Source organism: Serratia sp. CY44782, from assembly GCF_052168715.1.
Taxonomy (GTDB): domain Bacteria; phylum Pseudomonadota; class Gammaproteobacteria; order Enterobacterales; family Enterobacteriaceae; genus Serratia; species Serratia nevei.
On record NZ_JBJNME010000009.1, the window covers coordinates 227,061 to 283,685 of the forward strand.

At 59.7% G+C, this 56,625-nt stretch carries 57 protein-coding genes (2 of these 57 running past the window's edge); 24 read left to right on the forward strand and 33 right to left on the reverse strand.

Translation table 11 applies throughout. The features are described from left to right. On the reverse strand, positions 1–1,346 hold the 5' portion of the coding sequence (locus tag ACJ8HT_RS18565) for an autotransporter outer membrane beta-barrel domain-containing protein (protein WP_197653167.1). The gene continues 643 nt to the left of window position 1, outside the view; only the first 1,346 of its 1,989 coding nucleotides appear in the window; its start codon is at positions 1,344–1,346; its stop codon lies off the left edge, out of view. Positions 1,347–1,542: 196 nt separating this feature from the next. Between ACJ8HT_RS18565 and ACJ8HT_RS18570 the strand changes: the two genes are divergently transcribed. The 8 genes from ACJ8HT_RS18570 (at position 1,543) to ghrB (ending at position 8,982) form a co-directional block, all read left to right on the forward strand. After that, complete coding sequence (locus ACJ8HT_RS18570; protein WP_197653168.1) at positions 1,543–2,109, forward strand: DNA-3-methyladenine glycosylase I; 567 nt, start codon at positions 1,543–1,545, stop codon at positions 2,107–2,109. Next, entirely contained in the window at positions 2,106–2,552 is a 447-nt protein-coding gene (locus ACJ8HT_RS18575) for an N-acetyltransferase (protein WP_197653180.1), read from the forward strand. Before ACJ8HT_RS18570 ends, ACJ8HT_RS18575 begins: the two co-directional genes overlap by 4 nt. A gap of 254 nt (positions 2,553–2,806) precedes the next feature. Next, complete coding sequence (locus ACJ8HT_RS18580) at positions 2,807–3,469, forward strand: OmpA family lipoprotein (RefSeq protein ID WP_016929583.1); 663 nt, start codon at positions 2,807–2,809, stop codon at positions 3,467–3,469. A gap of 126 nt (positions 3,470–3,595) precedes the next feature. Beyond that, a complete protein-coding gene (locus ACJ8HT_RS18585; protein ID WP_038875990.1) occupies positions 3,596–4,630 on the forward strand; it encodes a LacI family DNA-binding transcriptional regulator in 1,035 nt (344 codons plus the stop codon). A 166-nt stretch (positions 4,631–4,796) separates the two neighbouring features. Continuing rightward, positions 4,797–5,549 carry a sugar phosphate isomerase/epimerase family protein gene (locus ACJ8HT_RS18590; protein ID WP_049200595.1) on the forward strand — a complete coding sequence of 251 codons (753 nt, stop codon included), beginning with the start codon at positions 4,797–4,799 and terminating at the stop codon, positions 5,547–5,549. Positions 5,550–5,556: 7 nt separating this feature from the next. Then, entirely contained in the window at positions 5,557–6,522 is a 966-nt protein-coding gene (locus ACJ8HT_RS18595; protein ID WP_197653181.1) for a sugar kinase, read from the forward strand. A gap of 140 nt (positions 6,523–6,662) precedes the next feature. Next, the gene (locus ACJ8HT_RS18600; RefSeq protein WP_055317378.1) at positions 6,663–7,931 is read left to right on the forward strand and encodes an MFS transporter; all 1,269 of its coding nucleotides are present in this window, start codon (positions 6,663–6,665) and stop codon (positions 7,929–7,931) included. A gap of 73 nt (positions 7,932–8,004) precedes the next feature. Then, complete coding sequence (gene ghrB, locus ACJ8HT_RS18605) at positions 8,005–8,982, forward strand: glyoxylate/hydroxypyruvate reductase GhrB (RefSeq protein WP_197653182.1); 978 nt, start codon at positions 8,005–8,007, stop codon at positions 8,980–8,982. Between the two features lies 1 nt (position 8,983). Here the strand turns inward: ghrB and ACJ8HT_RS18610 are convergent, their stop codons facing one another. Then, positions 8,984–9,136 carry a hypothetical protein gene (locus ACJ8HT_RS18610; protein WP_162837931.1) on the reverse strand — a complete coding sequence of 51 codons (153 nt, stop codon included), beginning with the start codon at positions 9,134–9,136 and terminating at the stop codon, positions 8,984–8,986. Positions 9,137–9,331: 195 nt separating this feature from the next. Between ACJ8HT_RS18610 and ACJ8HT_RS18615 the strand changes: the two genes are divergently transcribed. Both ACJ8HT_RS18615 and ACJ8HT_RS18620 read left to right on the forward strand, forming a co-directional pair. Continuing rightward, entirely contained in the window at positions 9,332–11,395 is a 2,064-nt protein-coding gene (locus tag ACJ8HT_RS18615) for an alpha-amylase (RefSeq protein ID WP_197653169.1), read from the forward strand. Between the two features lie 135 nt (positions 11,396–11,530). After that, a complete protein-coding gene (locus ACJ8HT_RS18620) occupies positions 11,531–12,784 on the forward strand; it encodes a valine--pyruvate transaminase (RefSeq protein WP_015376153.1) in 1,254 nt (417 codons plus the stop codon). 46 nt (positions 12,785–12,830) lie between these two features. Here ACJ8HT_RS18620 and ACJ8HT_RS18625 read toward each other — a convergent pair whose 3' ends face one another. From ACJ8HT_RS18625 to ibpA, 3 genes are all read right to left on the reverse strand, one after another. Continuing rightward, positions 12,831–14,489: a putative transporter gene (locus ACJ8HT_RS18625; RefSeq protein ID WP_047729572.1), complete on the reverse strand. Its 1,659-nt coding sequence runs from the start codon at positions 14,487–14,489 to the stop codon at positions 12,831–12,833. Positions 14,490–14,656: 167 nt separating this feature from the next. Further along, positions 14,657–15,085 carry a small heat shock chaperone IbpB gene (gene ibpB / locus ACJ8HT_RS18630; RefSeq protein WP_004933922.1) on the reverse strand — a complete coding sequence of 143 codons (429 nt, stop codon included), beginning with the start codon at positions 15,083–15,085 and terminating at the stop codon, positions 14,657–14,659. A gap of 100 nt (positions 15,086–15,185) precedes the next feature. Beyond that, complete coding sequence (gene ibpA, locus ACJ8HT_RS18635) at positions 15,186–15,599, reverse strand: small heat shock chaperone IbpA (RefSeq protein ID WP_004933919.1); 414 nt, start codon at positions 15,597–15,599, stop codon at positions 15,186–15,188. Between the two features lie 309 nt (positions 15,600–15,908). Here ibpA and ACJ8HT_RS18640 point away from each other — a divergent pair, with 309 nt between their 5' ends. Beyond that, entirely contained in the window at positions 15,909–16,256 is a 348-nt protein-coding gene (locus ACJ8HT_RS18640) for a YceK/YidQ family lipoprotein (RefSeq protein WP_049200588.1), read from the forward strand. A 30-nt stretch (positions 16,257–16,286) separates the two neighbouring features. Here ACJ8HT_RS18640 and ACJ8HT_RS18645 read toward each other — a convergent pair whose 3' ends face one another. Together ACJ8HT_RS18645 and ACJ8HT_RS18650 are read right to left on the reverse strand one after the other, a co-directional pair. After that, entirely contained in the window at positions 16,287–17,567 is a 1,281-nt protein-coding gene (locus ACJ8HT_RS18645; protein WP_194572984.1) for a DUF3748 domain-containing protein, read from the reverse strand. Between the two features lie 132 nt (positions 17,568–17,699). Then, entirely contained in the window at positions 17,700–18,020 is a 321-nt protein-coding gene (locus tag ACJ8HT_RS18650) for a hypothetical protein (protein ID WP_197653170.1), read from the reverse strand. 35 nt (positions 18,021–18,055) lie between these two features. On the opposite strand from ACJ8HT_RS18650, the gene ACJ8HT_RS18655 reads away from it, so the two are divergent. Together ACJ8HT_RS18655 and ACJ8HT_RS18660 are read left to right on the forward strand one after the other, a co-directional pair. Beyond that, a complete protein-coding gene (locus ACJ8HT_RS18655; RefSeq protein ID WP_197653171.1) occupies positions 18,056–19,024 on the forward strand; it encodes a threonine/serine dehydratase in 969 nt (322 codons plus the stop codon). Next, positions 19,011–19,952 (forward strand): ornithine cyclodeaminase family protein, encoded by a 942-nt coding sequence (locus tag ACJ8HT_RS18660; protein WP_070913628.1) that lies wholly within the window; start codon positions 19,011–19,013, stop codon positions 19,950–19,952. The genes ACJ8HT_RS18655 and ACJ8HT_RS18660 overlap by 14 nt, the downstream gene beginning before the upstream one ends. Before the next feature lie 25 nt (positions 19,953–19,977). On the opposite strand, the gene yidA is transcribed toward ACJ8HT_RS18660, so the two are convergent. From yidA to dnaA, 5 genes are all read right to left on the reverse strand, one after another. Then, positions 19,978–20,793 carry a sugar-phosphatase gene (gene yidA, locus ACJ8HT_RS18665; protein WP_060441262.1) on the reverse strand — a complete coding sequence of 272 codons (816 nt, stop codon included), beginning with the start codon at positions 20,791–20,793 and terminating at the stop codon, positions 19,978–19,980. A gap of 124 nt (positions 20,794–20,917) precedes the next feature. Further along, complete coding sequence (gyrB, locus tag ACJ8HT_RS18670; RefSeq protein WP_194572981.1) at positions 20,918–23,332, reverse strand: DNA topoisomerase (ATP-hydrolyzing) subunit B; 2,415 nt, start codon at positions 23,330–23,332, stop codon at positions 20,918–20,920. A gap of 18 nt (positions 23,333–23,350) precedes the next feature. Then, positions 23,351–24,436 carry a DNA replication/repair protein RecF gene (recF, locus tag ACJ8HT_RS18675; RefSeq protein ID WP_033636531.1) on the reverse strand — a complete coding sequence of 362 codons (1,086 nt, stop codon included), beginning with the start codon at positions 24,434–24,436 and terminating at the stop codon, positions 23,351–23,353. A 45-nt stretch (positions 24,437–24,481) separates the two neighbouring features. Beyond that, the gene (dnaN, locus tag ACJ8HT_RS18680) at positions 24,482–25,582 is read right to left on the reverse strand and encodes a DNA polymerase III subunit beta (protein WP_004933892.1); all 1,101 of its coding nucleotides are present in this window, start codon (positions 25,580–25,582) and stop codon (positions 24,482–24,484) included. A gap of 4 nt (positions 25,583–25,586) precedes the next feature. Next, positions 25,587–26,981, reverse strand: a complete 1,395-nt coding sequence (gene dnaA / locus ACJ8HT_RS18685) for a chromosomal replication initiator protein DnaA (RefSeq protein WP_004933889.1) — start codon at positions 26,979–26,981, stop codon at positions 25,587–25,589. A 682-nt stretch (positions 26,982–27,663) separates the two neighbouring features. Here dnaA and rpmH point away from each other — a divergent pair. From rpmH to ACJ8HT_RS18730, 9 genes are all read left to right on the forward strand, one after another. Next, positions 27,664–27,804: a 50S ribosomal protein L34 gene (gene rpmH, locus ACJ8HT_RS18690; RefSeq protein ID WP_000831330.1), complete on the forward strand. Its 141-nt coding sequence runs from the start codon at positions 27,664–27,666 to the stop codon at positions 27,802–27,804. Positions 27,805–27,821: 17 nt separating this feature from the next. Next, entirely contained in the window at positions 27,822–28,181 is a 360-nt protein-coding gene (rnpA, locus tag ACJ8HT_RS18695; RefSeq protein WP_004933883.1) for a ribonuclease P protein component, read from the forward strand. Next, positions 28,145–28,402: a membrane protein insertion efficiency factor YidD gene (gene yidD, locus ACJ8HT_RS18700; RefSeq protein WP_004933881.1), complete on the forward strand. Its 258-nt coding sequence runs from the start codon at positions 28,145–28,147 to the stop codon at positions 28,400–28,402. Before rnpA ends, yidD begins: the two co-directional genes overlap by 37 nt. A 2-nt stretch (positions 28,403–28,404) precedes the next feature. Continuing rightward, a complete protein-coding gene (gene yidC, locus ACJ8HT_RS18705; RefSeq protein ID WP_049200579.1) occupies positions 28,405–30,042 on the forward strand; it encodes a membrane protein insertase YidC in 1,638 nt (545 codons plus the stop codon). Positions 30,043–30,138: 96 nt separating this feature from the next. Continuing rightward, complete coding sequence (gene mnmE, locus ACJ8HT_RS18710; RefSeq protein WP_187321878.1) at positions 30,139–31,503, forward strand: tRNA uridine-5-carboxymethylaminomethyl(34) synthesis GTPase MnmE; 1,365 nt, start codon at positions 30,139–30,141, stop codon at positions 31,501–31,503. Positions 31,504–31,650: 147 nt separating this feature from the next. Continuing rightward, the gene (locus ACJ8HT_RS18715; protein ID WP_197653172.1) at positions 31,651–32,451 is read left to right on the forward strand and encodes an MBL fold metallo-hydrolase; all 801 of its coding nucleotides are present in this window, start codon (positions 31,651–31,653) and stop codon (positions 32,449–32,451) included. 133 nt (positions 32,452–32,584) lie between these two features. After that, positions 32,585–33,310, forward strand: a complete 726-nt coding sequence (locus ACJ8HT_RS18720; protein ID WP_194572977.1) for a 4'-phosphopantetheinyl transferase family protein — start codon at positions 32,585–32,587, stop codon at positions 33,308–33,310. Positions 33,311–33,471: 161 nt separating this feature from the next. Beyond that, a complete protein-coding gene (locus ACJ8HT_RS18725; RefSeq protein WP_025304752.1) occupies positions 33,472–34,038 on the forward strand; it encodes an NADPH-dependent FMN reductase in 567 nt (188 codons plus the stop codon). A 77-nt stretch (positions 34,039–34,115) separates the two neighbouring features. After that, entirely contained in the window at positions 34,116–35,168 is a 1,053-nt protein-coding gene (locus ACJ8HT_RS18730) for a hypothetical protein (protein WP_126179095.1), read from the forward strand. Between the two features lie 34 nt (positions 35,169–35,202). On the opposite strand, the gene ACJ8HT_RS18735 is transcribed toward ACJ8HT_RS18730, so the two are convergent. Next, positions 35,203–36,540, reverse strand: a complete 1,338-nt coding sequence (locus tag ACJ8HT_RS18735; RefSeq protein ID WP_028128066.1) for an NCS2 family permease — start codon at positions 36,538–36,540, stop codon at positions 35,203–35,205. Positions 36,541–36,775: 235 nt separating this feature from the next. Here ACJ8HT_RS18735 and ACJ8HT_RS18740 point away from each other — a divergent pair, with 235 nt between their 5' ends. Both ACJ8HT_RS18740 and yieH read left to right on the forward strand, forming a co-directional pair. Next, on the forward strand, positions 36,776–37,180 hold the full coding sequence (locus tag ACJ8HT_RS18740; RefSeq protein WP_194572976.1) for an NUDIX hydrolase: 405 nt from the start codon (positions 36,776–36,778) through the stop codon (positions 37,178–37,180). 46 nt (positions 37,181–37,226) lie between these two features. After that, positions 37,227–37,895 carry a 6-phosphogluconate phosphatase gene (gene yieH / locus ACJ8HT_RS18745; RefSeq protein WP_197653173.1) on the forward strand — a complete coding sequence of 223 codons (669 nt, stop codon included), beginning with the start codon at positions 37,227–37,229 and terminating at the stop codon, positions 37,893–37,895. On the opposite strand, the gene ACJ8HT_RS18750 is transcribed toward yieH, so the two are convergent. The 20 genes from ACJ8HT_RS18750 to rsmG form a co-directional block, all read right to left on the reverse strand. After that, on the reverse strand, positions 37,892–38,632 hold the full coding sequence (locus ACJ8HT_RS18750; RefSeq protein ID WP_004933841.1) for an amino acid ABC transporter permease: 741 nt from the start codon (positions 38,630–38,632) through the stop codon (positions 37,892–37,894). The genes yieH and ACJ8HT_RS18750 overlap by 4 nt on opposite strands. A 1-nt stretch (position 38,633) precedes the next feature. Further along, a complete protein-coding gene (locus tag ACJ8HT_RS18755) occupies positions 38,634–39,347 on the reverse strand; it encodes an amino acid ABC transporter permease (protein ID WP_025304748.1) in 714 nt (237 codons plus the stop codon). A gap of 81 nt (positions 39,348–39,428) precedes the next feature. Next, positions 39,429–40,268, reverse strand: coding sequence for an ABC transporter substrate-binding protein (locus ACJ8HT_RS18760; RefSeq protein ID WP_019455482.1), 840 nt, complete (start codon positions 40,266–40,268; stop codon positions 39,429–39,431). 168 nt (positions 40,269–40,436) lie between these two features. Then, positions 40,437–41,171, reverse strand: coding sequence for a phosphate signaling complex protein PhoU (gene phoU / locus ACJ8HT_RS18765; RefSeq protein ID WP_016929613.1), 735 nt, complete (start codon positions 41,169–41,171; stop codon positions 40,437–40,439). An 11-nt stretch (positions 41,172–41,182) separates the two neighbouring features. Continuing rightward, a complete protein-coding gene (pstB, locus tag ACJ8HT_RS18770; RefSeq protein WP_016929614.1) occupies positions 41,183–41,953 on the reverse strand; it encodes a phosphate ABC transporter ATP-binding protein PstB in 771 nt (256 codons plus the stop codon). Between the two features lie 54 nt (positions 41,954–42,007). Further along, on the reverse strand, positions 42,008–42,898 hold the full coding sequence (gene pstA / locus ACJ8HT_RS18775) for a phosphate ABC transporter permease PstA (RefSeq protein WP_004933824.1): 891 nt from the start codon (positions 42,896–42,898) through the stop codon (positions 42,008–42,010). A gap of 1 nt (position 42,899) precedes the next feature. After that, on the reverse strand, positions 42,900–43,856 hold the full coding sequence (gene pstC, locus ACJ8HT_RS18780; RefSeq protein WP_004933822.1) for a phosphate ABC transporter permease PstC: 957 nt from the start codon (positions 43,854–43,856) through the stop codon (positions 42,900–42,902). A 91-nt stretch (positions 43,857–43,947) separates the two neighbouring features. Then, positions 43,948–44,988 carry a phosphate ABC transporter substrate-binding protein PstS gene (gene pstS / locus ACJ8HT_RS18785; RefSeq protein WP_038876034.1) on the reverse strand — a complete coding sequence of 347 codons (1,041 nt, stop codon included), beginning with the start codon at positions 44,986–44,988 and terminating at the stop codon, positions 43,948–43,950. Between the two features lie 336 nt (positions 44,989–45,324). Further along, positions 45,325–47,154 (reverse strand): glutamine--fructose-6-phosphate transaminase (isomerizing), encoded by a 1,830-nt coding sequence (gene glmS, locus ACJ8HT_RS18790; protein ID WP_049200563.1) that lies wholly within the window; start codon positions 47,152–47,154, stop codon positions 45,325–45,327. A 152-nt stretch (positions 47,155–47,306) separates the two neighbouring features. Next, a complete protein-coding gene (gene glmU, locus ACJ8HT_RS18795) occupies positions 47,307–48,680 on the reverse strand; it encodes a bifunctional UDP-N-acetylglucosamine diphosphorylase/glucosamine-1-phosphate N-acetyltransferase GlmU (RefSeq protein ID WP_197653174.1) in 1,374 nt (457 codons plus the stop codon). 290 nt (positions 48,681–48,970) lie between these two features. Next, the gene (locus ACJ8HT_RS18800) at positions 48,971–49,390 is read right to left on the reverse strand and encodes a F0F1 ATP synthase subunit epsilon (RefSeq protein ID WP_004933814.1); all 420 of its coding nucleotides are present in this window, start codon (positions 49,388–49,390) and stop codon (positions 48,971–48,973) included. A 20-nt stretch (positions 49,391–49,410) separates the two neighbouring features. Next, on the reverse strand, positions 49,411–50,793 hold the full coding sequence (gene atpD, locus ACJ8HT_RS18805; RefSeq protein WP_004933813.1) for a F0F1 ATP synthase subunit beta: 1,383 nt from the start codon (positions 50,791–50,793) through the stop codon (positions 49,411–49,413). 32 nt (positions 50,794–50,825) lie between these two features. Beyond that, on the reverse strand, positions 50,826–51,689 hold the full coding sequence (gene atpG, locus ACJ8HT_RS18810) for a F0F1 ATP synthase subunit gamma (protein ID WP_004933811.1): 864 nt from the start codon (positions 51,687–51,689) through the stop codon (positions 50,826–50,828). A gap of 59 nt (positions 51,690–51,748) precedes the next feature. Beyond that, positions 51,749–53,290 carry a F0F1 ATP synthase subunit alpha gene (gene atpA / locus ACJ8HT_RS18815; RefSeq protein ID WP_004933808.1) on the reverse strand — a complete coding sequence of 514 codons (1,542 nt, stop codon included), beginning with the start codon at positions 53,288–53,290 and terminating at the stop codon, positions 51,749–51,751. A gap of 12 nt (positions 53,291–53,302) precedes the next feature. Further along, positions 53,303–53,836, reverse strand: a complete 534-nt coding sequence (atpH, locus tag ACJ8HT_RS18820; RefSeq protein ID WP_025160298.1) for a F0F1 ATP synthase subunit delta — start codon at positions 53,834–53,836, stop codon at positions 53,303–53,305. 14 nt (positions 53,837–53,850) lie between these two features. Beyond that, the gene (gene atpF / locus ACJ8HT_RS18825; RefSeq protein WP_004933804.1) at positions 53,851–54,321 is read right to left on the reverse strand and encodes a F0F1 ATP synthase subunit B; all 471 of its coding nucleotides are present in this window, start codon (positions 54,319–54,321) and stop codon (positions 53,851–53,853) included. Positions 54,322–54,378: 57 nt separating this feature from the next. Next, positions 54,379–54,618, reverse strand: coding sequence for a F0F1 ATP synthase subunit C (gene atpE, locus ACJ8HT_RS18830; protein WP_004093904.1), 240 nt, complete (start codon positions 54,616–54,618; stop codon positions 54,379–54,381). A gap of 49 nt (positions 54,619–54,667) precedes the next feature. After that, positions 54,668–55,444, reverse strand: a complete 777-nt coding sequence (atpB, locus tag ACJ8HT_RS18835) for a F0F1 ATP synthase subunit A (protein ID WP_025304740.1) — start codon at positions 55,442–55,444, stop codon at positions 54,668–54,670. Between the two features lie 22 nt (positions 55,445–55,466). Further along, positions 55,467–55,850: a F0F1 ATP synthase subunit I gene (gene atpI, locus ACJ8HT_RS18840; RefSeq protein ID WP_025304739.1), complete on the reverse strand. Its 384-nt coding sequence runs from the start codon at positions 55,848–55,850 to the stop codon at positions 55,467–55,469. 639 nt (positions 55,851–56,489) lie between these two features. Continuing rightward, a protein-coding gene (gene rsmG / locus ACJ8HT_RS18845; RefSeq protein ID WP_197653175.1) for a 16S rRNA (guanine(527)-N(7))-methyltransferase RsmG crosses the window boundary here: on the reverse strand, positions 56,490–56,625 show its final stretch. It continues 485 nt past the right edge of the window; only the last 136 of its 621 coding nucleotides appear in the window; its start codon lies off the right edge, out of view; the stop codon is at positions 56,490–56,492.

A 56,625-nucleotide genomic window follows, 5' to 3' on the forward strand; every position in this document is an offset into this window, starting at 1 on the left:
CGGCTGGAAGGATGCTGATCGTCGTTGGAACCGGCGATCAACGCGCCGATTAACCAACCGTCGGTCAGCTGATAGTCCACGCCGACGGTCAGGTTGTGGGTAGTGGCATTGCCGTCCCCCGCCGCCCGGTTATCGGCATAGTCGTAGTGCTGGCCGGCGTAGCCGCCGAACACGCCCAGCGATCCCTGCGGGTTGTCGCCGTTGCGCAGCTGCTGGAAGCGACTGTCGAGCGTGGCGCGACTGTCGCGCGCCATCGCCGCGGTCGCCTGATTCAGCGCCACCACCTGCGCCGGGCCATCCAACACCGCCTGGATATAATCCGCAATCAGCAGGTGCGCCTGCGGGCTGGGGTGGAAATGGTCGGAGAACAGATAGGACTGGCTGGCGTCGAAGCCGGGCATATCGGAACGGCAAACCGCCGAGGAAACGCCCGGCGGGCAAGCCATACCGGCGGTGTTGGCGAAGCCGAACTGCGCCGGATTGGCGATCGCTTCGGCGAACAGCTTGTTGACGTCCACCCGCACGATATTGCCGCCGCCCTGCGCCAGCAGACGGTCTTCACTTTGATTATAGAAATCGGTCAGCTGGGCGGCCTGCGCGCTCAGGCTGTCATACGCCGCGATAAGCTGCGCGGCGATCGCCTGCTGCACCTGAGGAATGGCGCTGCCCTGCTTCGCCGCGGCGGCCAACGCCGCGTGGATCGCCTGCGTGCGTGAGGCGTTGTCCGGCGTCGCCACCGAATTAAGCGTGGTATAGGCCGCCTGGATCGCCGCTCCCTGCACCGGTGACAACGCCTGTTGAATGATCAATTCCATCAGCTGCGGCGTGGAGCCAATGTTCGGCACCGTCGGCACAATCACCGTGCCGGCGCCGGCGTTCAGCAGCGAATGCACCTGCGCAGCGGCGGCCGCAGCGCTGTTATAGGCCACGCCGGGCGCGGTAGCGGCATTCAGCGCCGCCGCCGCCAGATCGTTGCCGCCGATCCAATGAATATACAGCCCGTCGCCGTCGGCCTGGCCGTTGACCCGGTTCAGGTAGCGCTGCACCTGATCCTGGGTGTTGTCGACCGGGTTCAGGCCCGGCACCGCCACGGCGCCGCCGGCGGCGTAGTTTTCACCGCCGTTGTCCGAAGCCACCAGCGCCGCCCCGATGCGTTGCGCCAACGCTTCGTCGTACAGCAAGTGCTGGCTGCCGTCATAGGTGAACCGGCCGTTGTTGCCGGTATCGCTCAGGCTGTCGCCAAAGACGTACAGTTGATCGTACGCCTGAGCCGGAAGGGTCACACTGCAAAGTAGCGCCACTGCAAGCGCCGCCGGGCGGGGCATGCACGTTATTTTTAGAGGCATGAATCGACTCCTGAGAGCCTGCAAATGAAGGCAATGTCGTTTTTATCGTTGACCGGTTTTCCACCGGCCATGTAGTAACTATTGTCGGCTTTTTCGTCACGTCAAGCGGGCTGATGACAAAACAATCAGGGGCTTGCCAAGTTCGGCGCTACGAGCGATGATTACTGTTCATAAACACAGCATAAGGACAGTCAGGATGGCAGACGAACGTTGCGGTTGGGTGACGGCCGATCCGTTGTATCTCGAGTATCACGACAAGGAATGGGGCGCGCCCACCACCGATGCGCGCGAGCTGTTTGAAATGCTGTGTCTGGAGGGGCAACAGGCCGGCCTTTCCTGGATCACCGTCCTGAAAAAGCGCGAAAATTACCGTCGCGCTTTCCACGGCTTCGATCCGCAGCGGGTCGCCGCAATGACCGAGCAGGACGTGGAAAATCTGCTGCAGGACAGCGGTATCATCCGCCATCGCGGCAAGATAGAAGCCATCATCATCAACGCCAAAGCCTATCTGGCGATGGAGGCGGCCGGCGAGGATTTCGTCGCCTTCATTTGGGACTTCGTCGGCGGCCGGCCGCAGCTCAACCGCTGGCAGGCGCTGAACCAGGTGCCGGCCAAAACCGAACAGTCCGACGCCATGTCCAAAGCGCTGAAAAAGCGCGGCTTCAAATTTATCGGCTCCACCATTTGTTACGCCTTCATGCAGGCCAGCGGGCTGGTGAACGATCATCTCACGGGGTGCATGTGCTACCCAAAGCCACGGTGATCCGCCCCTGCGGCCCGGAGGATATCGAACGGCTGATGGCGCTGTGGCTGCCCAGCACCATCGCCGCCCATCCGTTCGTGGCGGAAAAGTACTGGCGTGAGAGCGCTGCACTGGTGCGGGAAAACTACCTGCCGCGCGCGCAGAGCTGGGCCTGCTGGCATCACGACGAGATCGTCGGCTTTATCAGCGTGCTGGACGAGCAGTTCATCGGCGCGCTGTTTGTCGATCGGGCGTTTCACGGCCGCGGCGTCGCCCAGGCGCTGATGACGCACGTGCAGCAGCGCTACCGCCGGCTCAGCCTGGAGGTGTACCAGCAGAACCTGCGTGCCTGCGCGTTCTATCACAAGCACGGCTTTCAGGTGGCGCAGCGCCTGTTCAATGAAGAAACCCAGGCCTATACGCTGATCATGAACTGGTCGGCAGTCGAAAGTTCAACCCATTAGGCTTAAAAAAGGCGCATCCGCACCCCGGATGCGCGCAATTAGGAATCCGCTGCATGGCGCCGCCCGGCGTTTTGCCGCATAACTCTCCCCAGCACTTCCCCGCGCTCATCATTTGTCACGTTTTTCTCCGGAACTGCCGGCGAGTCAACGCGTCATAGTAGCGCGGTGACGCGGGCCCCACCTGCGTCGCCTATTTTTTGCGCCCCCGTTTTGGGCAGGCGCGTACAGATTTTGATGCCATTAAGGACAAGAACATGAAAAAACGCATTGCAATTATTGCCGGTGCAGTGAGCGTAGCGCTCACGCTGTCGGCCTGTACCACTAACCCATACACCGGCGAATCCGAAGTCGGCAAATCCGGCATCGGCGCAGGCCTCGGGGCCGCACTGGGCGCCGGTGTCGGCGTGCTGTCCTCTTCCAAGAAAGATCGCGGCAAGGGCGCGCTGATCGGCGCGGCGGCCGGTGCGGCACTGGGCGGCGGCGCAGGTTATTACATGGACGTGCAGGAAGCCAAACTGCGCGACAAGATGAAAGGCACCGGCGTCAGCGTCACCCGCCAGGGCGACAACATCGTGCTGAACATGCCGAACAACGTGACCTTCGACAGCAGCAGCGCCACGCTGAAACCGGCGGGCGCCAACACCCTGACCGGCGTCGCCATGGTGCTGAAAGAGTACCCGAAAACCGCGGTCAACGTTGTCGGCTACACCGACAGCACCGGCTCCCGCTCGCTCAACATGAACCTGTCGCAGCAGCGCGCCGACGGCGTAGCCAGCGCGCTGATCACCCAGGGCGTGGCGGCAAACCGTATCCGCACCACCGGTGCCGGCCCGGACAACCCGATCGCCTCCAACAGCACAGCGGAAGGCAAGGCGCAAAACCGCCGCGTCGAGATCACCCTCAGCCCGCTGCAGTAATCCCGTGCGGGGCGCGCAACCGGCGCCCCGCCGCCTCCCTGCGATTTTCTCCTTACCCTTCAATACTCCCGCCCGTACATCGGGTATGGTAGTCTCCTTGGCAATTAACCGCAGGAGGGATCGGCTGTGAGCACTGTCAAGGCAACGCGCGCCTCAGGACGCGCCACCATCAGCGATGTGGCCAGCATCGCCAAAACCGGCAAGACCAGCGTGTCGCGCTATCTGAATGGTGAACAACACCTGCTTTCCGACGATCTCAAACAGCGCATCGAACAGGCGATCCGGCAACTCGACTACCGGCCAAGCCAGATGGCGCGCAGTCTGAAGGGCGGCCAGACCCGCCTGATCGGTCTGATCCTCGCCGATATCACCAACCCCTATTCGGTGGACGTGATGCGCGGCATCGAGGCCGCCTGCCGCCAGCACGGCTTTACCCTGCTGGTGTGTAACACCAACAACGAAGTCAATCAGGAACAGCACTATCTGCAGCTGCTCAGCAGTTACCGGGTGGAAGGCATCGTGGTCAACGCGGTCGGCATGCGCGAGGAAGCGTTATCCACGCTGCAACAGTCGATGCTGCCGATGGTACTGATCGACCGCAAAATCCCCGACTTCGCCTGCGACGTGGTGGGCCTGAACAACCGCGAAGCCGCCACCGTCGCCACCGAACACCTGCTGCAACAAGGTTTCGAAGCGATCCTGTTCCTCAGCGAGCCGCTCGGTACGGTCAATACCCGTCTCGAACGCCTGCACGCTTTCAGACACACCATGGCGCAGCACCCCACGCTGTTGGCGGAGCAGGCCGAAACGCCGCTCAACGATAGGCAGAAGCTGGAGCAAGTGCTGAGCGATTTCAGCGGCCGCCATCGCGGCATGCGCAAGGCGGTGATCTCCGCCAACGGCGCCCTGACGCTGCAGGTGGCGCGCGCCATGCGCCGGCTCGGCATTCAGTGGGGCAACGACATCGGCCTGCTGGGCTTCGACGAGCTGGAGTGGGCGGAGCTGGCGGGCGTCGGCATCACCACGCTGAAACAGCCCACCTACCAAATGGGGCATGCGGCGCTGGAGCGGCTGGTGCAGCGCATTCAGGGCCTGGCCGCCCCCAGCGGCGAGCAGATGTTCTCCGGCGAGCTGATCGTCCGCGGCTCCACCACCCGCTAACCCGCCTTCTCCGGGGCCGTTGCCCGCCCCGCCCTCATCGGCTGTTTTTTGCTCAGCTTCGTGATTGCGATCATATTTTTACACTCTGTCGCTTTTCGCTGGAACCGGTTCCATTTAACGTACCGGTAACAGCAGCGGCGGCGACAGTGCCGCCTCAGGAGTCAAAATGAAAACAGAAATCATCGTGGTCACCGGCGCCTACGGCACCGATACCGTCAAACAACACGGCGGCCAGCGCGCGCTGTTGCCCATCATCGCCGGCGCGGGCGCCGACGGGGTGGAGATCCGCCGCGAACTGTTCGCCGCCGGCGAACTGGACAGCCTGCCGGCCCTCGCGCAAGAGATCGAACGCCAACAGCTGTTCGCCGTCTACTCGGCTCCCGAGGCGCTGTTCACCCCGCAACATACGCTGAACCCCAACCTGCCTGCACTGCTGGCGGAAGCGCAGGCGCTGAACGCGCGCCAGCTGAAGCTTTCCCTCGGCCATTTCCGCCCTGGCTTCGATTTTACCGAGCTGAAAGTGGCGCTGGAGCAGCACCCGGTCAAACTGGTGGTCGAAAACGATCAGACGCCGGACTGCGGCATTTTGTCGATGCTGAACGCCTTTTTCCACGCGGCGGAAGATAGCCACCTGCCGGTCAGCATGACCTTCGATATGGCCAACTGGCTGTGGGTGGGGCAAGACGCCTTCGCCGCCGCCGAACGCCTGGCCCGCCACGTCGGTTACGTGCACGTCAAAGCCGCCACCCAAGGCCCGCGCGGCTGGCGCGCCGTCGCGCTGGACGATACCGACGGCAGCTGGCGCGATCTGCTGGCCCGCCTGCCGCACGATGCGCCGCGCGGCATCGAATTCCCGTTGCAGGGCGATGATCTGGAAGCCGTCACCCGCCATTACGTCAATATCTTGCGTGCGGAGTAACCCCATGATGACAACGTTAACGGCAACGACGGCGCAGCAGGCGCCCCTGGATGTGGTCACGCTGGGCGAAGCCATGGCGATGTTCGTGGCGGCGCAAACCGGCGATTTGGCGGAGGTGGAAACCTTCACCAAACGCATCGCCGGCGCCGAATTGAACGTGGCGATCGGCCTGGCGCGTCTGGGCATGAACGTCGGCTGGGTCAGCCGCGTCGGCAACGATTCGTTCGGCCGCTTCACCCTGCAGCAGCTGAAAAAAGAAGGCATCAACTACCGGCAGGTGACGGTCGACGGCCACTATCCCACCGGTTTTCAGGTGAAATCCAAAACCACCGATGGTACCGATCCCAGCGTGGAATACTTTCGCAAAGGCTCGGCGGCCAGCCACCTGTCGGCCGCCGATTTCAACCCTGAGTATTTCGGTTCCGCACGCCACCTGCACCTGAGCGGCGTAGCAGCGGCGCTATCCAGCCAGTCGCTGGCGCTTTGCCACCATGCGGCGCGCGAGATGCGCGCCATGGGCAAAACCATTTCGTTCGACCCCAACCTGCGTCCGGTGCTGTGGCCTAGCCGCGAGGTGATGATCGAGCAGCTGAACCAGCTGGCATTCGCCGCCGACTGGGTGCTGCCGGGGCTGAAAGAGGGGCAGATCCTCACCGGCCAATCGACGCCGGAAGGCATCGCCGATTTCTATCTGGAACGCGGCGTGCAGGCGGTGATCATCAAAACCGGCCCGGACGGCGCCTGGTTTAAAACCGCCGCCGGCGACAAGGCGGCAGTGGCCGCAGTGAAGGTCGACAACGTGGTGGATACCGTCGGTGCCGGTGATGGCTTTGCCGTCGGCACCCTCAGCGCCCTGCTGGAAGGAAAAACGCTGATACAGGCGGTGCAGCGCGGCAACAAAATCGGCTCGCTGGCGATCCAGGCCATCGGCGACAGCGAAGGCCTGCCAACCCGCGCGGCGCTGGCCGAATAACAATAAAAAAAACGACTTCTCCGCATGACGTCAGCCTCTGGCCCTACAACCGGGACGCGTCGGGAGAGCATCTGCCCCTTCGTCTTGCATGCCCAGCGTGCCGGGCGAAGGGGATGCAACACCACTGAAGGATACTGAACATGAACAAAGCGACTGTCGCGGCCAAACGCTGGTGGTACATCATGCCCATCGTGTTTATCACCTACAGCCTGGCCTATCTCGATCGCGCCAACTTCAGCTTCGCCTCTGCCGCCGGCATCAATGAAGATCTCGGCATCACCAAAGGCATGGCCTCGCTGCTGGGGGCGCTGTTTTTCCTCGGTTATTTCTTCTTCCAAATTCCCGGCGCCATCTACGCCGAACGCCGCAGCGTCAAAAAACTGATCTTCTGGTGCCTGATCCTGTGGGGCGGGTGCGCCTCGCTGACCGGCGTGGTCAGCAATATCCCGATGTTGGCCGCCATCCGCTTTATCCTCGGCGTGGTGGAAGCGGCGGTGATGCCGGCGATGCTGATCTACATTAGCAACTGGTTCACCAAATCGGAGCGCTCACGCGCCAATACCTTCCTGATCCTCGGCAACCCGGTGACGGTGCTGTGGATGTCGGTGGTGTCCGGCTACCTGATCCACGCCTTCGGCTGGCGTGAAATGTTCATCATCGAGGGCATTCCGGCGGTTATCTGGGCGTTCTGCTGGTGGGTGCTGGCGAAAGACAAACCGGCGCAGGCCGGCTGGCTGAGCGCCGAGGAGAAGCAGGCGTTGCAACAGCAACTGGACGAAGAGCAGAAAGGCATCAAGGCCGTGCGCAACTACGGCGAAGCCTTCCGTTCGCGCAACGTGATCCTGCTGTGCGTGCAGTACTTCGCCTGGAGCATCGGCGTGTACGGCTTCGTGCTGTGGCTGCCTTCTATCCTGCGCAGCGGCATGCAGATGGGCATGGTGGAAGCCGGCTGGCTGTCGGCGGTGCCTTACCTGGCGGCGACCATCGCCATGATCGTGGTCTCCTGGGCATCGGACAAAATGCAAAACCGCAAGCTGTTCGTCTGGCCGCTGCTACTGATCGGCGCGCTGGCGTTCTTCGGCTCTTACGCCGTGGGCACCAACCACTTCTGGATCTCCTACGGCCTGCTGGTGGTCGCCGGCGCCGCGATGTACGCCCCCTACGGGCCGTTCTTCGCCATCATTCCGGAAATGCTGCCGAAAAACGTCGCCGGGGGCGCCATGGCGCTGATCAACAGCATGGGCGCGCTGGGGTCGTTCTTCGGTTCGTGGTTCGTCGGCTATCTGAATGGCGCCACCGGCAGCCCGGCGGCCTCTTACATGTTTATGGCCATCGCACTGGTGGTGGCGGTGGTGCTGACGCTGATCGTCAAACCCGCCCGCAACGAGATCCAGCCGCAATTGGCTTGATCCGGTTATACTTTTTATCTGTTAACCCAACCGGGGGGGCGCCATGCCCCCTTTGGCCCAGCTGGAGTTCGTGATGAAGCCTTCTATCGTATTGTACAAAAGCCTGCCTGCCGATCTGCGTGAACGTCTGGAGCAGCACTTCACCGTGCACGCCTTCAACGGCCTGCAGCCGGAGAACCGCGACGACCTGCGCCAGGCGCTGCAGCAGGCCGAAGGGATCATCGGTTCCGGCGGTAAAATTGACGAAGCCTTCCTGCAGCAGGCGCCCAAACTGCGCGCGGCCTCGACCGTTTCCGTCGGCTACGACAACTTCGACGTCGAGGCGCTCAACGCCCATAACGTGCTGCTGATGCACACCCCGACGGTGCTGACCGAAACCGTCGCCGACACCATCATGAGCCTGGTGCTGGCGACCGCGCGCCGGGTGGTGGAAGTGGCCGAGCGGGTGAAGGCCGGCGAATGGCGCGGCAGCATCGGGCCGGACTGGTTCGGCGTCGACGTGCACCATAAAACCATCGGTATCCTCGGCATGGGGCGCATCGGCCTGGCGCTGGCGCAGCGCGCGCATTTCGGTTTCGGCATGCCGGTGCTGTACAACGCCCGCCGCACGCATGAAGAGGCGGAACAGCGCTTCAACGCGCGCCGCTGCGATCTGGACACCCTGCTGGCCGAGTCGGATTTCGTTTGCATCACGCTGCCGCTGACCGAACAAACCTTCCACATGATCGGCCGCGAACAGCTGGCGAAAATGAAGAAAAGCGGCATTCTGATCAACGCTGGCCGCGGGCCGGTGGTGGATGAGCAGGCGCTGATCGAAGCGCTGCAAAACGGCGTGATCCACGCCGCCGGGTTGGACGTGTTCGAGAAAGAGCCGCTGCCGACCAACTCGCCGCTGCTCAGCATGCCGAACGTGGTGGCGTTGCCGCATATCGGCTCCGCCACCCATGAAACGCGCTACGGCATGGCCGCCTGCGCGGTGGATAATTTGATCGCCGCGTTGACCGGCACGGTGAAAGAAAACTGCGTCAACCCGCAGCTGTTGCGGAAATAACTCAGCGCGGCCGGTGGTCTGAGGATAACCGGCCGTGTTGCTCTTCCTGCTGCGGTGCGAACAGCGCCTGCAGCTGATGTTCTTCGGCGAAGTGCTGCAATTCGGCATCCTGAATTGCCTGAACGATCTCTTCTCGCCAGTTTTTGTCCGTCATCGCTAACCTCCTTTGATGTTCATCGTTTAATCTGCCGCAGCGCGCGCGCAAAGCCAAGCCGAATCAATCCGAAAACGCTCCGCCCTTCCTCTCCTCCCCGAAAAACCCCCGCAGGGAGGAGGCCATTTTTCCACCGTTTGCCACACTGGGCGCTACCCTGCGGAAAAACGCTTCCTGCAGCGCGTAAGGAGAGCCATGAAACTGTTACCCCTGCCCTTGTTGATGCTGCTGTCGCCTTCGGCGCTGGCCGGCTGGACGCTGCCGGGCTTCCCGGCCTTCGACGAAACGGCCGCCGGGCTGTTCGCCAGCCAGGCCGCGCTGCCCAAAGGCCAGCTGCCGCTGCGGCTGTATCAGGATAACCATTGCTGGCAGCCGGCCGAGGCGGTGAAGCTTAACCAGACGCTGTCGCTGCAGCCCTGCGGCACTCATCCGCCGGTCAGCTGGCGGCAGTTCCGCGCCGGCGACTATCAGGTGCGCATCGACACCCGCAGCGGCACGCCGACGCTGCAGCTCAGCCTGCGTAGCGCACCAGAAAGCACCACCGTTGCCGTCCGCAGCTGCCCGCGCTGGGACGGTAAGCCGGTCACGGTCGACGTCGCCTCCACCTTCGCCGAAGGCGAAACGCTGCGCGATTTCTATTCCGGCCAAACGGCGCAGGTGAGCCAGGGGAAAATCACGCTGCAGCCCGCCGCCGCCAGCGGCGGCCTGTTGCTGCTGGAATCCGCCGCCACGGCGAAACCGGCGGCATTCAGCTGGCATAACGCCACGGTCTACTTCGTGCTGACCGATCGCTTTGAGAACGGTAATCCCGCCAATGACCACAGCTACGGGCGCCGCAGCGACGACCTGCAGGAAATAGGCACCTTTCACGGCGGCGATCTAGCCGGCCTGACGCAAAAACTGGATTATCTGCAGCAGCTGGGCGTCAACGCCTTGTGGATCAGCTCGCCGCTGGAGCAGATCCACGGCTGGGTTGGCGGCGGCACCAAAGGCGATTTTCCGCATTACGCCTATCACGGCTATTACGCGCTGGATTGGACTCGCCTCGACGCCAACATGGGCACCGAACAGGAGCTGCGCACGCTGGTCGAGCAGGCGCATCGGCGCGGCATTCGCATTCTGTTCGACGTGGTGGTGAATCATGTCGGTTACGCCACGCTGGCGGATATGCAGACGTTCCACTTCGGCTCGCTGTATCTGCAGGGTACAGAGGTGGAGAAAACCCTGGGGAAAAACTGGAGCGACTGGCGCCCCGGGCCGGGGCAAAACTGGCACAGCTTCAACGACTACATCAACTTCAGCGACAAAGCGGGCTGGCGCCAATGGTGGGGGAAAAACTGGATCCGCACCGACATCGGCGACTATGACTCACCGGGCTATGACGACCTGACGATGTCGCTGGCCTTCCTGCCGGACATCAAAACCGAAGCGCCAGGCGCCAGCGGCCTGCCGCTGTTCTATCGCCACAAACCCGACACCGCCGCGCGCGACATTCCCGGCGCCGCTACCCGCGATTACCTGACCGTCTGGCTCAGCCAGTGGGTGCGCGATTACGGCATCGACGGTTTTCGCGTCGATACCGCCAAGCACGTGGAAAAACCGACGCTGGCGCTGTTGAAGCAGCGCGCCACGGCGGCATTGGCGGCGTGGAAAGCGGAGCATCCGCAGCAGGCGCTGGATGACGCGCCGTTTTGGATGACCGGCGAGGCCTGGGGACACGGGGTGATGAAAAGCGACTATTACCAAAACGGCTTCGACGCGATGATCAACTTCGATTTCCAGGACCAGGCGGCGCAGGCATTGGGCTGCTTTGCCGACATCGACGCCACCTACCGGCAGATGGCCGAGCGGCTGCAGGATTTCAACGTGCTGAGCTACCTCTCTTCGCACGACACCCGGCTGTTCTTCGCCAGCGACGCCAAAGGCTCGCTGCCGCTGCAACAGCGGGCGGCGAACCTGCTGTTGCTGGCGCCGGGCGCGGTGCAGATTTACTACGGCGATGAAAGCGGCCGCCCGCTCGGCCCAACCGGTTCCGATCCGCTGCAGGGTACCCGCTCCGACATGAACTGGCGTGAGCTGCTGGGGGAAAAAGCCCCGCTGCTGGCCCACTGGCAACGGTTGGGGCAGTTCCGCGCTCGCCATCCGGCGATCGGCGGCGGCGCGCAAACCCCGCAGCCGCACGCCGCCTACTACGCCTTCAGCCGACGGCTCGGCGACGATAAGGTGATGGTGGTGTGGTCCGGCGAACGGTCACAATAATCCAGCGCAATATGCTACCAATCGGCCAATGGGCGAAATTTGTGCCCATTGGTCGATTTGTCGGCCGCGTTGCAGCGGGATTTGTCTGGCGGTATGGTGGGGGATTACCTGCTAAGAAACAGTACTGCTGCACCTATGACTTTCTCACTTTTCGGCGAAAAATTTACCCGTTATGCGGGCATTACCCGTTTGATGGACGACCTGAACGAAGGCCTGCGCACCCCCGGTGCCATCATGCTCGGCGGCGGTAACCCGGCGCAAATCCCAGAGATGGAAGCCTACTTCAAACAGCTGTGCCAGGAGATGCTCGATCAGGGCAAACTGACCGAAGCGCTGTGCAACTATGACGGCCCGCAAGGCAAGGACGCGCTACTGAAAGCGCTGGCCAATCTGCTGCGTGACGAGCTCGGCTGGGAGATTTCGCCACAGAATATTGCACTGACGAACGGCAGCCAAAGCGCGTTTTTCTACTTGTTCAACCTGTTTGCCGGCCGCTATGCCGACGGTTCGCGCCGCCGCGTGCTGTTCCCATTGGCGCCGGAATATATCGGCTATGCCGACGCCGGGCTGGACGAAGGGCTGTTCGTCTCCGCCAAGCCGAACATCGAGCTGCTGCCGGACGGCCAGTTCAAATATCACGTTGATTTCGAACACCTCACCATCGGTGACGACATCGGCATGATCTGCGTTTCACGGCCGACCAACCCGACCGGCAACGTGATCACCGACGAAGAGCTGATGAAGCTCGACCTGCTGGCGCAGCAGCGCGATATTCCGCTGGTGATCGACAACGCCTACGGAGTGCCTTTCCCCGGCATCATCTTCAGCGACGCCACGCCGCTGTGGAACCCGAACACCATCCTGTGCATGAGCCTGTCCAAGCTCGGCCTGCCGGGCTCGCGCTGCGGCATCGTGATCGCCGACGAGAAGGTGATCACCGCGCTGACCAACATGAACGGCATCATCAGCCTGTCGCCGGGCAGCATGGGGCCGGCGATGGCGACGGAAATGATCGCGCGCGGCGATCTGCTGCGCCTGTCGAACGAGGTGATTCGCCCGTTCTACAAACAGCGCGTCGAGCACACCATCGAGATTATCCGCCGCTACCTGTCGCCGGAGCGCTGCCTGATCCACAAACCGGAAGGGGCTATCTTCCTCTGGCTGTGGTTCAAGGATCTGCCGATCACCACCGAAGTGCTGTATCAGCGCCTGAAAAAGCGCGGCGTGCTGATGGTGCCGGGCCACTACTTCTTCCCGGGGCTGGAGCACGACTGGCCGCACACCCACCAGTGTATGCGCATGAACTACGTGCCCGACCCGGAGAAAATCGAGCGCGGCGTGGCGATCCTGGCGGAAGAGATCGAGCGCGCGCATCAGGAAGCGAACTAAGCTCAACCCATCGGGGCGCAGTTCACCACGGCGCCCTTTTTTTGGATTACAGCGTCCAGAACAGCACCGCCAGCAGCTGCGGCGACATGATGCGCAGGAACATCGCCAGCGGATACACGGTGGCGTAAGACAGCGCAGCGGCGCCGCTGGTAGGATGCAGACCGTTGGCGAACGCCAGCGCCGGCGGATCGGTCATCGATCCCGCCAGCATGCCGGACAGCGTCAGGTAGTTCATCTTGCCCACCGTGCGCGCCAGAATACCGACGCTCAGCAGCGGAATGGCGGTGATCAACGCGCCGTACCCGACCCACGTCAGCCCCTCGCCGTGCAACAACGTATCGATGAAGTTGCCGCCCGACTTCAATCCGACCACCGCCAGAAACAGCACGATGCCCAGTTCGCGCAGCGCCAGGTTGGCGCTCGGCGGCATAAACCAATACAGCTTGCCGATGCTGCCGATGCGCCCCAGGATCAGCGCGGCCACCAACGGCCCGCCGGCCAACCCCAGCCGCAATGCCGCCGGGAAGCCGGGCACGAACAGCGGAATGGAGCCGAGCAGCACCCCGAGGCCGATGCCGATAAAGACCGGCAGCATCTGCACCTGCTGCAGTTTTTGTTGGGCGTTGCCGACGATTGCCGTCACCGCGTCGATGGCCTCCGGTCGGCCGACCAGGTTGAGAATGTCGCCGAACTGCAGCGTCACGTTGCTGCCGGCCACCAGCTCCACGCCGGCGCGGTTGAGGCGTGAAATCACCACGTCATACTTCTGCTTCAGGTTCAGATCGCGGATTTTCTTGCCCAGCACCTGCTCGTTGGTCACCACCGCCCTCACCACCTGCAGCGCGGTGCCGCGCGTCGACAGCGAGGCATCCACCTCTTCGCCGATCACCAGCCGGGCATTTTCCAGATCTTCGCGTTTGCCCACCAGATGCAGGTAATCGCCAAGCTCCAGCCGCTCGTGCGGCGCCGGCACCATCAGCAGCTCCCCGCGTTTGAGGCGCGAACAGACGATCGCTTCACCGTTGAGCAGCGGCACCTGCTTGATCGCCATGCCCTGCAGATTCGGGTTGCGCACCGCCACGTTCATGGCGTGCAGCAGCTCACGCTGATTGCCCAGGCTGCTTTCAAACGCCTGCGCCTCGCGCTCGATGTTGATGCGGAAAAACAGCCGGATCAGCCACATCACCAGCAGAATGCCGCATATACCGAACGGATAGGCCATGGCGTAGCCCATGCCCATCCCGTCCACCAACGCCGGATCGGAACCGAGATCGGTCAGGATTTGTTGACCGGCACCCAGCGCCGGAGTGTTGGTGACCGCGCCGGAGAACACGCCGAGGATGATCGGCAGCGGCACGTCGAACAGCTTGTGCACCGCCGCCGCCACGACGCCGCCGGTCAGCACCAGCAGCACCGCGAAGGCGTTGAGGCGCAGACCGGAGACGCGCAGCGAAGAGAAGAAGCCGGGGCCGACCTGAATACCGATGGTGTAGACGAACAGGATCAGGCCGAACTCCTGGATAAAGTGCAGCATGTCCCCGTTCAGGCTGATTTGCCCGCTCTGGGCGAAGTGACCGACCAGGATGCCGCCGAACAGTACGCCGCCGATGCCCAGTCCGACGCCGTACAGCTTCCAGTTCCCCATCCACAACCCAATGACGGCCGCCAGCGCCAACATGCTGACGGTCAGGGCGATATCGCTCATAGGTCACATCCTTGCCAAAGTTGAAGCGGGAATTCGCGATTAAAAGCACACAATTAACAAGGATTATGACATCGGGCTGACGGGGGGACTGTGGCGTGCGCCACATAACGCAGCGGGGGAGATCCGTCTGGATCTCCCCCGCATGATGATGACCGTTTTTCAGTCGGTTATTTGGCTTCCAGCTCCGGCGTCGCACCGATGGCGATGCGCTGCGGCTGCAAGGCTTCCGGCACCTGACGCACCAGATCGATGTGCAGCAGGCCATTTTCAAATTTGGCCTCGGACACCTGCAGATGCTCCGCCAGGGTGAAGGTCAGCTGGAACTCTTTGCACACCAGCCCCTGATGCAAGTATTCGACCTGTTTTTCCGGCGGCGTAGGTTTACCGCTGACGGTCAACCGCGGCCCTTCCACTTCGATATTCAGTTCGCTCTGCCGGAAACCGGCCAGCGCCAGAGAAATGCGGTAGTGATTGTCATCGCTTTTCTCGATGTTGTACGGTGGGAACCCCTGGGGTTCCTGGCCACCCATTGAACTGGCTAATTTATCAAAACCAATCCACTGACGCAGAAGCGGGGATAAATCGTAATTACGCATAGGAACAACTCCTTTCATTAAGCGAGATGTGTTTATTCAGCCCCCTGACGGCAGGCTAGGTATTATTTGCCGGCAGCGTACCTGCCGGCGAAACGGAAATTTATTTAATTTCGATGCGGCGCGGTTTTAATGTTTCCGGCACGATGCGTTGCATGTCGATATACAACAGGCCGTTCTCCAGTTTGGCGCCTTTAATTTGAATATGTTCGGCCAGTTGGAATTTACGCTCGAAATTACGCTCGGCGATGCCCTGGTATAAATAGGTTTTTTCTGCCGGTTCGTTATTGTGCGCCCCGCGCACGATCAGCAGATTATCTTGCGTGGTGATCTCCAGCTCCTGCTCGGCAAACCCGGCTACCGCGATGGCGATGCGATAATGATTTTCGTCCACCAGCTCGACATTATAAGGCGGATAACCGCCGTTGCCCTGACTCTGACCGGCTTCCAGCGCGTTGAACAAGCGATCGAAACCAATGGCGGAACGGTATAGCGGGGAAAGATCAAAATTACGCATAAAACAGCCTCCTAAGGCACTTCAGCGAGGTTGAAATAAATACGCCTTCCACTCTGGACAGGCTAATTAAGCCAGAATTCCCTTACGGCGAATTCTCAATTCGGCTCTGATGATAAAATGGGGGTTGATTTCATCAATTCAACAGGCGAGGATCAAAAAAACTTCGCGCCGATTAGGCGAAAGTTTTTTTACCACTTACACTAAAGTGAGAGAGCCGCCACAGAGCGGGATTTTGCTTCTTTAAAAGCAGCAACAGGATGTTATAAATCAGCTTAATTTAGGGGAACAGCAACCCTGCAGGATGGATTAATGACGACGATGAAAGCGATAGCGACGGGCTGCATGTTGTTGGCGACCAGCGGTTGCTCCAGCGTGATGAGCCATACCGGCCCGAATCAGGGTTACTATCCCGGCACCCGCGCCAGCGTGGACATGCTGAAGGACGACAACACCAGCTGGGCGATGATGCCGCTGGTGGCGCTGGATCTGCCGTTCTCCGCGGTGATGGACACCGTACTGCTGCCTTACGACTATCTGCGTTCCGGCAACGACGCCACCGCAGACTCGCCAAAAGCGCGCATCCTGCGCAGCGAGCAGCAGAATCTGGCGGCAACCGGCAATCCCGGCCAGGGCGACGACGGTACCGCCACGCATTAACCACGCACGCAGCGGGCCGCCAGGCCCGCCTTACACCTCAACCACAAAGATCTGGTTGAACCCCGCTATCTCGCGCATAAACGCCACTTTCTTGCCATCCGGTGAAAACACCACGGCATCCGCCGACGGCGGCTGGGCGCTGCGCTGCGTTAAACGCTGCAGGCGGCCGCCGGCGACCTCGCACAGCATCACGCTGTTGTCGCACACCAAGGCAATCGCCCCGCCCTGCGGGTGCCAGCTGAACGCTGACTGGATGTCATGCTCGCTGCGGCTCACCTGCCGCGGCTCCCCGCCGTTCGGCGACACCGTCCACAGCTGCACCACGCCGCCGTCGTCCTTCATCAAAAATGCAATCTGGCTGCCGTCCGGCGAGCTGCGCAGCCAATGGCGCGGCGCACCGGCAACGCCCGGAAAACGACGATCGCCGGTAAAGGTTACCCGCCGCTGCCTGACGCCCTGCGGCGGCGCCGGCAGCTCGCTTTCTGTTCCCTGCAGCGGCAGAGCGCCCGCCCTGGCGTAATCGGCATCGTTCTCCGGCAGATCGACGATAAACACCTCCGGCAGTTTCTCACCGGCGGCGGACAGCGTATCGCCGATGAACGCCAGCGCCCAACGCTGCCGGCTACCGTCGGCCTTGCGGTAACCTTCGCGGCCGATCCACCCTTCCTCGTAGGCGCGATTGATCTGATCGCTGCCCGGCTGCGGCTGCGGCACCGTTTCGCTGACCAGCACGCAATAGTGGCTGCCGTCATACTCGCGCGGATGCTGTTTCGGCGGATTGACCCCGTGCAGCGGCACGGCCACCCCGACGTTGCGCAGATCGCGCGCCGGATCGCGTTCGTGCATGACGTGATCGTTGTAGGTAAAGCTGAGACGGCTGCCGTCCGGGCTGAAAACGTGCACATGGCTGCCGCCGCGCAGCGCGCCGGGGGTGTAGGGAGCGGTGATATCCAGCGCGTCGAGGGTGATGGCCAACTCGCGATCCGGCTCGCTGACGATCACCCCGCGGCGGTGGTGGAAATCATACTGCCAGGCGCTGTCCGGGTGCTCCGGGCCGTGGATAAAGGCATAGCGCGCCGGCGCATCGGGGCTGACCGTGACCACACCGACGTGGGCGCCGTGCTGGGCGCGATAAACCACCTCCACCATGCCGCTGGCGACGTTGACCCGTTCGATGCTCAGACCGGTGAAAGAGGCGCCGCGCGGGCGCACGTCATAAGCCAGCCATTGGCTGTCCGGCGTCCAGACGTTGATATTGGTTAACTGATGCCCGCGAGGGTCGAAAGTCAGTTGTTTTTCCCGATGGCTCATGGCGGTTCTCCTGCGCATGCCGGCACTGAGTCGCCATCTTACCGGATCGGCGACAGCGTTTCACATGGCCTGCGCGGGTAAGGCGGGAGGATTTTTCGGTTCGAAATGACGCAATGATTTTTCAGCGTCTTATCATTTAAGCCAAACGACGGCGTCGGCAGGAAATAAGCGGCCGATTAGGCGTTCGCATTCCTGGCGGCGAAACTCAACGGCGCCCATGCCGTATAGGCGGATGCCGCGAGCGCTATTTTTTTCATTCTCATTTCCTTTATCAAAATAAGTCAGCGGCAGCACCTTCCTTAATGCAAATAAATAAAAAATCGTGTCGCTAAACGACAGGTTAATGATTATTTTCAACGCCAACGCGATGCTCTTCCCCGGCCGTTGCCGCTGGCGGGCCGGGTTGCCCGGCGGTCGGGCGACGGGGTTTACAATCAATACAAAAAAGTACAAAATGGATTTTTAAGTCCAAATACTCTGGAGCCGGTATGAATCCCCTCTTCGATGCCATTGTTTCTGCCCATCAGCAACTGCGCCCTCAGGTACGGGTCACGCCCTTGGAGCGCAGCGTGCTGCTTTCGCAGCAGCTCGGCTGCGAGCTGTATCTGAAATGCGACCATCTGCAGCACACCGGCTCCTTTAAATTTCGCGGCGCCAGCAACAAGCTGCGGTTGCTGGATAGCGAGCAACGCCGGCGCGGCGTGATTGCCGCCTCAACCGGCAACCACGGCCAGGCGGTCGCCCTGGCGGGGCAGCTGATGGGCGTTGGCGTCACGGTTTATGCGCCAGAGACGGCCGCGAGCATCAAGCTAGACACCATCCGCGCGCTGGGCGGCACCGTGGAATTGGTGCCGGGCGATGCGCTGAACGCCGAACTGGCCGGGGAACAGGCCGCCCGCGAACAGGGAAAAACCTATATTTCGCCGTATAACGACGAGCAGGTGATCGCCGGCCAGGGCACCTGCGGCATGGAGCTGGTTGAACAGCTCACCGGTCTGGACGCCGTGTTCGTGGCGGTGGGCGGTGGTGGCTATATTGCCGGTATCGGCACCGTTTTGCGGCAATTGTCGCCGAACACGCAGCTTATCGCCTGCTGGCCGGAAAACGCCACCAGCATGTACAGCGCGCTGGAAGCGGGCCATATCTTCCCGGTGGAAGAGCAAGAAACCCTGTCCGACGGCACCGCCGGCGGCGTCGAGCCGGGCGCCGTGACCTTTCCCCTGTGCCAACAGCTGATCGACCGTAAAGTGCTGGTCAGCGAGGCAGAGATCAAACACGCGATGCGCCGGATCGCCGCCAGCGATCGGTGGATTATCGAAGGCGCGGCCGGCGTGGCGCTGGCGGCGGCGATCAGGCTGTCGCCGGAATATCAGGGGAAAAAAGTGGCGGTGGTGCTGTGCGGTAAAAACATCGTGCTGGAGAAATACCTCAAGGCCATCGCCGATGCGCATCCTTAATCAGCAGCAAATCCTCGCCGCGTTCGACGCCGAGGCCATAACCGCGCTGCTGAAGCAGGGATTTATCGCCTATTCGCAGCGGCAGGTGCAACAGCCGCCGGTGCAGCATTTCCTGTTCGAACAGGCCGCCGGCGATTGCTGCATCAAATCCGCCTGGCTGGAAGGCGACGAGCTGTTCGTGGTCAAGGTGTCCGCCGGTTTCTATCGCAACGCCGAACGCGGCCTGGCCAGCAATCAGGGATTGGTGATGGCGTTCTCCGCCCAGACCGGCGAACCCCGGGCGCTGCTGCAGGATGAGGGCTGGCTGACCGCGCTGCGCACCGCACTGGCCGGCCGCATCGCCGCCGAGCTGTGCGCGCCGCCGCATATTCAGGCGATCGGCATGGTCGGCACCGGCCTGCAGGCGCGGCTACAGCTGCAATGCCTGAAACCGGTGACCGATTGCCGCGAGGTGTGGGTGTGGGGCCGCAACGAACAGGCGCTGGCGGCGTATCGGCGCGATGCCGAGGCAGAAGGTTTTCGGGTGCTGACCACGCAGGACGCGGCGGAACTGGCGGCGCACTGTCAGCTGATCGTGACCACCACGCCCAGCCGCGAACCGATCTTGCAGGCGGCGGATATCCGGCCCGGCACGCACATCACCGCCGTGGGCGCCGACGCGCCAGGCAAGCAGGAGCTGGCGACCGATCTGGTGGCCAATGCGGACGCGCTGCTGGTCGATGCGCTGGCTCAATGTGCTGACTACGGCGAGATCGCGACGGCTTATCGGCAAAACAGGCTCACTTCAACGCCAATCGTCGAAATGGGCGCCCTCTTGGCGCAGGGCGGGCGGTTGCGAAGCGAGTCGCAGCACATCACCATCGCCGATCTTACCGGGCTGGCGATTCAGGATCTGCAGATCGCCAAAGGGGTGTTGGCGGCAATATAAAGGGGCGCCGCAGCGCCCCATTTTATCAGCCGTTGAGCACGAACTTCTCGATGGCGCGCGCCACGCCGTCTTCGGTATTGGCGCTGGTGACAAACTGCGCCACCGCTTTCAGCTCGGGAATGGCATTGCCCATCGCCACACCGACGCCGGCATACTCAATCATCGCCGTATCGTTGGCCTGATCCCCCAGCGTCATGATGTTTTCCCGCGCCACGCCGAGATGCTCGGCCAGCATTCTCACCCCGGCGCCCTTATCGACGTTCTTATGCAGGATTTCGAGGAAGTAAGGCGCGCTTTTCAAAATGGTGTAACGCTCGCGCGTTTCCGCCGGGATGCGCGCGATAGCGCGGTCCAACAGCTCCGGCTCGTCGATCATCATCACTTTAGGGAAACGCATCTGGCGATCCATCTCCTCCACGCTGCGGTATTTCAGCGGAATACCGGTCATTGCCGCCTCGTGTATGGTGTATTTGCCAATGTCTTTATTCGGGGTATACAGGGTGTCGAAATCAAACGCCTGGTAGTGAACGCCGAACTCGCGCGCCATCTGCTCGAAGTGCAGATAGTCCTCGAAGCCCAGCGTTTCTTGCAGGATGCAAGCGCCGTCGACCGCACGCAGCACCAGTGCGCCGTTATAGGTTATACAGAAATCGCCGGGGCCCTGAATGTCCAACTGGCGCAGATAGTCCTGCACGCCGACATAAGGCCGCCCGGTGGCCAGCACCACGTGCACCCCTTTGCGCCGCGCTGCCGCGATAGCCTGCTTTACCGCCGGCGTGATTTGGTGCTGCGGATCCAGCAACGTGCCGTCCATGTCGATCGCAATCAGTTCAATAGCCATTCAACGCTTCTCCCAGTGGTTTTTTCTCATGCTAACGCGTTTCAGCCTCGGCTGTCAGCGCCAAAAAAGGCGTAAAAAAATCCGCGCGGGTCGCCCGGCGCGGATTTTCACAGCCATTAACGCATCAGATATCGATGTTCGCCGCTTTCAGGGCGTTTTCTTCGATAAAGGCACGGCGCGGTTCAACCGCATCGCCCATCAGCGTGGTGAACAGCTGATCGGCAGCGATGGCGTCCTTGACGGTCACGCGCAGCATGCGGCGGCTTTCCGGATCCATGGTGGTTTCCCACAGCTGCTCCGGGTTCATCTCGCCCAGACCTTTATAACGCTGCACCGACAGGCCGCGGCGCGACTCTTTCACCAGCCACTCCAGCGCCTGTTCGAAGCTGTCTACCGGCTGACGGCGCTCGCCGCGCTCGATGAACGCACCTTCTTCGATCAGCCCGCGCAGCTTCTCGCCCAGCTGGCAGATCTTGCGGTATTCGCCGCCGTGGATGAAGTCGAAGTCCAGCTTATAATCGGTATCCACGCCGTGGGTGCGGATACGCAGTGCCGGCTCGAACATCTGGCGCTCGCGGTTCTCGAAGATCACGAAGTCATAACTGCTGCCGTGCTGCTCTTTGTCGTTCAGCGCCTGCACCAGCGAAGCGATCCAGGCTTTCACCTTGGTTTCATCGCTCAGATCGCCTTCGTTCAGCGTCGGCTGGTAGATCAGGCTGTTCAGCAGCGCACGCGGGTAGCGGCGCTCCATACGGCCGATCAGCTTCTGCACGCTATAATGCTCGGCAACCAGTTTTTCCAGCTGCTCGCCGCCGAGCGCCGGCGCGCTGGCGTTGGTGTGCAGCGTGGCGCCGTCCATCGCGATGGCGATCTGGTATTGATCCATCGCCTCGTCATCTTTGATGTACTGCTCTTGCTTGCCTTTCTTCACCTTGTACAGCGGCGGCTGCGCGATGAACACGTGGCCACGCTCGATGATTTCCGGCATCTGGCGGTAGAAGAAGGTCAACAGCAGCGTACGGATGTGCGAACCGTCGACGTCGGCATCGGTCATGATGATGATGCTGTGATAACGCAGCTTGTCCGGGCTGTACTCGTCGCGGCCAATGCCGCAACCCAGCGCGGTGATCAGCGTCGCCACTTCCTGCGAGGAAAGCATTTTGTCGAAACGCGCTTTCTCGACGTTGAGGATTTTCCCCTTCAGCGGCAAGATAGCCTGGTTCTTGCGGTTGCGCCCCTGCTTGGCAGAGCCGCCCGCGGAGTCCCCTTCCACCAGGTACAGTTCGGACAGCGCCGGATCCCGTTCCTGGCAGTCCGCCAGTTTGCCCGGCAGGCCGGCCAGATCCAGTGCGCCTTTGCGGCGGGTCATCTCACGCGCTTTACGCGCCGCTTCGCGTGCGCGCGCCGCGTCGATAATTTTGCCGACCACGATTTTCGCGTCGCCTGGATTTTCCATCAGGTAATCCACCAGCTTCTCGTTCATCAGCGTTTCAACCGCGGTTTTCACCTCGGAAGAGACCAGCTTGTCCTTGGTCTGAGAAGAGAACTTCGGATCCGGCACCTTCACCGACACCACGGCGATCAGACCTTCACGCGCGTCATCACCGGTGGCGCTGACCTTGGCCTTCTTGCTGTAGCCTTCCTTCTCCATGTAGCTGTTCAACGTACGGGTCATCGCGGTACGGAAACCGACCAGGTGCGTGCCGCCGTCGCGCTGCGGAATGTTGTTGGTGAAGCAGTAGATGTTTTCCTGGAAACCGTCGTTCCACTGCAGCGCCACTTCCACGCCGATATCGTCTTTCACGGTCGAGAAGTAGAACACGTTCGGGTGGATCGGGGTTTTGTTCTTGTTCAAGTACTCGACAAACGCCTTGATGCCGCCTTCGTAATGGAAGTGGTCTTCACGGTCGGTGCGCTTGTCCTTCAGGCGGATAGACACGCCGGAGTTGAGGAAAGACAGCTCGCGCAGACGCTTGGCCAGAATGTCGTACTCGAATTCGGTCACATTGGTGAAGGTCTGGTGGCTCGGCCAGAAACGCACCATGGTGCCGGTCTGCTCGGTTTCGCCCACCACATTCAGCGGCGCCTGCGGCTCACCGTGGCTGTAAGTCTGTTCGTGCACTTTGCCTTCGCGGCGGATCACCAGCTCCAGTTTCTCCGACAGGGCGTTAACCACCGAGACGCCCACGCCGTGCAGGCCGCCGGAAACTTTATAGGAGTTGTCGTCGAATTTACCGCCGGCGTGCAGCACGGTCATGATGACCTCTGCGGCTGAAACCCCTTCTTCCGGGTGAATGCCGGTCGGAATGCCGCGGCCGTCATCCTGTACCGATACCGAGTTGTCGGCATGGATGGTGACCTGAATGTCACTACAGTGGCCCGCGAGCGCTTCGTCGATAGCGTTGTCCACAACCTCGAATACCATGTGGTGCAGACCGGTGCCGTCATCGGTATCGCCGATATACATGCCCGGGCGCTTGCGCACCGCATCCAGCCCTTTTAATACCTTGATACTTGAGGAGTCATAAGAATTCGACATCAACGTTTCTCGCTCATTTTAGTCCTGTGGTTGAACCTCTATTTTACCCTGTTCCACGCGGAACATCTTGCCCTTTTCACCGGCCATGTCGGTCACTTGTTCAGCGCTGACCGCGCTGACAAAAACCTGGGCCTGGGTGGCTTTCAGGCGATCGGCCAGCAACCGGCGACGGCCGGTGTCCAGCTCGGAGGCAAAATCATCAATCAGATACAGGCAACGCCGCCCGCTCTGCCGGGTGAGAAACTCACCCTGCGCCAAGCGCAACGCGCACATCAGCAGCTTAAGCTGACCGCGCGATAACAAATCCTCTACCGGCGTGCCGTCGGCACGAATGCGGAAGTCCGCTTTATGCGGCCCCACCGCGGTATAGGTCAACGCCCTGTCGCGCTCGAACTGGCGCTCCAGCAGCTCGCCGTAGTCGCTCTCTTTGTCCCAGCCGCGCTGGAAGGAGAAGCTCAGGGCGAATTCAGGCAGAAACTGCGCGCAGGTCGCGGTGATATCCGCGGCGATCGCGTCGCTGTATTCCGCCCGCCATTCGCTGATGCGCTCCGCGAGCGGGATCAGTTCCTGATCCCAGGCGCGGATCTGCGCATAGCGACTCACCTGGCGCAGCGCGGCATTGCGCTGCTTCAGTAACCGTTTCAGGTTGCTCCAGGCGGTGAAAAAACCGGGTTCGTTATGAAAACAGCCCCAGTCCAGGAAAGCGCGCCGGAATTTCGGCCCGCCGTTCAGCAGGGTAAAACCTTCGGGGGTGATCAGCTGCATGGGCAGCAGCTGCGCCAGCTCGGCCACCTTGTGGCCGTCGCTGCCATCGATGCGTACTTTGCTGTCACCCTGACGGCTCTTGCTCAATCCTACCGACAGCTCGCGCTCCGTACCTTCTATGCGGCCGTGCAGCACGAACTCCGGCTGGTCGTGGCGAATAACCCGACCGGCCTGCAGGCTGCGAAAGGCGCGGCCGTGCCCGAGCGTATACACCGCTTCCAGCACGCTGGTCTTGCCGCTGCCGTTGGCGCCGACCAGGAAATTGAATCCCGGCGCCAGCGCCAAATCCGCCGCCTCGATATTGCGGAAATCTTTAATCAATAAACGCGTCAGAGCCATGCAATCTCTTTACCGATGACGGTGCTGTAATTCAAGGTAACGAGACTACAACCGCATTGGCATGACAACGTAGGCCGCCGCCTGGCTGGCGCCGTCTTCGATCTGCACGCTGGAGACCGAGTCGGTCAACAGCAGGCGCACGTCTTCACACTTGAGCGCGTTCAGCACGTCCAGCACGTAGCTGACGTTGAAGCCGATCTCCATCTCCGCGCCGTCGTAGCTGACGTCGAGGATCTCTTCCGCCTCTTCCTGCTCCGGGTTGTTGGCGGTGATCTTCAGCTGGTTCTGGCTGACGTACAGCCGCACGCCGCGGAATTTCTCGTTCGAGAGAATCGCCGCGCGCGCAAACGCCTGCTTGAGCAGATCGCAGCCGGCTTCCAGCGTTTTATCCGGGTTCTTCGGCAAGACGCGGCGATAGTCCGGGAAACGGCCGTCAACCAGCTTGGAGGTGAAGATGAAATCGCCGACGTGGGCGCGAATGTTGTTGCTGCCGATCTGCAGCTGCAGCAGCGAATCGCCGCCGTCCAGCAGACGCACCAGCTCCATAACCCCTTTACGCGGCACGATCACCGAATGCGACGGCAGCTGTTGGCCGATCGGCATCGAGCACACCGCCAGGCGGTGGCCGTCGGTGGCGACGGTGCGCAGCTCTTCGCCTTCGGTTTCAAACAGCATGCCGTTCAGGTAGTAACGCACGTCCTGATGGGCCATCGAGAACTGGGTGGCTTCGATCAGGCGCTTCAGCGTCGCCTGCGGCAAGGTGAACTCCACCTCGCTCTGCCAGTCGTCCAGGTTCGGGAAGTCCGCCGCCGGCAGCGTGGACAGCGAGAAGCGGCTGCGGCCGGACCGCACCAGCATGCGCTCGCTCTCCAGCGTGACGGCGATCTCCGCCCCTTCCGGCAGGCCACGGCAGATATCAAAGAATTTACGCGCGGGCACGGTGGTCGCGCCCGGCTCGTGCGGTTGGGACAGGGCGACGCGCGCCACCATCTCCATCTCCAGATCGGTGCCGGTCAGCAGCAGGGAGCCTTCCGTCACCTGCAGCAGCAGGTTGCCCAGGATCGGCAAGGTCGGGCGGCCGCCCAGCGGGCTGCTTACCTGTTGCAGCGGTTTTAGCAGATGCTCACGTTCAACGATAAATTTCATAGCGCTATGAAGATAATGTTCTGATTAAATTGGAGAAATCTTCTTTGATGTCGTGACTTTCCTCACGCAGCTGCTCGATCTTCCGGCAGGCGTGCAACACCGTGGTATGGTCGCGGCCACCAAACGCATCGCCGATTTCCGGCAGGCTGTGGTTGGTGAGTTCCTTCGCCAGCGCCATCGCCATCTGGCGCGGGCGGGCAACGGATCGCGAACGCCGCTTGGACAGCAAATCCGCGACTTTAATCTTGTAATACTCCGCCACCGTCTTTTGAATATTGTCGATGGTGACCAGCTTTTCCTGCAGCGCCAGCAGATCGCGCAGCGCTTCGCGCACGAAATCGATGGTGATGGCCCGGCCGGTAAAGTTGGCGTTGGCGATCACGCGGTTCAGCGCCCCTTCGAGCTCACGCACGTTGGAACGCAGGCGCTTGGCGATGAAGAACGCCACTTCGCCCGGCAGGCGAATGTCGTTCTCGTCGGCCTTTTTCATCAGGATCGCCACGCGGGTTTCCAGCTCCGGCGGCTCGATCGCCACCGTCAGCCCCCAGCCGAAGCGAGACTTCAGACGATCTTCCACCCCATTGATCTCTTTAGGGTAGCGATCCGAGGTCAGGATGATCTGCTGATTGCCTTCCAACAGGGCGTTAAAGGTATGGAAGAACTCTTCCTGCGAACGCTCCTTGTTGGCAAAGAATTGAATGTCATCGATCAGCAAGGCGTCGACCGAACGGTAGTAGCGCTTAAACTCTTCGATGGCATTGTTCTGCAACGCTTTGACCATGTCCTGCACGAAGCGTTCCGAGTGCATGTAGACCACTTTGGCGTTGGCCTTGCGCGCCATGATGCCGTTGCCGACCGCGTGCAGCAGGTGAGTTTTACCCAGGCCGGTGCCGCCATACAGGAACAAAGGGTTGTAGGCGCCGCCCGGATTGTCCGCCACCTGGCGAGCCGCCGCGCGCGCCAGCTGGTTGGACTTACCCTCGACGAAGTTGTCGAAGGTGTGTTTGGGGTTGACGTTGGAGCGGTAAGAGAGCTCGGGCTGCGCCGCCGCGTTGTCCCAGCTCGGGCGCGAAGGCGCGGCCGTGCGTGCCGCCGGGGCCGCAGGTGCGCTGCTGACGCTGGCGGTCACGGTCTGGCTGATCACCTGCGTGATCGGCTTGCTACCGACTTCAAAACGCAGCAAAGGCGCGTCCGTACCGCAGAAATCATTCAGCAGACCATTGATGTTGTTTAAGTACTTATCGCGAACCCAATCCAGCACAAAACGGTTAGGCGCATACAGCGCCAGGGTGTTGTCACTCAGTTCCGCCTGCAATGGGCGAATCCACATACTAAATTCTGTGGCAGGTAACTCATCCTGCAATCGGGCAAGACACTGCTGCCAAAGCGAAAGTGACACGGCGGACTCCACTCGAACAAGATCAATAAAGAAAAGAAACGGGCAACTTTTTTATAACTCATGATTTTTGACACATACCCGGCATCGGCTGTTTGCCTGTGGGGGATGCGAACCGCCTTTCACGGTTTGTGTCCCTCACGATCCCGGCATGAGGGATCGCGATCGGAATGACGGATCATAGCGCAATCCGCGCAAGAGATCCTCCCCTTCCTCACAGATTAGATCCATTTTATCCACAGGCCGCGGCCGGCGGCGATCTTTTCACCGCCGGCGCCGAATGGCCGCGCAGATCCCGGCCGCTGCGCCGCGTTTTTTACATTGTCAACCGGTTATACCCTGTTATCCACGCCAGATCCTGCGATCGCGCGCAAAGGATCTCACCGGGATCCTTGCGATTTCACCCCGAGTCCGTATAATCTTCGCCCTACGTGTGATACCTGGTTCCTTATGGTGCGTCATTAGCCAGACAGGATTCTGCGGTGACCACGGGCCAAGACCGGATTTTGTTCCGTTATTGGCAGACAACCAGGTAGGCTGGCGCGATGCGAATTGACTCAGGACTGTACAATTATTACAATCCCGCTTCTTTATGTATTGCGATTGAGGCGTCGGTCATCTTCACGCCGAGTAGCCAAACGCGTTTACTGATCAGTAATTATTTTAAGTTTAGGTAGAAATCGCTATGAAACGCACTTTCCAACCGTCCGTATTGAAGCGCAACCGTAGCCACGGTTTCCGTGCTCGTATGGCCACCAAAAATGGTCGTCAAGTTCTGGCCCGCCGTCGTGCGAAAGGCCGTGCTCGTCTGACTGTTTCTAAGTAATAAAGCTAACCCGCTGAGTGGTTAAGCTCGCTTTTCCCAGGGAGTTACGTTTGTTAACTCCCACTCATTTCACTTTCGTCTTCCAGCAGCCACAACGGGCTGGCACGCCGCAAATCACCATCCTCGGCCGCCTGAACCAGCTGGGGCATCCCCGCATCGGTCTTACCGTCGCCAAAAAACACGTCAAACGTGCGCACGAGCGTAATCGGATCAAACGCCTAACCCGCGAAAGCTTCCGCCTGCGCCAGCACGAATTACCGGCGATGGATTTTGTCGTGGTGGCCAAAAAAGGGATAGCGGATTTGGATAACCGCGCGCTGACGGAAGCTTTGGATAAATTATGGCGTCGCCACTGTCGCCAGGCTCCCGCATCCTGATCGGGCTGGTGCGGGCCTATCAGCTCGTCATCAGTCCGCTGCTAGGGCCTCGTTGTCGCTTCCAGCCGACATGCTCTCATTACGCAATTGAGGCATTAAGCAGGTTTGGCATGATAAAAGGCAGTTGGTTAGCATTGAAACGCGTATTAAAATGCCACCCTTTGAACCCAGGTGGCGATGATCCGGTGCCGCCAAAAACCGACGATAACAGAGAACACTAACGATGGATTCGCAACGCAATCTTCTCCTCATCGCTCTGCTGTTCGTGTCTTTCATGATCTGGCAGGCATGGCAAACGGACAACGCTCCGCAGCCGGCCGCACAGACCACGCAACAGACTTCGAACGCAGTAGCCGGTGATGCCGCCAGCCAGGCCGTGCCAGCCAGTGGTCAGGGTAAGCTGATTACCGTGAACACCGACGTGCTGTCACTGACCATCAACACCCGTGGTGGCGATATCGAGCAGGCTAAACTGTTGGCCTACCCGGATACTCTGGGTTCATCGACTCCGTTCCAACTGCTGGAAACCACTCCGTCGTTCGTCTATCAGGCGCAAAGCGGCCTGACCGGTAAAAACGGCCCGGACAACCCGGCCAACGGCGAACGCCCGCTGTATCAGGCGGCGCAGGACAGCTACACCCTGCCGGAAGGCCAGGACGAGCTGCGCATCCCGCTGACCTACACCGATAAAGACGGCGCGGTCTACACCAAGACCTTCGTGCTCAAACGCGATCACTATGCGGTCGGCGTGGATTACAGCATCGACAATAAAGGCGCAACGCCGCTGGAGCTGACCCTGTTCGGCCAGCTGAAGCAGACCACCGAATTGCCTAAGCACCGCGACACCGGCAGCAGCAACTTCGCGCTGCACACCTTCCGCGGCGCGGCGTACTCGTCCAGCGATGACAAGTACCAGAAATACGCATTCGATAAAGACGAAAACCTGAGCGTCACCACCAAAGACGGTTGGGTCGCCATGCTGCAACAGTACTTCGCCACCGCGTGGGTACCGGCGACCAAGGGTGACAACACCTTCTACACCGCCAAACCGGGCGACAACCTGTCCACCATCGGCTTCAAATCTACGCCGGTCGTGGTGCAGCCGGGCGCTCAGCAGCAGCTGAACGCGACCCTGTGGGTCGGCCCGGAGCTGCAGGACCAGATGGCCCAGCTGGCGCCGCACCTGGACCTGACCGTGGATTACGGTTGGCTGTGGTTCATCTCCCAGCCGCTGTTCAAACTGCTGAAGTTCATCCACGGCTTTATCGGTAACTGGGGCTTCTCCATCATCATCATCACCTTCATCGTGCGCGGCATCATGTACCCGCTGACCAAGGCGCAGTACACCTCGATGGCGAAAATGCGCATGCTGCAGCCGAAGCTGCAGGCGATGCGCGAGCGCATCGGCGATGACAAACAGCGCATGAGCCAAGAGATGATGGCGCTGTACAAGGCGGAGAAAGTGAACCCGCTCGGCGGCTGCCTGCCGCTGATCATTCAGATGCCGATCTTCCTGGCGCTGTACTACATGCTGATGGGTTCGGTCGAGCTGCGCCACGCGCCGTTCGCCCTGTGGATCCATGACCTGTCGGCACAAGACCCGTACTACATCCTGCCAATCCTGATGGGCGTGACGATGTTCTTCATTCAGAAGATGTCGCCGACCACCGTGACTGACCCGATGCAGCAGAAAATCATGACCTTCATGCCGGTGATCTTCACAGTGTTCTTCCTGTGGTTCCCGTCCGGTCTGGTGCTGTACTACATCGTCAGTAACCTGGTAACCATCCTGCAGCAGCAGCTGATTTACCGTGGTCTGGAAAAACGCGGTCTGCACAGCCGCGACAAGAAAAAAAGCTAAGCGTAGTGTAGGGGTTCGGCGCGCCGACCCTTGCAGTCACACCAAAGGCGGTCATTAGACCGCCTTTTTGCATCTTAATCGTCAGAGAGAACCGTTATGAGCACCACCGATACCATCGTAGCCCAAGCCACCCCGCCGGGACGCGGCGGCGTCGGCATTCTGCGCATTTCCGGAAGCCAGGCCAAAAACGTCGCCCAGGCGTTGCTCGGCAAGCTGCCGAAGCCGCGCTACGCTGACTATCTGCCGTTCCGCGACGCCACCGGCGCCACCCTCGATCAGGGCATCGCGCTGTGGTTCCCGGGGCCGAACTCCTTTACCGGCGAAGACGTGCTGGAGCTGCAGGGCCACGGCGGGCCGGTGATCCTCGATCTGTTGCTCAAGCGCGTGCTGGCGCTGCCCAACGTGCGCATCGCACGGCCCGGCGAGTTCTCCGAACGCGCGTTCCTCAACGATAAACTCGATTTGGCGCAGGCCGAAGCGATCGCCGATCTGATCGACGCCAGCTCCGAGCAGGCGGCACGTTCGGCGATGAACTCGCTGCAGGGCGCCTTCTCCACCCGCATCCACCAGCTCGTGGAAGCGCTCACTCACCTGCGAATCTACGTGGAAGCGGCGATCGACTTCCCGGACGAGGAAATCGACTTCCTGTCCGACGGTAAAATCGAGGCGCAGCTCAACGACGTGATGGCGGATCTGGACAGCGTGCGCGGCGAAGCACGCCAGGGCAGCCTGCTGCGCGAAGGAATGAAGGTAGTGATCGCCGGGCGCCCCAACGCCGGTAAATCCAGCCTGCTCAATGCGTTGGCCGGGCGTGAGGCGGCGATCGTCACCGATATCGCCGGCACCACCCGCGACGTCTTGCGCGAACATATCCATATCGACGGCATGCCGCTGCACATCATCGACACCGCCGGCCTGCGCGACGCCAGCGACGAAGTTGAGCGTATCGGCATCGAACGTGCCTGGAACGAGATCGAACAGGCCGACAGAGTGCTGTTTATGGTTGACGGCACCACCACCGCCGCCACCGAGCCGGCGGAGATCTGGCCGGAGTTTATGGCGCGCCTGCCGGGCACGCTGCCGATCACCGTGGTGCGCAACAAGGCCGACATCACCGGTGAAACGCTGGGTCTGACGGAAGTGAACAACCACTCACTTATTCGCCTGTCGGCCCGCACCGGCGAAGGCGTCGATGTGCTGCGCGATCATCTGAAACAGAGCATGGGCTTCACCAGCAACATGGAAGGCGGCTTCCTCGCACGCCGTCGCCACCTGCAGGCGCTGGAGCTGGCGGCACAGCACCTGGTACAAGGCAAAGAACAGTTAGTGAGCGCTTACGCGGGCGAGCTGTTGGCCGAGGAACTGCGCCAGGCACAGCTGGCCTTGAGTGAAATCACCGGCGAATTCACCTCCGACGACCTGCTGGGCCGCATCTTCTCCAGCTTCTGTATCGGTAAATAACGCCGCCAGATGCCTTCACGGCCGGGACAAACCCTTGTTCCGGCCGTTTTTCTTTCCCGCGCTCGCTCTGCGCGCCGGCTCACAGAGCCGCTACCACCCTCCACGCTATACTGAAAAGTCAGGAATCTTTCTCAGGAACGAGTCAACATGGCATTGACCCTCAAGGTACTGCTGGAAAACCGCCGCGCCGCCGGCGCCGACCCATTATTGCAGGCCAAGGCCGGGCTAAGCCTGCTGATTGAGGATGAGACGACGTCCATACTGTTCGATACCGGCCCCGACGACAGCTTTCTGCGCAATGCGGCGCTGATGGGCGTCGATCTCTCCCGCATCACCGCAACGGTGCTCTCCCACGGCCACTATGACCACTGCGGCGGCGTCGCCTGGCTGCCGGACAACAGCCGCATCATCTGTCACCCGCAGGTCGGCGATGAGCGCTATGCGGCGCTGAAGGTGCTGGGCCACACCCGGAAAATCAAAAAGCTCTCTTTGGATATCGACTACTCGCGCCACCGCATGCACTACAGCCGCGAACCGCTGGCGATCGGCGATCGCTTTATGTGGTCAGGCGAGATCGTGGTGCCCGCCCCGCGCGCCTACGGGGTGCTCGCCGGGGAAAACGCGGCGGTGGATTACGTGATCGACGAAGGGGTGCTGATTTACAAATCGGATCGCGGTCTGGTGATCGTGACCGGCTGTGGGCACCGCGGGATCGTCAATATCGTGCGCCATTGCCAGAAAATCACCGGAATCGAAAGGATCCACGCCCTGATCGGCGGTTTTCATCTGCGCTGCGCTTCCCCACGCACGCTCTGGCGCGTCCGCCGTTTTTTACGGCAGCATCAGCCGGAAAAGATCATGGGCTGCCACTGTACCGGCGCCTGGGGCCGGCTATGGCTGCCGGCAGGGATCTCGCCGGCCACCGGCGATAGCTGGATCCTGGAATAACGCCTGCGCCGCTCATCATTGAAATCGACAACAAATCGGATAAAACGCATAGTGTTTTTTGATGATAAATCCTCAACTTAGTCTTAATCTAACACCCCTGCGTTCTTAGCGACCCTCTGTCATGGAGTGAACAATGGCGTGTCATTTTGCCCGCTGGACCCCGGCCTCCGCTGTCCTGGATACCCAAAGACTCTCCGACGAAGTGATAGCCGCCACCCGCACCTTTTCCGTTAAACGCCGCACGCGCTTTCTGCAAGGGCGCATTCTGCTCGCCGAAATGATGTTCTACCTGTACGGCCTGCCGACGCTGCCCCCCATCGCCACCACGCCGACCGGCCGCCCCTGTTTCGCCGATCATCAGCTGCCCGATTTCAGCCTCGCTTACGCCAGCAACACCGTGGGTGTGCTGCTCAGCGACGAGGGCAAAGTCGGATTGGATATCGAAGTGATGCGGGCACGCGGCACCCAGCAAAGCGCGCTGCAACACGCGCATCAGACGCCGGCGGAAAGTGCCTGGATCGGCGCGCAGGACGATCGGCTGGAGGCGGAGACTCAGCTGTGGAGCATTCGGCAAAGCGTGCTGAAAATTTCCGGCCTCGGCAACAGCGGCCAATCTACGCTGCGTCTGCATCCCTTCTCCGGCCACCTGCGCTCCAGCGCTACGCCGGACGTTCAGGTGATGAGCGACGCCGACGAATACCTGAGCTGGGCCTGCGCTGGCAGCCCTGGGCTGGATCGCCTGCTGTGCTGGCACTACGAAGAGCGCCGCGGCCTACAGAAAGACGGGGAAATCTCGCCGCGCAGCCCGGCGGCGTCCTCGCGCTTCGTTAAACTGACGGGCCTGAAGACGCCCGGTTAACGCAGCGCAAAGCGGATAACGCTGTCTTTACCGCACAAGTTGCTGGATTAAATTGTAAAGACAGCTAAATGTTGAGCAATCGCCTATTCTCGACCCGCGCTTTAGCCTACTATTCGCCCATGTTGTACGCTGAATCTGCTCATTCGAAAGGGAGAATCACCATGTCAGACCAAGCCTTAAAAATCGTCACTCTGCTCGGCAGCCTGCGCAAAGGCTCCTACAACGCCATGGTAGCCCGCGCCCTGCCAGGCTTGGCTCCACAGGGTGTCACCATTGAAGCGCTACCCTCTATCCGCGATATCCCGCTGTACGACGCCGACATGCAACAGGGTGAAGGTTTCCCTGCCGCGGTCGAAGCGATCGCCGAACAGATCCGCCAGGCCGACGGCGTGATCATCGTCACCCCTGAATATAACTATTCCGTGCCCGGCGGCTTGAAAAACGCCATCGACTGGCTGTCGCGTTTGCCGAATCAGCCGCTGGCCGGCAAGCCGGTCGCCATTCAAACCAGTTCGATGGGGCCGATAGGCGGTGCACGCTGCCAATACCACCTGCGCCAGATCCTGGTGTTCCTCGATGCGATGGTGATGAACAAGCCTGAGTTTATGGGCGGCGTGATCCAGAGCAAGGTCGATGAACAGGCCGGTGAACTGAGCGATCAGGGAACGCTGGATTTCCTGACCGGCCAGCTGTCCGCGTTCAGCGATTTTATTCGCCGCGTGGAATGAAGATCTCGCGGCGCCCACCGGGCGCCGCAGCAGGACATGAAGTCCGTCAATTTATTGAAAATTAAAGCAATAGCATTATGTATTTTTTCATTTTAGCGTTATTTTTTATTTCCATCACCAGTCCCGTTTTTGCCGCAGACTTGCGTTATCCCGCCGGTGAAGAGCCGCTGGAGCTGCCGGCACACAGCGCGCTCAACGCCCAGCTGTCGCGATCCGCGCAAAGCCAGGAAGATAAAAAGTTGGGTGCCATGTCGCTGTACCTGACGCTGATGCGTGAAGATGGCCGCAACGTCTGGGCGCCCTACCAGCTGGCGGTATCGTCGGCGGAGAAAGGGCAAACCGAACTGGCGGAGCGCTACCTGCAGCTGAGTGCCGACCGCGGCCTGTGGTACTACTACAACCTGCTGGAGGACGACGCCTTCAACAGCATCCAGCACTCCGCCACCTACCAATCGATCCTGGCCGCCACCAAAGCGCGCTATCTGCAGCACGCCCGTCACTATGAAGGCAAGGCCAGCTACGCGATGCCGGACGGCGAAGCGCCGCCCGAAGGCTGGCCAACGGTGATCTTCCTGCATACCTACGGTAAAGCCGCCGCCATCAGCCCCGAGGAACGTCTGCTGTTCGGCGAAATGGGCGTGGCGTACATCGAGATCAACGGCACGCAGATGCTATCGGAAAACAGCTTCCGCTGGTCGAATTACAGCGACGAGAGCACCCACACCGCCATTCAGCGTACGCTGCAACAGCTGGCTCCGCAGCTAAAGCTGAATACCCAACGGATTTACCTCAGCGCCCGCGGCCAGGGCGCACTGCACGCCGCCAACCTGATCGCGAAGTACCCGCAGTTTTACGCCGGCGCGCTCCTGATCGCCCCCAACGGAGAGATCAAGCCGGCCCAGCAGTCGCTGGCGGCGCAAAAGAAAATCGTGATGGCGTATTACGATCGGCAGAACTTCAGCGAGCAGGCGCTGGCATTGCACTTCGCCAATCTGTTCGGGGAGGATAATCAGGTGCAGACGCTGCACTTCGCCCAGGGAGAGGATGCCGCCGGCAGTTGGCAGGCGCGCTTCAGGCGGCCGTTGCAGTGGGTGTTGGATCGGGCGCCGGATGCGACGCCGGGCGTCTAGGGGTCAGGGCCGGCAGGCGCCGGCCCTTTGGCGGTCAATGGCCGTCGACGAAGACGATCTTCAGCACGAACAGCAGCGCCACCACCACCACACACGGGCTGATTTCACGCCAGCGGCCGGTGCCGAGCTTCATCACGCAGTAGGAGATAAAGCCGAGCGCGATACCTTCGGTGATCGAGAAGCTGAACGGCATCATCACCGCGGTAACAAACGCCGGTACCGCTTCGGTCAGATCGTCCCACTTCACCCGCGCCAGGCTGGAGGTCATCAGCACGCCGACGTAGATCAGCGCGCCGGCGGCGGCGTAAGCCGGCACCATGCCCGCCAGCGGCGACAGGAAGATCACCAGCAGGAACAGCAGGCCGGTGACCACCGCCGTCAAACCGGTGCGGCCGCCGACGGCGACGCCGGAAGAGCTTTCGATGTAAGCGGTCACGGAAGAGGTGCCCGCCAGCGAACCGGCCACCGAGCTGATGCTGTCGACGTACAGCGCCTGCTTCATGCGCGGGAATTTGCCCTGGCTGTCGGTCAGGCCGGCTTTATCGGTAACGCCGATCAGGGTGCCCGAAGAGTCGAACAGGTTCACCAGCATAAACGAGAAAATAACCCCGGCCAGCCCGATGTTCAGCGCGCCGGCCACGTCGACCTGGCCCACCACCGAGGTGATGCTCGGCGGCAGGGAGAACAGGCCGCCGTATTTCACGTCGCCCAGCATCCAGCCGATCAGGGTGGTGACCACGATCGACACCAGCACCGCCGCGTGGAAGTTACGCGAAGAGAGCACGGCGATGATGAAGAAGCCGAGCGCGCCCAGCAGCACGTTGTGCGAGGTCAGGCTGCCGATGGTCACCAGCGTGTCCGGGTTGGCCACCACGATGCCGGCGTTTTTCAGCCCCATCATGCCGATGAACAGACCGATGCCGCTGGTGATGCCGACCCGCAGGCTGACCGGAATGTTGGCGATCATCCAGTAACGGATGCGGAAAATGGTCAGCAGCAGCAGGCCGACCGCCCCCCAGAAGATGGCGCCCATGCCCACCTGCCAGGAGATGCCCATCGCCCCGACCACCACGAAGGCGAAGAAGGCGTTCAGGCCCATCGCCGGCGCCAGCGCCACCGGCAGGTTCGCCAGCAGGCCCATAAAGATGCTGCCGAAGGCGGCGATCAAACAGGTAGTGACAAATACCGCCTGGGTATCCATGCCCGCCGCGCCCAAAATTTGAGGGTTAACGAACACGATATACACCATGGTGAGGAAGGTGGTGATACCGGCAATCGTTTCCGTACGCGCCGTCGTGCCATGTTGCTTGAGTTTAAACACGCGCCCAAGCAAGCCTTGCTCAGCGTCAAGGCCAGATACTGGTTTGGTCATTATCAGAATTCCGAAAATGGGAATGGACAGTCGCCGGCTATCCTATAACAAAAAGTGGGGCTTTTGACGCCGGTCACAGGTTTTTTTCGCCGTCTTTACGGCTAAACGCGTCAACGGCTTGTATTTACAGGCTTTCATCCCCCGTTGCCGCCCGCTGCGTTGCCGTTTGCCGGCACGGCCGATAAAATGGCCTATCGCATCTCTTACCCTACCCGCTAAAAAAACAGGAATCCGCATGTCTTCGACCTTTATCGATAAGCTCGCGTTAATTACGCTGAAAGATGACAAAGTGGCGCTGGTGCGTTCACACAATAAGACGCTGTTTTATGTCCCGGGCGGAAAACGCGAAGCGGGTGAAACCGACGAACAGGCGCTGTGCCGCGAAATCGACGAAGAGCTGACCGTTGCGCTGCAGCCGAGCTCCATCGCATTTTACGGCGAGTTCACCGGCCCGGCGGACGGCAAGCAGGACGGCACCCAGGTGCGCATTCGCTGCTATCAGGCCGACTTTACCGGGCAGCTGCAGCCGGCCGCCGAAATCGCCGAACTGAGGTGGTGCGACAGCCGCGATTTGCCGCACTGCTCACACGTCGCCGCGCTGATTTTGCACGATCTTAAGGCGCGTAACCTGATCAAGTGATCGCTGAGTGGCCTCAGCGGCGCGAACCCGAAGGAACCTGTCCCGCATGAATCAGATTGACTGCATTTTGTTCGACTGCGACGGCACGCTGGTGGACAGCGAAGTGCTGTGCAGCAAAGCCTATGTGCACATGTTCGCCCGCTACGGCATTCACCTGTCGCTGGAAGAGGTGTTCAAGAAATACAAAGGGGTGAAGCTGTACGAGATCATCGATCGGGTCAACGCCGAGCAGGGCACTGACCTGGCAAAAGAAGCGCTGGAGCCGCTGTATCGGCAGGAGGTGGCGAGGCTGTTCGACAGCGAACTGCAACAGATTGCCGGCGCCCGCGAGCTGCTGGCGCAGGTGACGGTGCCTGTTTGCACCGTCTCCAACGGGCCGGTCAGCAAGATGCAGCACTCGCTCGGCCTGACCGGCATGCTGCCTTATTTTGATGACCGGTTGTTCAGCGGCTATGACATTCATCGCTGGAAGCCGGATCCGGCGATCGTGTTTCACGCCGCTGAACAGATGCAGGTACCGGTGGCGCGCTGCATCCTGGTGGACGATTCGCCCGCCGGCGCCCAGGCCGGCATCAACGCCGGCATCCCGGTCTTTTACTTCTGCGCCGATCCACATAACCCGCCGATCGACCACCCGCTGGTGACAACGTTCGACGACCTGGCCCAGCTGCCCGCGCTGTGGCGCGAACGCGGTTGGCGGCTCACGGCCGATTAACTGGCCGGCAACGGCGGCTTGTTGCGCCACCAGCGCCAGGACCGTTTCAGCGCGCGGGTTTGCGCGCCGAAGCGGCGGTTGACCGCGTTGGCCAGCAGATCGAGCGCCAGGCAGAATACGAAGTAGACCAGCGCCACGAACAGGAACACTTCCATCGGATAGACCATGCTGCGGTTGTTGACCTGGGTCGCCAGGAAGGTCAGTTCGCCAACGCCGACGATATAAGCCAGCGAGGTGTCCTTGATCAGGGAGATCCACTGGTTAATGAACGACGGCACCATCATGCGCAGCGCCTGCGGCAGCACGATCATGCGCAGCGTCTGCCAACGGGTCAGCCCCAGAGAAAGCCCGGCCTGCCATTGGCCGGGGCCGATCGCGGCGATGCCGGCCTTCACCGCATGGGCCAAATAGGCCGAAGCGATCAGCGCCAGCGCGCACACCACGGTAGTGATTTCCGGGATCTCGACGCCGAACACCATCGGCAGCAGGAAATAGGTCCAGAAGATCAGCATGATGACCGGAATGGCGCGGAAAAAGCCCAGCACCGCCGCCAGCAATCCGGCGGCGACGCCGCGCGACATCGCCAGCGCCACGCCGAGTAAGGTACCAAGCACCGCCGAAGCCACGCCGGCCATCAGGCTGATCGCCAACGTCAGCGCCGCGCCGCCCAGCGGCCCGTCCGGCCAGGTGCCCCACAGCAGGTAGCCCAGGTTATCGTGAATTACGCTGAAATCCATCTCAATGTCCTCCCAGCGGTTTACGCTGTTGGCGCCACATGCCCCAGCCTTCCAGCAGCGCGATGATGGCGATATACAGCACCGTCGCCACGCCGAACGCCTGGAAGGTGCGCAACGTTTCGGTTTCGACCTGACGCGAGGCGTAAGAGAGTTCGGCAACGCCGATCGCCATGGTCAACGACGAGTTCTTGATCACGTTCATGTATTGCCCGAGCAGCGGCGGCAGCGCGATTTTCAGCGCCTGCGGCAGCACCACGTAGCGCATCGCCTGCCAGCCGGTCAGCCCCAGCGCCTGGGCGGCATATTTCTGCCCGCCGGCGACGCCGCGAATACCGGAACGGATCTCTTCGGCGATAAAGGCGGTGGAGTAGAGCGTCAGGCCGAAGAAACCGGCGAGAAACTCGAACGACGGCCACTCAAGCGGGCCGACCTGATGCGAGCTGTTCAGCCACTGCATGGCGGCGGACGGCAGGATCTGCCCGGCGGCGAAGTACCAGAAGAACAGCTGCACCAGCAGCGGCGTATTGCGAAACAGCGAGCTGTACCCCATCGCCAACCAGCGCAACGGCCGCAGGCTGCTGTCGCGCATTGCCGCCAGCACAAAGCCCAGCAGCGTGGCCGCCAGGCCCGCGCAGGCGGAAAGCCACAGCGTCAGCAGAAAGCCGTGCCACAGCCAGCTCAGGTATTGCGGCGCCAGCAGCCAGTCCAGGTTCATGTTCAATCCTTGTCTTGCAGAATGCATCAGGGGCGCAGCAAGCTGCGCCCCTCCGTGCCGATCTCACCACGAGCGGCTAAATCAGGCTTTCGGTTGCTGATCCAAAGGCGCGATTTTGAAATCGCCGCGCGGTTGGGCGGATTGGGTTTCCGGCCCAAACCAGCGATCGTAAATCTTAACCGCTTCGCCGTCTTTTTCCAGCTTGATCAGCGTCTCATTCACCGCGGCGGTCAGGCGATCTTCGCCCTTGGGAATGCCGACGCCCTGGTATTCTTTGGTCAGGCTGAACGGCGAAATTTCAAATTCCGCCTTCTGCGCCGCTGGCAGATTGCCGAGCAGGCCAACCAGCTTTGCGTCGTCCTGGGTGATCGCCTGCACGTTGCCGTTACGCAGCGCCACAAACGCCAGCGGGGTGTCATCGTAGGAGATCACTTTCGCCGTCGGGAAACGCTCGCGCAGGGTGATTTCCTGCACCGTACCCTTATCCGCGCCGATGCGCAGCTTCTTGATGTCTTCCGGGGTTTTCAGCACGCCTTTGCGGGCGATGAATTTTTGCCCGGTGGCGAAGTACGGCACGCTGAAGTTCACTTCCTTGGCGCGCTCGTCGGTAATGGTGAAGTTGGCGGCGATCAGGTCAACCTTCTTCGACACCAGCAGCGGAATGCGGTTGGCCGGGTTAGTGGCGCGCAGCTCCACTTTCACGCCCAGCGCTTTACCGATCGCATCGGCGACGTCCACATCGTAGCCCACCAGCTTCTTGCTTTGCGGGTCGATGTAGCCGAACGGCGGGTTGCTGTCGAACACCGCGATACGCACCACGCCGGCTTGCTTGATATCGTCAAGTTTGTCCGCGTGCGCGGCGCCGGCAGCGAGGCCGGTCAGACTGGCTAACAACGTTAAGGCCAAAGCGCGATGTTTCATAGAAAGCTCCTAAGTGGTTGATGTCCTGCTGGCGGATAAGCTAGCAAGCGCCACATAGGTCAGGAAATAATATAAAAAGCTATGTTTATAACCTTTTTATCTTTACGCGCTTAAGATGGAATAAAGGCGCGGGAAACCGCGCCTTTGAAGGATATTACCCGGAAAGGGTTAGTCGGCTTTTTCGTCTTTACCGCCCGGAGAGAGCAGCTTTTCCAGGGCGTCGCCGCCCAAATGACGGAAGTCCTGCCCTTTGACGAAATAGAAGATAAATTCGCAGATGTTCTGGCAGCGGTCGCCGATGCGCTCGATGGAACGGGCGCAGAACAACGCGGTCAGCACGCTGGGAATGGTGCGTGAGTCTTCCATCATGTAGGTCATCAGCTGACGCACGATGCCTTCGTATTCCTGGTCGACCTTTTTATCTTCGCGGTAAATACGGATCGCCTCGTCCAGATCCATGCGCGCGAAGGCGTCCAACACGTCGTGCAGCATCTGCACGGTGTGGCGCCCCAGCGATTCCAGGCTGACCAACAGCGGCTGGTGCTGGTGCGAGAACTTCTCCAGTGCGGTGCGGCAGATTTTGTCCGCCACGTCGCCGATGCGCTCCAGCTCGGAAATGGTTTTGATGATCGCCATCACCAGGCGCAGATCGCTGGCGGTTGGCTGGCGCTTGGCGATGATGCGCACGCAGGCTTCGTCGATCGCCACTTCCATCATGTTGACCTTGGCGTCGCCTTCGATCACGCGCTTGGCCAGCTCGCCATCCTGATTGTGCATCGCGGTGATGGCGTCGGTCAGCTGCTGCTCCACCAGCCCGCCCATGGTCAGCACCTGGGTGCGGATATGCTCAAGCTCTGCGTTGAACTGGCCGGAAATGTGTTTATTTAAATTCAGGTTATCCATGATGCTTCCTATCAACCATAACGGCCAGTGATGTAGTCTTCAGTCTGCTTTTTCTGCGGCGCAGTGAACAGGTTATCAGTATCACTGAACTCGATCAGCTCGCCCAGATACATAAATGCGGTAGAGTCGGAGCAGCGCGCCGCCTGCTGCATGTTGTGCGTCACGATCACCACGGTGTAGTCGGCCTTCAGCTCGCTGATCAGCTCTTCAATCTTGCCGGTGGAGATCGGATCCAGCGCCGAGCAAGGCTCATCCAGCAACAGCACTTCCGGACGAATGGCGATGCCGCGGGCGATGCACAGACGCTGCTGCTGCCCGCCGGAGAGGCTGTAGCCGCTCTGGTGCAGCTTGTCCTTGGTTTCGTTCCACAGCGCCGCCTTGGTCAGCGCCCACTGCACGCGCTCGTCCATATCGGCGCGCGACAGCTTTTCAAACAGGCGAACGCCGAAGGCGATGTTGTCGTAAATCGACATCGGGAACGGCGTCGGCTTCTGGAACACCATGCCGACCTTGGCGCGCAGCAGCGCGATATCCGAGTTGTCGGTGAGGATGTTCTGGCCGTCCAGCAGGATGCCGCCTTCCGCACGCTGTTCCGGGTATAGCTGGTACATCTTGTTGAAGGTGCGCAGCAGGGTGGATTTGCCGCAGCCGGACGGGCCGATAAACGCGGTGACCTTGTTCTTGGCGATATCCAGCGTGATGTTCTTCAGCGCATGGAATTTGCCATAGTAGAAGTTCAGATCGCGTACCTGAATTTTGCTGCTGGAAGCGTCAGTAACCATACTCATCAAGAGTTCTCTCTTTTCATCAGCGCCGCCAAAGCGGCGCTCAAAATTTTATGAATGCTTTTTCTTGGCGAAAATCACGCGCGCCAGGATATTCAGTAACAGTACGCACAGGGTGATCAACAGCACCCCGGCCCAGGCCAGCTGTTGCCATTCGGCGAACGGGCTCATGGCGAATTTGAAGATGGTCACCGGCAGGTTGGCGATCGGCTGCATCAGGTCGGTGCTCCAGAACTGGTTCGACAGCGAGGTGAACAGCAGCGGTGCGGTTTCCCCCGCGATGCGCGCAATCGCCAGCAGCACGCCGGTGATGATGCCGGACACCGACGCCTTCAGCGTGATGGCGGAAATCATGCGCCATTTCGGCGTACCCAGGGCGTACGCGGCCTCGCGCAGCGTATCCGGTACCAGCTTCAGCATGTTCTCGGTGGTGCGAATGACGATCGGCACCTGCAGCAGCGCCAGCGCCACGATGCCGGCCCAGCCGGAGAAGTGTTCCATCTTCGCCACCACGATGGTGTAAACGAACAGGCCCACCACGATCGACGGTGCGGACAGCAGGATATCGTTGATAAAGCGGATCACTTCCGCCAGCCAGGATTTACGGCCGTATTCCGCCAGGTAGATGCCAGCCATGATGCCCAGCGGCGTACCGAAGAGGGTCGCCCACAGGATCAACAGGCCGCTGCCGGCGATGGCGTTGGCCAAGCCGCCGCCCGCGGTATTCGGCGGCGGGGTCATTTCGGTAAACAGCGCCAGCGACATGCCGTCGAAGCCTTTGGTGACGGTGGCGATCAGGATCCAGATCAACCAGAACAGCCCGAACGCCATGGTCGCCATCGACAGGAACAGCGCGAGGCGGTTTTTTTGCCGGCGCCAGGCCTGCATTTTGCGGCGGCTTTCCGCCAGAACGACTGCGTTTTGCATATCCATCGTCGCCATGTTAACGCCCCTCATTCTTGGCCAGACGCATGATCATCAGTTTCGACAGCGCCAGCACGATAAAGGTGATAACAAACAGAATCAGGCCCAGCTCCATCAACGCGGCGGTGTGCACGCCGGACTCGGCTTCGGCGAATTCGTTGGCCAGCGCTGAGGTGATGCTGTTACCCGGCATATACAGCGAAGCGCTGTCGAGCTGGTAGGTGTTACCGATGATAAAGGTCACCGCCATGGTTTCCCCCAGCGCGCGGCCCAGGCCCAACATCACGCCGCCGATGACGCCGTTTTTGGTGAACGGCAGCACGATGCGCCAGATGACTTCCCAGGTGGTGCAGCCGATGCCGTAGGCCGACTCTTTCATCATCACCGGCGTCTGTTCGAACACGTCGCGCATAACCGCGGCGATGTAAGGAATGATCATGATCGCCAGGATCACCCCGGCGGCCAGGATGCCGATGCCGAAGGCCGGGCCGGAGAACAGCTCACCGACGATCGGAATGCCCGACAGCACTTCGCCCACCGGCGTCTGGAAATATTCGGCGAACAGCGGGGCGAACACGAACAGGCCCCACATGCCGTAGACAATGCTCGGGATGGCCGCCAGCAGCTCAATGGCTATGCCCAGCGGCCGCTTCAACCAGTTCGGCGCCAGTTCGGTCAGGAACAGCGCGATGCCGAAACTTACCGGCACGGCGATGATCAGCGCGATAAGCGAGGTGACCACGGTGCCGTAGATCGGCACCAGCGCGCCGAACTGCTCCGCCGGCGCGTCCCACTCTTTGGTCCACAGAAAAGCGAAGCCGAATTTCTGCATGCTTGGCCAGGAGGCGAAGATCAGCGAAACGATAATGCCGCCCAGCAACAATAGGGTAATCAGCGCCGCCAGTCTCACCAGCGCGCTGAAAATGATGTCACCGTTTTTGCCCGGTGCTTTGATGGTCGGCTTGTACTCAGCCATAGATTACTCTCTGTTTGAACCCTGGCAGCCCCAACCGGGATCGGAGCCTGAAGAACTGTGTGGGGCGCGGCGAACCCGCGCCCCTGCGTTGTTAGTACAGCGCTTTACCTGAACTGTCTTTTACGTTGGTTTTCCAGGCCGCGCGCACCTGCTCAACCACTTCTTTCGGCAGGGTGGCGTAATCCAGCTCGTTAGCCTGTTTGCCGCCGGTTTTGTAAGCCCAGTCGAAGAACTTCAGCACTTCGGCGCCCTGAGCAGGGTTTTTCTGCTCTTTGTGCACCAGGATGAAGGTGGTGGAGGTGATTGGCCACACGTTGTCGCCTTTCTGGTCAGTCAGATCCTGAGCGAAGGTCTTGCTCCAATCCACGCCTTTAGCCGCGTTGCTGAAGCTTTCTTCGGTCGGGCTGACCGGTTTGCCGTCGGCGGAAACCAGCTTGGTGTAAGCCAGGTTGTTCTGCTTGGCGTAAGCGTATTCTACGTAGCCGATAGAGCCAGGCAGACGCTGAACGAAGGCGGCGATGCCGTCGTTGCCTTTGCCGCCCAGACCGGTCGGCCAGTTAACGGTAGAACCGGCGCCAATCTTTTCTTTCCACTGCGCGTTGGCCTTGGACAGGTAGCTGGTGAACACGAACGAGGTGCCGGAACCGTCGGCGCGGCGCACCACGGCGATGTTCTGGTCAGGCAGTTTCACGCCTGGGTTCAGCTTGGTGATAGCCGGATCGTTCCACTTTTTGACGTTGCCCAGGTAGATATCGCCCAGGGTTTTGCCGTCCAGAGTCAGTTCGCCGGATTTAATGCCCGGGATATTCACGGCCAGCACTACGCCGCCGATCACGGTCGGGAACTGGAACAGGCCGTCGGCCGCCAGTTTGTCGTCAGACAGCGGGGCGTCGGAGGCGCCAAAGTCAACGGTGTTGGCCACGATTTGCTTCACGCCGCCAGAGGAGCCGATGCCCTGATAGTTAACTTTGTTGCCGGTTTCTTTCTGATAAGAATCTGCCCACTTGGCGTAAACCGGAGCGGGGAATGTCGCACCTGCACCGGTCAGGCTGGCAGCAGCGAACGCGGACACGGCGGTCAGGGAGAAGGTCGCTGCCACAATACTGGCGACGGTGGTACGCATCAGTTTCATAATCCCTCCTAATGGGATATTTAAAATCGACTTCGAGTCGTTTTAATCAGAGTAAGTATTGCTGCAGGAGGGAAAATAGGACAGTTTGGTGACAGAAAAATGTACGCAATATGACAGTTATATTACAGTGCATTTGAGGGGTAATGATTTATATAAAAATCAACTTGTTAAATCAAAAACAGCACAATTGCCAAGCAATAAAAAAACCGTTTGGCCACGCCCTATCCGCTTGAATATGACAATGTTTATCGCCGAATCGGTCGCGTTGTCATCTTTAAGGTCGCTCATGAAAAAAGCCGGCGCGAAGGCCGGCTTTTGCACTTTACCTACGGCAGATTACTCTACTGTGACAGACTTCGCCAGGTTGCGCGGCTGGTCAACGTCGGTGCCTTTGATCAGCGCCACGTGGTAAGACAGCAGCTGCAACGGCACGGTGTAAAAGATCGGCGCGACGATTTCCTCGACGTGCGGCAGAGGAATGATGGTCATGCCTTCGCTGCTGACGAAGCCGGCGTCCTGATCGGCGAACACGTACAGCTGGCCGCCGCGCGCGCGCACTTCTTCAATGTTGGACTTCAGCTTTTCCAGCAGTTCGTTGTTCGGCGCCACCACAATCACCGGCATATCGGCGTCGATCAGCGCCAGCGGGCCGTGTTTCAACTCGCCCGCCGCATAAGCTTCGGCATGAATATAGGAGATCTCTTTCAGCTTCAGCGCCCCTTCCATAGCGATCGGATACTGATCGCCGCGGCCGAGGAACAGCGCATGGTGCTTGTCGGAGAAGCCTTCCGCCAGCGCTTCGATCTCTTTATCCATCGACAGCATCTGCTCGATGCGCGCCGGCAGCGCCTGCAGGCCGTGCACGATCTCCTGCTCCACGCTTTCTGCCATGCCTTTCAAGCGGCCCAAGCGCGCCACCAGCATCAACAGCACGGTGAGCTGCGTGGTGAAGGCTTTGGTCGAGGCTACGCCGATTTCCGTGCCGGCCTTGGTCATCAATGCCAGATCGGACTCGCGCACCAGCGAAGAACCCGCAACGTTACAAACGGCCAGCGAACCGAGATAACCCAGCTCTTTGGACAGGCGCAGCGCCGCCAGGGTGTCGGCGGTTTCGCCAGACTGCGACAGGGTGATGATCAGGCTGCCCGGGCGCACCGCCGATTTGCGGTAACGGAATTCGGAGGCGATCTCGACGTCGCAAGGCACGCCGGCCAGCGCTTCGAACCAGTAACGCGCCACCATCCCGGAGTGATAAGAGGTGCCACAGGCAATAATCTGCACGTGCTGCACCTTGGCCAACAGCTCATCGGCGCGCGGGCCCAGCTCGCTCAGGTTGATTTGGCCATGGCTGAAACGCCCTTCCAGGGTGTTTTTCAGCGCCAGCGGCTGTTCGTAGATCTCTTTTTGCATGTAGTGGCGGTAAGCGCCCTTGTCGCCGGCGTCATACTGCACCTGGGATTCGATCTCAGGGCGCTCGATGGCGTTGCCCTGCTTGTCGAAGATGTTGACGGTGCGGCGAGTCACTTCCACCACGTCGCCTTCTTCCAGGAAGATGAAGCGGCGAGTGACCGGCAGCAGCGCCAGCTGATCGGAAGCGATGAAGTTTTCCCCGACGCCGCGGCCGATAACCAGCGGGCTGCCGGAGCGCGCAGCGACCAATACGCTCGGATCGCGGCTGTCCATTACCACGGTGCCATAGGCGCCGCGCAGCTGTGGGATCACGCGCTGAACCACTTCCAGCAGCGTACCGCCTTGAAGTTGTTCCCAGTGCACCAGGTGCGCGATCACTTCGGTGTCGGTTTCGGAGCTGAAGCGATAACCGCGTTCGATCAACAGTTCGCGCAGCGGTTCGTGGTTTTCGATGATGCCGTTATGCACCACGGTAATGTAGTCGGAAACATGCGGGTGCGCGTTCGCCTCAGTAGGTTCACCGTGCGTTGCCCAACGGGTGTGAGCGATGCCGGTACCGCCGTGCAGATCGGTCTGCTCCGCCGCTTCGGCCAGTTTTTGCACCTTGCCTACGCGGCGCAGGCGGCTGACGTTGCCTTTTTCGTCGACCACCGCCAGACCGGCGGAGTCATAACCGCGGTACTCGAGACGACGTAAACCTTCCAACAGGATTTCTGCGATATCACGTTGCGCTACTGCGCCTACAATTCCACACATCAGTTATATTCCTAATGAACGCCCTTCATGGGCGCTTTCGATGCCTTGACCTGATTTTTGCCGGTTTTTACCGTGCGCCCCCCGAGCCTGTAGATGGTGGGGGTTATTATGTTTTGTATTGGGCTCGTGAACGGAGCCCAACGCAAAACACACTATGACTTCTTCTTCACCGGACGTTGCCAGCCCTGAATGTGCACCTGCTTGACGCGGCTCAGCACCAGTTCGTTCTCGGCGATATCGCGTGTCACCGTGGTGCCGGCGGCGATGGTGGAGCCTTTGCCGACCGACACCGGCGCCACCAGCTGAGTATCGGAACCGACGAATACGCCGTCGCCGATCAGCGTCTTGTGCTTGTTGGCGCCATCGTAGTTGCAGGTGATGGTGCCGGCGCCGATATTCACGTCATCGCCGATTTCGGCATCGCCCAGGTAGCTGAGGTGGCCGGCCTTGGAGCCTTTGCCCAGACGCGCCTTTTTCATTTCCACGAAGTTGCCGACGTGAGCCCCTGCCGCCAGCTCCGCGCCTGGGCGCAGGCGGGCAAACGGCCCCACGGTGCAGTCGGCCTCCAGCACGCTGTCTTCCAGCACGCTGTAAGGGCTGATCTCGCAGTCATCGCCAATCACGCAGTTTTTCAGCACGCAGCCGGCACCGATTTTCACTCGGTCGCCCAGCTTGACGCGCCCCTCGATAATCACATTCGCATCAATAGTGATGTCGCGGCCGTGAACAAGTTCCCCGCGCAGATCGAAACGCGCTGGATCCAGCAACATCACGCCGGCCAACAGCAGCTTTTCAGACTGTTCCGACTGGAAGACGCGCTCCAAGGTCGCCAGCTGCAGGCGGTTGTTCACGCCTTCCACTTCGCTCAAACGCGACGGGTGCACGGTTTCGATTTTCTTGCCGTCGGCATGGGCCAACGCAATGATATCGGTGATGTAGAACTCACCCTGTGCGTTGTCGTTATTCAACATCCCCAGCCAGCGCTTCAGATCGCGCCCGTTCGCCACCAGGATGCCGGTATTGATTTCGTTAATCTGGCGCTGCGCCTCGCTGGCATCCTTGTGTTCGACGATGCCCACCACGTTGCCCTGCTCGCGCACGATGCGGCCGTAACCACTCGGATCGTCCAGCTTGACCGTCAGCAGACCGATGCCGCCCTGTGGCTTGGCCGCCAGCAGGCGTTGCAGCGTATCCACGGAGATCAACGGCACGTCCCCGTACAGCATCAGCACGTCTTCATCGTCGGCAAAGTGTGGCGCGGCCTGCTGCATCGCATGGCCGGTCCCTAGTTGCTCGGCCTGCAGCACCCAGTTCAGCGCGCCGTCAGTCAACGTACTCTTCAGTAGATCGCCGCCGTGGCCGTATACCAGATGGACATGTTGCGCGCCCAGTTTCATCGCGGCATCAATGACGTGTTGCACCATCGGCTTGCCGGCCAACGGATGTAAGACCTTGGGAAGATCGGAATACATGCGTGTTCCCTTGCCCGCGGCGAGGATAACCACGCTCATTGCGCTGTTCGACATAAGCAACCTGATAACTCCATTTTGATAGACGAAAGTAAAACCGTTTAGCGACGATATTACTACATATTTCTCTGCACGAACCCGGTGCAGACCGCGTGGGCCTTGGCCTGCCGCTATCGCGGCCAATTCGGCGTCGGGACGAAAAAACTGTCGGCGATCGGCGACGTTTATTTCCCGATATCAGGGGTTATACACCACACTGTCCGCCGGGCTGCAATGCTTATTTTAAAGTAAAAAAAAAGCGACCCTATAGGCCGCTTTCTTAAAGTTGGGTGCCAGGCACCCAAACATTACATCGCTTTTCTGGTGAGCTCGATAACGCGCAGTTTTGCGATCGCTTTCGCCAGTTCAGCGGATGCCTGAGCATAGTCGACATCGCCATGAGAGCTGCGAATGTGTTCTTCAGCTTTACGCTTAGCTTCCAACGCTCTCGCTTCGTCGAGGTCAGTACCACGGATAGCAGTGTCCGCCAGCACGGTAACCACGCTCGGCTGCACCTCGAGGATGCCGCCGGACAGGTAGATGAACTCTTCTTCACCGTGCTGCTTAACAATACGCACCATGCCAGGCTTGATGGCAGTCAGCAGCGGCGCATGGCCAGGGAAGATCCCCAGTTCACCTTCGCTGCCTGTCACCTGGATCTTCTGCACCAGGCCGGAAAACATCTGTTTTTCCGCGCTGACTACATCCAGATGGTAAGTCATAGCCATATCACCCTCCTCTCAAGGCGTTACAGTTTCTTGGCTTTTTCCACTGCTTCTTCAATGGTGCCAACCATGTAGAACGCCTGCTCCGGCAGGTGGTCATAGTCGCCGTCCATAATGCCTTTGAAACCACGGATGGTGTCTTTCAGCGATACGAACTTGCCCGGAGAACCGGTGAAGACTTCTGCCACGAAGAACGGCTGAGACAGGAAGCGTTGGATCTTACGCGCGCGGGATACGACCAGTTTGTCTTCTTCAGACAGCTCGTCCATACCCAGGATCGCGATGATATCTTTCAGTTCCTGGTAGCGTTGCAGAATGGACTGCACGCCACGCGCTACGTCGTAGTGCTCCTGGCCAACAACCAGCGGATCCAGCTGACGGCTGGTGGAATCCAGCGGGTCAACGGCCGGGTAGATACCCAGAGAAGCGATGTTACGGCTCAGTACCACGGTTGCGTCCAAGTGCGCAAAGGTGGTGGCTGGTGACGGGTCAGTCAAGTCATCCGCAGGAACGTAAACGGCCTGTACGGAAGTGATGGAACCGGTCTTGGTCGAGGTGATACGTTCTTGCAGAACGCCCATCTCTTCCGCCAGCGTTGGCTGATAACCTACCGCGGAAGGCATACGGCCCAGAAGTGCGGACACTTCGGTACCGGCCAAGGTGTAACGGTAGATGTTGTCAACGAACAGCAGAACGTCACGGCCTTCGTCACGGAATTTCTCCGCCATGGTCAGACCGGTCAGCGCAACGCGCAGACGGTTACCTGGTGGCTCGTTCATCTGGCCGTAAACCAGGGATACTTTGTCCAGAACGTTGGAGTCGGTCATTTCGTGGTAGAAGTCGTTACCCTCACGAGTACGCTCGCCCACGCCCGCAAACACGGAATAACCGGAGTGCTCGATCGCGATGTTACGGATCAGCTCCATCATGTTTACGGTTTTACCCACGCCCGCACCGCCGAACAGACCGACTTTACCGCCCTTGGCGAATGGACAAATCAGGTCCATTACCTTGATACCGGTTTCCAGCAGTTCCTGGGAGCTGGACAGCTCTTCGTAGCTTGGCGCCGCGCGGTGAATCGCCCAACGCTCTTCTTCGCCGATGTCGCCTTTCATGTCGATCGGTTGACCCAATACGTTCATGATACGGCCCAGGGTAGCTTTACCCACCGGCACTTCAATCGGGTGGTCCAGGTTGTTCACTTTCAGACCGCGACGCAGACCGTCGGAGGTCCCCATTGCGATACAGCGAACCACGCCACCGCCCAGCTGTTGCTGAACTTCCAACACCAGTTTTTCGGTGCCGTTTTCTACCTCAAGGGCATCGTACACTTTTGGTACGGCATCCTGAGGGAACTCGACGTCCACCACGGCGCCGATTACCTGGATAATCTTTCCAGTAGCCATCTTGAATCCTCTACGTAATTCGTAAACCTAGCTTAAACCGCGGAGGCTCCCGAAACGATCTCGGTGAGTTCCTGAGTGATGCTGGCCTGACGCGCCTTGTTGTATACCAACTGCAGCTCTTTGATCAGGCTACCGCCGTTATCGGTTGCGGCTTTCATCGCGACCATTCGTGCGGCCTGCTCGCTGGCCAGGTTTTCCACGACGCCCTGATAAACCTGCGACTCCACATAGCGGCGCAGCAAGGTATCAAGCAGCACTTTTGGATCGGGTTCATACAGGTAATCCCAAGGCGTTTTCTTCAGCTCTTCGTCATCGGCTGGCGGTAACGGCAGCAGCTGAAGCACCTGTGGCTCTTGGGACATCGTATTAACAAATTTGTTGCTGACAATGTACAGCTTGTCCAAACGACCTTCGTCGTAGGCCTGCAGCATCACTTTCACCGGCCCGATCAGATCCGACAGGGAAGGTTTGTCCCCCATGCCGGTCACCTGGGCAACCACGTTGCCGCCCACGGAACCAAAGAAAGAGGCCGCTTTAGAGCCAATCAGCGCCAAATCGGTTTCGACGCCTTTTTCGGACCAGGCTTTCATCTCCGCCAGCAGCTTTTTGAACAGGTTGATGTTCAAGCCGCCGCAGAGACCACGGTCAGTAGACACCACCAGATACCCGACGCGCTTAACGTCACGCTCATCCAGGTACGGGTGCTTGTATTCCAGATTCCCTAACGCAAGGTGACCAATCACTTTGCGCATGGTCTCTGCATAAGGACGGCTGGCCGCCATGCGATCCTGCGATTTACGCATTTTGGAGGCGGCGACCATTTCCATCGCTTTAGTGATCTTTTGCGTGTTTTGCACGCTAGCGATCTTACTACGTATCTCTTTTGCGCCGGCCATCTCTGCTTCTCCTCAGTGCCAGACGGCCTGCTGTCTTTCAACAGCAGGACCGTTCGGCGTTACCAGGACTGGGTTTTCTTGAAGGTCTCGAGGATGTCTTTCAACTTGCCCTCGATCTCATCATTGAAGTTGCCAGTTTGGTTGATGTGGTTCAGCAGCTCGGCGTGCTCGCGGTCCGCATAGGCTACCAGCGCGGCTTCGAAGCTCACCACTTTGGCGACTTCGACGTCGTTCAGGTAACCGCGTTCTGCGGCAAACAGCACCAGAGACTGTTGTGCAACCGACATCGGCGCATACTGTTTCTGTTTCAGCAGCTCGGTCACTTTCTGACCGTGGCTCAGCTGTTTGCGAGTCGCGTCGTCCAGATCGGAGGCGAACTGGGAGAACGCAGCCAATTCACGATACTGCGCCAGCGCGGTACGGATACCACCGGACAGTTTCTTCATGATCTTGGTCTGCGCGGCGCCACCAACACGGGATACGGAGATACCCGGGTTAACTGCCGGACGAATACCGGAGTTGAACAGGTTGGACTCCAGGAAGATCTGACCATCGGTAATCGAGATTACGTTGGTCGGAACGAACGCGGAAACGTCACCCGCCTGGGTTTCAATGATCGGCAGAGCGGTCAGTGAACCGGTTTGGCCTTTAACTTCACCTTTGGTGAAGGCTTCAACGTATTCGGCGTTAACGCGCGCTGCACGCTCCAGCAAGCGGGAGTGCAGGTAGAATACGTCGCCTGGGTAAGCTTCACGACCTGGCGGACGACGAAGCAGCAGGGAAATCTGGCGGTAAGCAACGGCCTGTTTGGACAGGTCATCGTACACGATCAGCGCATCTTCACCGCGGTCACGGAAGTATTCGCCCATTGCGCAACCGGCGTATGGCGCCAGGTATTGCAGTGCAGCGGATTCGGAAGCGGTCGCCACCACCACGATGGTGTTGGCCAGTGCGCCGTGCTCTTCCAGTTTGCGCACCACGTTAGCGATGGTGGACGCTTTCTGGCCGATAGCCACGTAAACGCATTTGATGCCGGAGTCGCGTTGGTTGATGATCGCATCGATCGCCAGCGCGGTTTTACCGGTCTGACGGTCACCGATCACCAGCTCACGCTGGCCACGGCCGATTGGAATCATAGCGTCAACGGATTTGTAGCCAGTCTGAACCGGCTGATCAACGGACTGACGCTCGATAACGCCTGGCGCGATAGCTTCTACCGGAGAGAAGCCGTCGTTCTCAATCGGGCCTTTGCCGTCGATTGGTGCACCCAGGGTGTTAACTACGCGGCCCAGCAGACCACGACCGACTGGAACTTCCAGGATACGGCCGGTGCATTTAACCTTCATGCCTTCGGCCAGATCCGCGTACGGACCCATAACCACGGCACCTACGGAGTCGCGCTCCAGGTTCAATGCGATTGCGTAACGGTTGCCAGGCAGCGCGATCATTTCGCCCTGCATAACTTCGGCCAGGCCGTGTACGCGGATGATCCCGTCGCTGACGGAAACGATAGTACCTTCATTGTGAGCTTCGCTCACTACATTGAACTGAGCAATGCGCTGCTTGATCAGTTCGCTGATTTCGGTGGAATTCAGTTGCATGCTCCAGTCCCCTTAAGACTGCAAGACGTCTGTCAGGCGTTCAAGACGACCGCGAACGCTGCCATCAATCACCATATCGCCGGCGCGAACAACGATGCCGGCCAGTACAGACTTGTCAATTTTGCAATTCAGCTTAACTTTGCGTGACAGACGTTTTTCCATCGCAGCGGCGATTTTCGCCTGCTGTTCGTCGCTCAGCGCGCTCGCAGAGAGCACTTCGACTTCGACGGTGGATTCCAGCGAGGCGCGCAGTTCGATGAACTGCTGCAGCACGGCAGGAAGAACCAGTAAACGTCCATTTTCGGCCATTACACGGATAAAGTTCTGGCCATGTTCGTCGAGCCGATCGCCACAAACCGCGATGAACGTCTTGGACAGCGTTTCTGGCGCGACCGCGCCAGACAGCAGTTCAGAAATCTGTTCATTGCGAGTGACTTCAGCCGCAAACGCCAGCATGTCCTGCCAGCGCTCTACGCTTTGGTGCTCAACGGCAAAGTCAAAAGCTGCTTTGGCGTAGGGGCGAGCTACAGTTACAAATTCAGACATCAGCCCCTCCCTCCTTACAGTTCAGCGACCAGTTTATCAACGATGTCGCTGTTAGCAGCTTCATCCACGGAACGTTCGATGATCTTCTCGGCGCCGGCAATTGCCAGCATCGCGACTTGCTTACGCAACTCTTCACGAGCGCGCTTACGTTCGGCTTCGATCTCAGCCTGAGCCTGCGCCACGATTTTGTTACGTTCCTGCTCGGCTTCGGCTTTCGCTTCATCCATGATCTGAGCTTTGCGTTTGTTCGCTTGCTCGATGATCACCTGAGCTTCTGCTTTAGCAGTTTTCAGCTGGTCGGTCGCATTGGCTTGCGCTAAGTCCAGATCTTTTTTGGCACGCTCTGCAGAAGCGAGGCCGTCAGCGATTTCTTTCTGACGTTTCTCGATGGCAGCCATGATCGGCGGCCATACGTACTTCATGCAGAACCAGACAAACAGAACGAACGCGATGGCCTGGCCGAGGATTGTTGCGTTAAGATTCACAGCACAATGCCTCTTTAAAAGTTAATAGTTTGGTTACGTCGTAGAGGGTTACTCTACTTACGCGACGGCGAACATCACGTACAGACCCAGACCTACAGCGATCATCGGGATGGCGTCGACCAGACCCATAACGATAAAGAACTGTGTACGCAGCAGAGGAATCAGGTCAGGCTGACGAGCAGCGCCTTCCAAGAATTTACCACCCAGGATGCCGATACCGATCGCAGCACCGATTGCCGCTAAACCCATCATCACAGCGGCAGCCATGTACAGCAGATCCATACTCAGGTTTTCCATGACAGTCTCCAGTTTGTTTCAGTTTAAAAGTGCAAGTGTTTTAAGAAAATCAGTGCTCTTCAGACGCCATCGACAGATAGACGATCGTCAGAACCATGAAAATAAAGGCTTGAAGCGTAATGATCAGGATGTGGAAGATAGCCCAAGGCAAGCTCAGGACCCACTGTGACCACCACGGCAACAGGCCGGCAATCAGGATGAAGATCAACTCACCCGCATACATGTTGCCGAACAGTCGCAGACCCAGTGAAACAGGTTTGGACAGCAGGCTGACACCTTCAAGAATCAGGTTGATAGGAATGAATACAGGGTGGTTGAACGGCTGCATGGTCAACTCTTTAACGAACCCGCCAACGCCTTTCATTTTGATGCTATAGAACAGAATCAGGATAAACACGCCCAGCGCCATCGACAGCGTGACGTTCACGTCGGCGGTAGGCACGACGCGCAGCGCAGGCAAGCCGAGATGAGCCCCGATGAACGGCAGGAAGTCTACCGGAATCAGGTCCATCAGGTTCATCAGGAATACCCAGACAAACACGGTCAGCGCCAGCGGCGCAATCACTTTGCTCTTGCCGTGGTACATGTCGCGCACGCTGCTGTCGACGAAACCGACCACCAGCTCCACGGCGGTTTGCAGTTTACCCGGCACGCCGCTGGTGGCGTTTTTGGCCACTTTGCGGAAAATAACTAGGAACAGAACCCCGAGGACGACGGAGAAAAACATCGAGTCGAGGTTAATCGACCAAAACCCAGTCCCGACCTGAAGCTGCGTCAGGTGGTGACCGATATACTCCTGTGGACTGTTGTATCCCTCTGCAGACATGATGCCTCTACCCTTTATTTAGTTAATTTCGGTAACTGTTAATCACGGCCGGTGCCACTATCTGCACCACTAACACCGCTAAATAGGTCAGGCCAAGCGGTATAAACTCCGCCTTGAACACCCCCAGCGCCACGATCAGCAAAACGATGGTGATCACGACCTTTAGCCCCTCGCCGATGGCGAACGACCAGGCAACCCTACCGGGCGCCGGCGTTTGCGCCTGATGGCGCAAGGCAAACAGCATAAACATTGCACTCGGCAACCAGGCGGCGAGACCGCCTGCCAGCGCCGAAGCGCTCCATTCCGGGCTTTTCAGCCAGAAAGCAACGCTGATCAGAACAAAAGTCATTAACTGCAAAAACAGCAGTTTGCGTGCGACTTTCCCGCTGTAAAGGGACACAGACATGACGTTTGTTCTCTCCGTACCCCAGAGGGGGTATGCTGAGTGACGTATACAACTGTTTTTGCTGTCCTGAGTCAAGCAGCAAAAAACGAGCAAATTATACGGGGCATACCAACGAATTCAATCGATAAGTAGCGAAAAGGTGAACAATTATTTAAATTTCCCTATTCCAGCCTATTTTCACAAGAAAACGGTCGGAATAATAGGGCGCATTTAATTGTCTGATTATTCCAGCGTTGCGTTTAGAAACGCGAAGCCGATCACAGTAATGTCCCTTCCTGATTTATAGCCGATGGTCAACCAAACCGTCTTTAGCAATTTGAGCGATCAAAAGATTATATAAATCAAAACATTATCAGTTAACTGTTCAAAAACAATCCGTATACCCGATGAAAACCTTTTATTGACAAGCAGCGGGGCAATATTCCAACAGCCAATTAACATTAGCAGCAAACGCCAATCTTTCGCACATGATTGCTAACGTGACTATTTCCAAATGCAATTACTCTATTGTCGCTAATTAGCCGCGGTTTTTGTGTTAATAGGAAGTAAATTAACTAAAAAAAGCGACCAACTAATTAGCCTGCTTATCTTTCTTCCTGGTACAGCCTTTAATTCACGCTTGTTTGATCAAAAGCAAACTCAGTTTGCCTTAAGAATCACCAGATGGCGTTCGCCTTCCAGTTCAGGCACCTGCAGCCGCACGATAGACTCCAGGCTAACGCCTGCCGGCAGCTGCGTTAGCTCTTCATCCGGGCGCACGCCTTTCAACGCGTAA

Bases quoted from the DNA above. Each gene is read 5' to 3' on its own strand.
- ACJ8HT_RS18625 (WP_047729572.1), bottom strand. From the start codon at position 14,489: ATGAGCGATATCGCCCTGACCGTCAGCATGTTGGCGCTGGCGGCCGTC.
- ACJ8HT_RS18640 (WP_049200588.1), top strand. From the start codon at position 15,909: ATGACGACGATGAAAGCGATAGCGACGGGCTGCATGTTGTTGGCGACC.
- ACJ8HT_RS18720 (WP_194572977.1), top strand. From the start codon at position 32,585: ATGGCGTGTCATTTTGCCCGCTGGACCCCGGCCTCCGCTGTCCTGGAT.
- gyrB (WP_194572981.1), bottom strand. From the start codon at position 23,332: ATGTCGAATTCTTATGACTCCTCAAGTATCAAGGTATTAAAAGGGCTG.
- ACJ8HT_RS18610 (WP_162837931.1), bottom strand. From the start codon at position 9,136: ATGACGGACAAAAACTGGCGAGAAGAGATCGTTCAGGCAATTCAGGAT.
- ACJ8HT_RS18615 (WP_197653169.1), top strand. From the start codon at position 9,332: ATGAAACTGTTACCCCTGCCCTTGTTGATGCTGCTGTCGCCTTCGGCG.
- mnmE (WP_187321878.1), top strand. From the start codon at position 30,139: ATGAGCACCACCGATACCATCGTAGCCCAAGCCACCCCGCCGGGACGC.
- ibpA (WP_004933919.1), bottom strand. From the start codon at position 15,599: ATGCGTAATTTTGATCTTTCCCCGCTATACCGTTCCGCCATTGGTTTC.
- pstA (WP_004933824.1), bottom strand. From the start codon at position 42,898: ATGGCGACGATGGATATGCAAAACGCAGTCGTTCTGGCGGAAAGCCGC.
- recF (WP_033636531.1), bottom strand. From the start codon at position 24,436: ATGGCTCTGACGCGTTTATTGATTAAAGATTTCCGCAATATCGAGGCG.
- ACJ8HT_RS18755 (WP_025304748.1), bottom strand. From the start codon at position 39,347: ATGAACCTGGACTGGCTGCTGGCGCCGCAATACCTGAGCTGGCTGTGG.
- pstS (WP_038876034.1), bottom strand. From the start codon at position 44,988: ATGAAACTGATGCGTACCACCGTCGCCAGTATTGTGGCAGCGACCTTC.
- ACJ8HT_RS18660 (WP_070913628.1), top strand. From the start codon at position 19,011: ATGCGCATCCTTAATCAGCAGCAAATCCTCGCCGCGTTCGACGCCGAG.
- ACJ8HT_RS18800 (WP_004933814.1), bottom strand. From the start codon at position 49,390: ATGGCTATGACTTACCATCTGGATGTAGTCAGCGCGGAAAAACAGATG.
- ACJ8HT_RS18580 (WP_016929583.1), top strand. From the start codon at position 2,807: ATGAAAAAACGCATTGCAATTATTGCCGGTGCAGTGAGCGTAGCGCTC.
- ACJ8HT_RS18570 (WP_197653168.1), top strand. From the start codon at position 1,543: ATGGCAGACGAACGTTGCGGTTGGGTGACGGCCGATCCGTTGTATCTC.
- glmU (WP_197653174.1), bottom strand. From the start codon at position 48,680: ATGTCGAACAGCGCAATGAGCGTGGTTATCCTCGCCGCGGGCAAGGGA.
- atpG (WP_004933811.1), bottom strand. From the start codon at position 51,689: ATGGCCGGCGCAAAAGAGATACGTAGTAAGATCGCTAGCGTGCAAAAC.
- phoU (WP_016929613.1), bottom strand. From the start codon at position 41,171: ATGGATAACCTGAATTTAAATAAACACATTTCCGGCCAGTTCAACGCA.
- pstC (WP_004933822.1), bottom strand. From the start codon at position 43,856: ATGGCTGAGTACAAGCCGACCATCAAAGCACCGGGCAAAAACGGTGAC.
- ACJ8HT_RS18715 (WP_197653172.1), top strand. From the start codon at position 31,651: ATGGCATTGACCCTCAAGGTACTGCTGGAAAACCGCCGCGCCGCCGGC.
- ACJ8HT_RS18735 (WP_028128066.1), bottom strand. From the start codon at position 36,540: ATGACCAAACCAGTATCTGGCCTTGACGCTGAGCAAGGCTTGCTTGGG.
- dnaN (WP_004933892.1), bottom strand. From the start codon at position 25,582: ATGAAATTTATCGTTGAACGTGAGCATCTGCTAAAACCGCTGCAACAG.
- ibpB (WP_004933922.1), bottom strand. From the start codon at position 15,085: ATGCGTAATTACGATTTATCCCCGCTTCTGCGTCAGTGGATTGGTTTT.
- atpB (WP_025304740.1), bottom strand. From the start codon at position 55,444: ATGTCTGCAGAGGGATACAACAGTCCACAGGAGTATATCGGTCACCAC.
- ghrB (WP_197653182.1), top strand. From the start codon at position 8,005: ATGAAGCCTTCTATCGTATTGTACAAAAGCCTGCCTGCCGATCTGCGT.
- yidD (WP_004933881.1), top strand. From the start codon at position 28,145: ATGGCGTCGCCACTGTCGCCAGGCTCCCGCATCCTGATCGGGCTGGTG.
- ACJ8HT_RS18655 (WP_197653171.1), top strand. From the start codon at position 18,056: ATGAATCCCCTCTTCGATGCCATTGTTTCTGCCCATCAGCAACTGCGC.
- glmS (WP_049200563.1), bottom strand. From the start codon at position 47,154: ATGTGTGGAATTGTAGGCGCAGTAGCGCAACGTGATATCGCAGAAATC.
- rpmH (WP_000831330.1), top strand. From the start codon at position 27,664: ATGAAACGCACTTTCCAACCGTCCGTATTGAAGCGCAACCGTAGCCAC.
- ACJ8HT_RS18620 (WP_015376153.1), top strand. From the start codon at position 11,531: ATGACTTTCTCACTTTTCGGCGAAAAATTTACCCGTTATGCGGGCATT.
- atpI (WP_025304739.1), bottom strand. From the start codon at position 55,850: ATGTCTGTGTCCCTTTACAGCGGGAAAGTCGCACGCAAACTGCTGTTT.
- yieH (WP_197653173.1), top strand. From the start codon at position 37,227: ATGAATCAGATTGACTGCATTTTGTTCGACTGCGACGGCACGCTGGTG.
- ACJ8HT_RS18590 (WP_049200595.1), top strand. From the start codon at position 4,797: ATGAAAACAGAAATCATCGTGGTCACCGGCGCCTACGGCACCGATACC.
- yidC (WP_049200579.1), top strand. From the start codon at position 28,405: ATGGATTCGCAACGCAATCTTCTCCTCATCGCTCTGCTGTTCGTGTCT.
- ACJ8HT_RS18730 (WP_126179095.1), top strand. From the start codon at position 34,116: ATGTATTTTTTCATTTTAGCGTTATTTTTTATTTCCATCACCAGTCCC.
- ACJ8HT_RS18750 (WP_004933841.1), bottom strand. From the start codon at position 38,632: ATGGATTTCAGCGTAATTCACGATAACCTGGGCTACCTGCTGTGGGGC.
- ACJ8HT_RS18725 (WP_025304752.1), top strand. From the start codon at position 33,472: ATGTCAGACCAAGCCTTAAAAATCGTCACTCTGCTCGGCAGCCTGCGC.
- atpD (WP_004933813.1), bottom strand. From the start codon at position 50,793: ATGGCTACTGGAAAGATTATCCAGGTAATCGGCGCCGTGGTGGACGTC.
- ACJ8HT_RS18760 (WP_019455482.1), bottom strand. From the start codon at position 40,268: ATGAAACATCGCGCTTTGGCCTTAACGTTGTTAGCCAGTCTGACCGGC.
- ACJ8HT_RS18600 (WP_055317378.1), top strand. From the start codon at position 6,663: ATGAACAAAGCGACTGTCGCGGCCAAACGCTGGTGGTACATCATGCCC.
- atpH (WP_025160298.1), bottom strand. From the start codon at position 53,836: ATGTCTGAATTTGTAACTGTAGCTCGCCCCTACGCCAAAGCAGCTTTT.
- pstB (WP_016929614.1), bottom strand. From the start codon at position 41,953: ATGGTTACTGACGCTTCCAGCAGCAAAATTCAGGTACGCGATCTGAAC.
- ACJ8HT_RS18595 (WP_197653181.1), top strand. From the start codon at position 5,557: ATGACAACGTTAACGGCAACGACGGCGCAGCAGGCGCCCCTGGATGTG.
- atpA (WP_004933808.1), bottom strand. From the start codon at position 53,290: ATGCAACTGAATTCCACCGAAATCAGCGAACTGATCAAGCAGCGCATT.
- yidA (WP_060441262.1), bottom strand. From the start codon at position 20,793: ATGGCTATTGAACTGATTGCGATCGACATGGACGGCACGTTGCTGGAT.
- atpE (WP_004093904.1), bottom strand. From the start codon at position 54,618: ATGGAAAACCTGAGTATGGATCTGCTGTACATGGCTGCCGCTGTGATG.
- ACJ8HT_RS18645 (WP_194572984.1), bottom strand. From the start codon at position 17,567: ATGAGCCATCGGGAAAAACAACTGACTTTCGACCCTCGCGGGCATCAG.
- ACJ8HT_RS18740 (WP_194572976.1), top strand. From the start codon at position 36,776: ATGTCTTCGACCTTTATCGATAAGCTCGCGTTAATTACGCTGAAAGAT.